This window comes from Runella salmonicolor (assembly GCF_024158025.1).
Taxonomy (GTDB): domain Bacteria; phylum Bacteroidota; class Bacteroidia; order Cytophagales; family Spirosomataceae; genus Runella; species Runella salmonicolor.
This window is the reverse complement of record NZ_JAMZEL010000005.1, coordinates 115,344-173,014: the sequence shown is the minus strand read 5'-3', so window position 1 is coordinate 173,014 and position 57,671 is coordinate 115,344. Positions and strand designations below refer to the sequence as shown.

Below are 57,671 nucleotides of genomic sequence, written 5' to 3'. Positions count from 1 at the left end.
TATGAATGGCCTGATTGAAGATTTACTTACTTATTCGCGGGTGTCGCGGCAAACCGAATCGCTTGCTTTTATCTCGCTTGAAGAAGTCGTAAAGAATGTAATTGAAGATTTGGAAGTAAAAATTCAGGACAAAAATGCCACTATTAGTATCGATAAACTCCCTACTATTGAGGCACGCCCAGTACAAATGCATCAACTGTTTCTCAATTTAATTGAGAATGCCCTGAAGTTTACCCAGCCATCGGTGGCTCCAGTGGTAACAGTGAAGGCGCGTAAGGCCAACATTCAGGAAATCAAGGGAATCATGCAGATTAACCCCCATGAAACCTACTACAGAGTAAGTGTTTCTGACAATGGAATTGGTTTTGAACCAGAATATGCCGAGCGAATTTTTACTATTTTTCAACGTTTACATGGCCGCTCCGAATACGAAGGTACAGGTTTGGGGCTTGCCATTTGCCGTAAAATAGTAGAATCCAATCATGGGTACATTGAGGCGCACGGAAAAGTAGGTGGTGGAGCCGAATTTATTTTTTATTTACCCCTCAGACAGCATGAGACAAGGTGAGCTGGTCTGTGAAAAACAACCCTGCTTATAACTAATCTGACGTACTATGGACACCACAGAGATTCGTGAAGCGCGAAAAAGTGTTATGATTCTGATTGCCGACGATGACGAGGATGATCGGATGTTTACGAAGGAGGCTTTTGAGGAGAATTATCTGCTGAACGAAATTCGCTTTGTAAGTGATGGTGTGGAATTGTTGGACTACTTGAAGCGCCGAAATAAATACATCAATCCTGACGATAGTCCCCGTCCAGGAATTATCCTGCTAGACCTCAATATGCCCAAAATGGACGGGCGGGAGGCGTTGAAGGCAATCAAGTCTGACCCTGACCTCCGGGCCATCCCCGTTGTGGTACTCACTACTTCGAAGGCCGAGCAAGATGTGTTGCAAACCTACGATTTAGGCGTCAACTGTTTCATTACAAAGCCCGTGTCTTTTGCAGAATTTATAGAAGTAGCCCGCACTGTCGGGCATTATTGGTTTGATATTGTTCAACTTCCCAACTCCCTCGACTGATGCAGAACGACACCATTAGACTACTCATTGTAGATGATGATGAAGATGATTTTTTCCTTACGTCAGATTATCTCAAAGATATTCGCAACAAAAAATTTATCATTACGTGGGCGGGTTCGTTTTCCGCAGGAATTGAACAACTCACCCACGCCAAATTTGATTTATGTTTCTTTGATTTTCTGCTTGGTGCCAAAACTGGAATTGACCTTTTGAAAGCGGCGATTCAGAGCGGCGTAAGCTGTCCGATTGTGCTCCTGACGGGTAAAGGTGATAAGCGAGTGGATGTGGAGGCCATGCGATTAGGCGCAATGGACTATCTCGTAAAGAGTGAGTTGGATTCCGAAAAGCTGGAACGCTGCATCCGATACGCCCTCGAACGCTCGGCGGTTTTGCAGCGCTTGCGCGAAAGTGAAACGCGTTTGCGGGGAATTTTTGGCCAGTTGAAAGATGCCGTTTTGCTCAAATGGCCCAAAGGGCTCGTTTTTTATCACAATGATACTGCCCTTGACCTATTGGGGTATACCGAAGCAGAAATCTTGCAATTGCACTCGCAGGATTTGTTTGCGATTCCGGCGCAGCACTCCATGTATGTACACGCGCTGGAAGAAAAGGGCTTGGTCGAAAATCTGGAAATGTGGCTGGTGCGCAAAAGCGGGGAGCGCGTACTTTGTTCTCTGCACGCCAGCAAACAAAATGATAGTGAAGGAAAGGCGTACTATCTACTTGTTATTCAGGATATTACTGAGCGAAAAAAAGTAGAGCGTGACAGGCTATTAGCCGAAAAATCAGCATCGACGGCTCGCTTAGTGCGTACGTTGGCGCATGAAGTCCGTAATCCGCTCACCAACATTCACTTATCGCTCGACCAGCTGGAGACTGATTTACAGGACGATGACCAGCGGTTATTTGTGGATATTATTCGTCGAAACGGTAAGCGTATCAATACCCTTATCACGGAGCTTCTCAATTCGTTTAAGCCACATGAAGCCGTATTGAAGCGAATTTCTATTCATGAATTATTGGATCAGACCGTCAACGAGGCCGAAGACAGACTGAGTCTAAAAAAAATTATACTCAATAAAGTTTATGGAAATGACTGTTTGTTGCTACTGGACGAACCAAAAATTAAAATCGCGTTACTCAATTTAATCATCAACGCGATTGAGGCCATGGAAGAAAACAAAGGCGTGTTGACGTTGTCGACGGATATGTCTAAAACTTCCTGCTGTGTAAAAGTACAGGACAATGGTTCTGGAATAAGTCCAGAAAACATTAACCGCCTGTTTGAACCTTATTTTACGTCCAAATCAAACGGCTTGGGGCTGGGGCTCGCGGCCACGCTGACTATTTTGCAATCCCATCGGGCTTCAGTTGAGGTCGAGTCGGAGGAAGGAAAAGGAACAACTTTTACCGTTACGTTTCCTTTGAATTAATCAAGGTATACTCGAAGAGACTGATTTGACCGTAATTGGTGATTTAGACTAAGTTGTTAGAAACCTAATTGTTACTTGTAGACTTTCCAAGTTTGAATCTTGAATAAAACTTGGAAAGTCTATTTTGTACAATTACGTTAATTGGAGCTAATAATGGTTTGGGTTGTTTCGACGATTTTTACTTTCTTGGTTCTGAACAAAGAACCTGTGATTTCTGCAATGACCGCCGCGCTAACCACGATAATGCCGAATACCGAAGACCACACCACAAAACGATGGTATACGTCTGCGTCGAGCCGGGCGATAATGACCCCGATAAGCGCCCAAATCACGGATATGCCGATGTAAGCATTTCTTAATTTCAGCAAGGCAAAACTGCCGATAATCGCCCCGACCAGCACCATGGCGGAGGCCCAGAATACTTCACTTTGTCCCCAGCCGTTCCAGTCTAAAATCACTAACAAAGTAGTCGCGTTGGCAACGGTGGCAATGCATAGCCACCCCAAATAAAGTCCAAATGGTGCTTTGACGGAGAAACGGGAGTTTTTGGCTAAATAAGGCGTTAGAGAGTCAATTCGGGCGTTGATATTGATTAACTGGCCTAAAAATAATACCATTATGAAAACCGAAAAAGCCACGTATTCATAATGCCAGACCAGAATCCAAACCATATTCAAGATACAGGTAATGATAAAACGAGGCCCAATCACGGTGACCGTTTCGGCCGTGGCGGGGTCGACCTGAGCGCTGAAGAGTGATTTACTTTGTTTGATACAAAAGACCAATAACAACAGGTAAATCACGCCCCAAATCGAAAAAGTGACGGGGGCGGGGACAAACAGGTTGGGGTATTGATTAGAGAGTTGACCAGTGGTCTTGTCATTAATCGGCAAGGCATTTGCCAGGTAATTCACAAAGACCATCGCTAAAAAAAAGACCCAATTCAAAATTTGATAGGTTTTTACGGCAGATTTATTCCAAAGCGTTGTCATATAAGTGATAGTTAAGGTTAGTAGGCGGAAGTCAATAACTATTCCATAGCGGTTGTCTAATATGGGGCGGGGAAAATATTCCTCATATTAGGTTGTATAGAACCCAGTTTTCTACATTTTTTACTCGTATTGCCTTGTGGCACAAGTGTTTTAAATATATAGTCGTCTAAAAAAATGAAACCTTTTAATTTTAAAAGCCATGCGTTCTCTATTATATATCATCGCTGTTATTCTGGTTATTGGTTGGCTAATTGGAACATTTGCTTACAGTGCTGGAGGACTTATTCACATCCTTTTGGTACTAGCCGTTATTTCGCTAATCATCGGTTTTATTCGCCGGGGAACTATATAGTGCGTAGATATAACACCGAAGTATTACTTTACTCAGCGTTATATATAAAAGTGGTTTGTGCGTAGATATGACATCGTAAAACTCTAATTTACTTAATGTTATGGAAATTGCTTTGTTAATTACTATTACCGGATTTGTGGGTTTGGCCACCTCGGTAGGCATGTTGTATCTATCGCATTCACCCACTACGCACACTGCGGATTCGATTAGAAGATTTAGTCAACAAAAGCGGGATGATTTTTTTCGAAAGGTCAAACTGAATTCCCACCGGATTAAATAACTACGAACAGCATACTTTGTTATAAAAATTCCAACGTAACCCCATTTGAATATTGATGCCCGGCACGACTTTTTAGGAGATATATTGAGTTCAGCCTAGCGTCTTATTTCACAGTCAGATTCAAAAGAAATACAATATACAGAATTATCACCAAGATGAGTGACGAAGCCGAGAGGCAGGCTGTCTAATTGGGAAAACAAGCCATGAAAACAATTAATATCAATATAGCGATTAAAAGATTGTTCATTTTTGCGATGAATCTTTCGTTTATCGCAGGGCTTTCCGGCTGCACATCCACACCAAACGTTAGAAAATCGGGGAACGATACCTCGGGAGCATCCAAACAGACAATCAGCAGGTCTAAAAACCCCGCCAATTTTGCCATCGTGGCATCAACAATCGGTGGAGCTGCGGGCGCTGTTATTGAAAAATACATGGAAAAACAGGCTACAGTCCTGAACCGTGATTTGAGCGGAATAGCCTTAGTAGAACGTATCGGAGAGGGCATAAAGATTACAGTGAGTTCAGTTGTGTTGTTTGAAAGTGATAGTTATGCCCTCTCTAATACACCTCAGGAACAACTGAAAAAAATGGCCGAAACACTGATTACCTACAAAGATACGGAGCTGTTGATTGCGGGTCATACGGATGGAGTAGGAGATGCCAAGCAAAACCAAATTTTATCCGAAAAAAGAGCCGAATCATTCGCGGATTTTTTGCTGGCCCACAACGTGCCGCAATTACGAATGGTGACACAAGGCTTTGGCGAACAAACGCCCAAGGTATCTAATGGCACCGATGAAGGACGCCGTATGAATCAGCGGATTGAGATAGCAATTGTGGCCAATCAAACCTTGAAACAAGACGCCAAGCGCCAAGCAGAACAAGATAAGATTAGTAAGAAAAATGGCTAATAAGTCTTAAAAACAGAACGATATGCCAGACAGCCTCATCACTCCTCAGGATTTTGAAAAGAACCCCAAAACGGGCGAAATCCATAAAAAAGAGGAAGAAACATTGCCAAAAACAACTGACGTAGACCCCGAAAAAGTAGACATTAAGTTGTACAAAGAGATAAAGAAAAAGGCCGAAGAAGCCGAAAAATACACGGGCGGTTAGAAAAGACAATAGCCATGAAAAAGACATTGATTGAAGACGAAATAATCGCGGATAAAACAAAAATGATATCCGGAAATACAGAAAACTCAACCGATGCGCTGTTTTCGGACGCAATTGTGCCAGAAAAAACGCCCGAAGAAAGTAAAATCAAGTCTGATGTTGCGCACACTTCCGAAGAGGAAAGCATCGACTATTCAAAGAGCAAAAATATGAGCGGTAATCGTGGGTACAATGAAGTACCCAGCACGGTTCCAATCAAAAAATAGTGTAGTAGATTTTTCATAAGGTAAAGGGTTTAGGAATGGGTGAGAGCCGGGAGATTTTGTCCCCCGGCTCTTTTTTTGTATAAAATAGACTGCGCTGTTTTGTGCTGAAATGGGCTTGATGGTGAACTTTTAGGTGATTTGAGATGGTTAGATTTTGGGTAGAATTGCTTCTCATTATAAAACCCCCTTCCAAAACCATGTTTGTACATCACGTTTTCTTTTTTTTGAAAAATCCCGACAGCGCCGCCGACCGCGACCAATTGGTGGCAGGCCTTCAGACTTTAACCGAACTTGAGGGTGTAAAACTTGCCCACATCGGCAAAGTAGCCGATACGCACCGGGGAGTTATTGACCGTTCGTATTCGGTGTCGTGGCTGATGCTGTTTGAAACCAAAGCCGAGCAGGATGTGTACCAAGACCACCCCATTCACCATAAATTTGTGGAAAACTGTGCGCACTTGTGGGAAAAGGTCATTGTGTACGATTCAGATGATATTTAATGGATACCCGCGGCATGGCGTAAGTCATGCCGTTTTTGTTCTTATCCTCCATGCCAAAACCTGAAACCCATATTCGGCAGGCGCATCTCCCTACTCCGTTTGCGTATCGCAGCATGGCAGAGGTAGAAGTACGCCGCGCTCAAACCCCCGATTTGCCGCATCGGCACGATTACTTCACCGTCATTGTGATTGAGCGTGCCCAAGGCGTCCACCAGATTGACTTTAAAGAATATACGTTGCGGGAAAATACGGTGTATTTTGTCTCTCCTGAACAAATCCACCACCTGACCGTGACACAGCCCAATCCGCGCGGGCACGTTATACTTTTTCGACCCGATTTTTTGCAGCAATACAGTTTTTCGCCTTCGCAGTTGTACGATATGGACCTGTTTTTCAACTGTGATGAGTCGCTGCCGTTGGAACTGACCCCCGATGAAATAAATCAGTTATTGCCGTTGGTCAGGGGTATTGCAGACGAAGCGCAGTCGGAACGCTCTCAAAAATGGGAAGCGGTAGGCGCGTGGCTAAAGTTGTTTTTACTACAATGCAAACGTTTCAAATCCGACAAAAAGGTCTTGAACAAAACCTGGGACAATCGTCAGGCGGAGATTGTAAAACAGTTTAAAAATGATGTTGAGCTTTTTTTTCGGAAATACCATAAAGTCAATGAATACGCCGACCGCCAACACCTGACCGCCAATCACCTCAACGACGTCATTAAGAGTGAAACGGGTACGTCGGCCAAAGAATTTATTCAGAACCGGCTAGCGCTGGAAGCCAAGCGATTGGCGCGCTATTCGGAACTCAACGCCAAAGAAATCGCCTACCAATTGGGCTATGACGACATTGCCCATTTTAGCAAATTCTTCAAAAAAAGCGAAGGAATAGCGTTTAGTGAGTTCCGCGAAAACGCCGAACCGTAAAAACGCCAACAACTTCCGTGGTTTTTACGTTGATAGAGGTGATTCTTTGCGTCAATTTTGCAATCAAAAAAAACCGTTACCCCCCATGGAAACCAAGCCATTCATCAAAGGACTTCACCACGTGACCGCCACCGTCAACGAAGCGCAGGCAGATTACGATTTTTACACCAAATTGTTAGCCCTTCGGCTGGTAAAAAAAACGGTAAATTTTGATAACAATGCCGTATATCACATGTATTACGGCGATAAGATAGGAACGCCCGGTACCATTTTTACCACATTTCCGTATCAAAATCAGGGGGTTCGTAAAGGTGTGGAAGGAACGGGGATGATTATTTCCACCACATTTTCGATTCCTTCGACGGCGCTGGGTTTTTGGAAAAGCCGTTTAGAAAATGCGGGTATTACCGTGGTTTCATCAGTTCGTTTTGGGCAGCAGGTGTTGTGGTTTCGTGACCCTGCCGAACTTCAAATTGAATTAATTGCCGACGATAACGACACCCGTACGCCTTTCATCACCGATGAAGTCAACGAAGAAGTGGCCATTCGGGGCATTCACCACGTCACGTTGTGGGTAGCGCAGAATGATTGGGAGCCCGTAAGGCACTTTTTGGCCGCCGAAATGAACATGACCGAAGTGGCACAAGACGGCGACCGGATTCGTCTGGAGGTAAAAGGCGGTCAATCAGGAAACGCCCTAGAGCTGCTCCGGGCCGCTGCCGACACCCCACGCGGCAAAAATGGCATCGGTACTGTACATCACGTAGCCTGGAAAATTGATAACGAAGAAGCGCAGCAGGCGCTGCGCCACCGACTGGTCGAGGAGTTGGGCATGGAAGTGACCGAAATCAAAGACCGTAAGTATTTTCGCTCCATTTATTTTCGTTTGCCTTCGCACCAATTGTTTGAAGTTGCCACGAGCGGCCCGGGCTTTGACGTCGATGAGACGGTCGAAGAATTGGGCACGCACCTTATGCTGCCAAACGACAAAGAACACAACCGCGCTGCTATTGAAGCGGGGCTGCCGGAGATTCAATTGTAAACTAGACGAAAAATGAAGAACGTGTGGGATTTACAAAAACAACTCCATAGCCACATCCGCCCGCGAATAAGGCGAGCTGAAATCTTTGACTGTTTTAAAGCCCAGTTTTTGATACAGATTCAGTGCTGGTAATAAACGCGAATTTGTTTCCAAATACAAACGTTTCAAGCCCATCTTTCGGGCTTCGTCAATGATGGATTGTCCCAGCAACTCGCCGATTCCCAGCCCTTTGGCGTTGCTGTCGACGCCCATTTTCGACAGCTCCATGCTGTCTTCGGTCATGGGTTTGAGCGCCGAAGTACCCACAATATTGCCTTGATATTCAGCCAATAACACCAGTCCACCTTTGTTGATGTAGAATATGTCAGGATTTTCGAGCGATTCCATGTCGAGGGGTTCGACCTTAAAGTACCGTTCAATCCATTCGTAGTTGATGCGCTTGAATCCTGCGCGATGGATTTCGTTTTGAGGGTCCAGAGAAATGATGTTGACCTTGTTTCGTTCGCGCGTTTTCAATCTGCTTTTGATGCGCTCAGGTAGACTTTTGCGCAGAATCACCTGCTCGTATTCCATCAGAGCGCGTAGCACGTCGGTTTCACATTCGTTTTTTACTTCGTTCATGGTGTCTTCCAAATCCTCCAGCAGTTCTTTCATGCGGGCGTGCATTTGGTCCCCTTTTTCGGTCAGCCGAACGGTGGTTTCGCGCTTGTCGACCAATCCTTTCTGACTTTCCAAAAAGCCTGCTTTTACCATTTCCTTGACCATCAAACTAACGCCCACGTGCGACTGCCCGATGCATTCGGCGATTTTCGAGACCGTTTCGGCCTCTTTTTGGGCCACGGCCAAAAATACTGGAAACCACTTTACCTCAAAATCCATTCCATACATCTGATACATCTGTGCGGAGGCTTGCTGGCTGATTTCACCCAGTCGGCGCATATAACTTCCCAAGGCCACGTAGCCTAATGTTCGATATAACTCCATGAATAAATTATTTACGTAATTAATTACGTAAATTAAAATAATGGTTATGTAAAAACCAATAACCTGGATAAATTTTTAGGAAAAGGACGATGAATGGGCACTCGGTTTTGAGAAACCTCACTGGCGGATTTGAGAATCCGCTTGCAGTCGCTCGGCTCTGCCGAGTGACGACTATTACAAGGCCTCTGGCCATTAAAACATATTAAAGACTGGAGGCACCTACTTATAGACATCACTCGGCTCTGCCGAACGACTGCGTTCCATGATTTTGACAACGCATTCCTTCTTTTCGCCATTGTTCAACCTATATTATTGCATGACCTTTGCAGAGTCAATAAAACAGAAAAGTTGACCAACAAAAGAAACAATCGCTATTTAAGCAATAACAACCAAGACAATGGAAACGAACAATTTAATCACAGGCATACACCACGTAACGGCCATCGCCGCTGACCCTCAACAAAACGTGGATTTTTACGTAGGTTTACTCGGATTGAGGCTCGTCAAAAAAACCGTCAATTTTGACGCTCCCGACGTATATCACCTTTATTATGGCGACGAAACGGGCAATGCAGGCAGTATTTTGACCTTCTTTCCGTTTGGACAAGGCAGCCAAAAAGGACGCCACGGCAAAGGACAGGCGGCTACCACTTCTTTCTCCATCCCTACGTCGGCCATCGACTTCTGGACCAAACGCTTTGACCAATACGGCATTTTGTACAAAAATCCTCAACAACGGTTCAACGAAGTGTTTATCTATTTTGAAGACCCCGATGGATTAGGCCTGGAATTGGTCGCCAACGACGTGGATACGCGCCCGGGTTTTACTTACGGACATATTCCGTTGGAGTATTCGATTCGTGGTTTTTGGAATATCGAATTGTGGGAAACCACCTACGAACGCACGGAAGCGTTGCTGGCCAATTCACTCAATTATGAGTTTATTGCCGAAGCAGGCGCTCGTCGTCGTTATGCTCCTAAAGGCGGTCACGCAGGTCAGTTTGTGGATATTGTTTGGGACAACAACAACCGTTGGGGAATGAACGGCGCGGGAACCGTACACCACGTGGCCTTTGATACTCCGACCGACAACTCTCAACTGGAAGTGCGCGAAGCGGTGCTTTCGGCGGGTTTTATGCCAACGCATGTACTTGACCGTCAGTATTTTCATTCCATTTATTTTCGCGAACCGGGTGGGGTGCTATTTGAGGTAGCCACTACGCCTCCTGGCTTTTTATTGGACGAAGAAAAAGCAAAATTGGGTGAAGCCCTCAAATTGCCGCCTTGGCAAGAACGCAATCGTGCGCAAATTGAGCAATTGTTGCAACCAATTTCGCTGGAAGCTGTTTATAAAAAATATAATATCAACCACTAAACAACTCTTTACCCCTCTCCAATTTGGGGAGGGGCAGGGGTGGGGCTAACATGCACAACATAAACAATACCGTTTGGGCGGGCCAGCCGCTTGCCCAAGCCAAACGCGTACTCATCATGACCCACGGACGCGGGGCGAGTGCGCAAAGCATCCTGAGTTTGGCCGCTGAACTCAACGTGGAAAACACCGCGCTGGTGGCGCCTCAAGCTACGGGCAACACTTGGTATCCGTACAGTTTTTTGGCACCCGAAAATCAAAATGAACCGGGCCTATCGGCAGGGTTGCAGGTGTTGAGCCAACTGGTGGAAGATATCAAGCGGCAAGGTTTTGATTCGAGGCAGATTTACTTGTTGGGCTTTTCGCAGGGCGCGTGTTTGACGGCAGAGTTTGCGGCGCGGAATGCGCAGCCGTTGGGAGGAGTGTTTATTTTAAGCGGTGGCGTCATTGGCGATTCTATCAAGACGGAGCGTTACTCGGGCGATTTTGAAGGAACGCCCATCTTTTTGGGATGTTCGGATGTAGATTCGCACGTGCCTTTGCACCGCGTTCAGGACAGTACCGAAGTATTCAAAAATTTAGGGGCTAACGTAACGGAACGAATCTATCCCAACGCCCCGCACAGTGTTTTTCAGGACGAAATCAATCACATTAATCAGGTGTTAAACCAAGCATAATGAAAACATTCAAAACCATTTCGTACGTATGGGAAGGCCGTCCGCAGCAGGTGGGCGATGGATTTGTAGGACAAAGCATGATTCCTTCCCAACGATTTCAAGATTTTAGCCCTTTTCTGATGCTCGACCACCACGGCCCGATGCAGGTGAAGCCTTCACGGATTCCGAAAGGCGTAGATGAACACCCACACCGAGGTATCGAAACCGTCACAGTAGTGTTTGAAGGCGCGCTTCAGCACCGCGATTCGGCAGGTAATAAGGGTGTTATTTTTGCGGGCGATGTGCAATGGATGTCGGCAGCATCGGGCTTGGTTCACGAAGAAAAACACGAGGCCAACTTCTCGCGTCAGGGTGGGATTTTGGATTTTGTGCAGTTGTGGGTGAACCTCCCGAGGGCGCACAAAATGGAGAAGCCGCGTTATCAGGAACTTACCTCTGCCCAAATTCCAGCGGTTGCGGTCAATGAAAACACCCAATTACGTGTTATTTCGGGCGAATTGAACGGAATCAAAGGGCCCGCGCTTACCTACACGCCCGTACTTTTAGCGGAGGTGATTGTGTCAGGTGAAAGTCAATTTGAGCTGCAACTGCCCGAAGGATTCAACGTGGCGATTCATGTGGCGCAGGGAGAAGTGGTTTTGAACAATACCGAAAAAGCCGCTGCCAAGCGCATTGCCAAACTCAGTCAGCAAGGAGAATGGATTTCGGTGTCAACTGGCACAAAAGGGGCGCGGTTATTGATTTTGGGCGGAGAGCCTATCAATGAGCCGATTGCAAGTTATGGTCCGTTTGTGATGAACACGCAAGCCGAAATCATGCAAACGCTTCAGGATTATCAATCGGGCAAAATGGGCTTTTTGGAGCCAGTGGAATATTCTGAGTAAACCTTCTTTTTTCAACCATCGCATCGCGGCCCCGCGATGCGATGGTTGAAAATGATTACTTCACAAAACTGCGTACGGCATTATTAAATTCTTGAGTTTCAGTGATAAAAGGTTCGTGCCATGATTGACTGAACTCCACCGTTGACACCGAAGTATTGGTCAGCAATTGTTGGGTTTCACGTCCTACTTCTACGGGTACTACACCATCTTTTACTCCCCAAAACAGCCTGACTGGAATCCGAATATTTTTCAATAAAGCTCCTTTTTCAAAAAGACGACTTTCAACTTCACCGTAATAACTGTAGGCTTTGGAATGAGTAAACTGCGCTAAAGCGGTATTGGGTGAAGCAAAAGCGTAATTTGCTAGGTATTTTTTATCGTCATACAGAGACACTGGATTACCGCCCAGTTTGTGCATCCACCGATAAATAAGCTCCCAATTAACGGTTGCTGTATTTTCAAGAGTTACTGGATTGGCCATTAATTCACGTTCTGCTTCGGCATTATTTTGCTTTTTTGCCTCACGCAATGCCCATTCCCGAACATGATACAGCCAACGATAATAAGAAAACATCCCATTGACGGCCATTAATCCAGAAATCATTTGCTGATTATTGTTCGTGGTCAAAAACTGCCAAGCCAGCTCAACGCCAAAACTATGCGCTAACAAATAAATCTGAGCGTTGGGGTACTGTTGTTTGAGCAGTTTGACAACATAAAAAGCATCCTCACTGAATTGAGCATAGCGTAACGTTGCCGAATCTACTTTACCAGACGATGCTCCCGCTACCCGTTGGTCCCAATAGGCCACCATCATGTCGTTTTCCAGTTCTTTAAAATAATACCGGTAACACATCGCACAATCGCCCGGTCCACCGTGCAAATACAGCACAATTTTGTTTGATTGGGCATTTCCGTGTACCCAAACGGGCATATCGGCTCCTTTATGACGGAGAAAAAGTGTTTTTTGCTCGGTTGGCTCTACATCTTGGTCTTTACAGGAAACCAAAATTAGGATAATTGCGAGGCTCGTAAATAACTTATGGATTGTTTTCATTGCTTTTTGAAGGGAAAAATAGCCCCTATTTCCAGACTGAATCGGGTAAGAGCGGATGTGTTATAGGGGCGTTGTTGACTGATATTCAGTCGAGTATACCAATCAAAAGAAAGGCCGCGACGCACAGAAAGAGCGCGTCCAGTGCCTACGAAAACAGTAGGCAAGAAAGCATTTCCTCCAGCATAGCGTATGCGTTCCAATTCACCATTTGCGGTTACTTGGTAGGTAGAACCCTCCAAAAAATAACGAAAGTACGCAGGGGCAATGCCTGCCTCAAGCAGCGTACCCCGTTTGCCTATACGTCGATATATCAACTCGGGGGCTATGATGATACCGAAATGATTACGCGGATGGCGGTAAAGTGCCGCGCTTGGCGCAATCAAAAGCATTTTACGCGATTGATTACGCTCTTTTATTTTACTGAAAATTGGGTATTCATACGCAGTTTTGAGGCCATAATGCGTAATGGTTTCGCCGTAATAACTGATCCTGAGCGATTGCGCCTGTGTATTTTTTTGGGTGAGGATAAGTAGCCCCAGCATCAAATACAGGCTTAAATGAATATTTTTCATGGCTTAGTTTTCTGATTTTGCCAATGTTCTCCGATGACTCAATGGGTTGAGTGTAGCGGTTTAGGCGGCATTCATATCCATTATAAAATCTAACTGTCGATTGTTCATACTAGCAGGCATCAGTCTGAAAAGTGCATTGCGTAAAGCAACCAGCCAGGGCTGACTCGCCTGTGCAATTTTACCAAGTGTAAAAGAGCGGTTCACAATGGTTGTTGTTCGAGGTAAACGTACTGCTTCAAACTTCTGAAAGACTTCCGACAAGTCGGTTGGGTATTGCCTAATCAGCCGTTGAAGTACCACCGCATCTTCAATTCCCTGACATGCCCCTTGCCCCATGTTGGGGGTCATGGCATGAGCGGCATCGCCCATCAACAATACTTTGCCGTAGGCCAGTTGACGAAGCGGTTTTAAATCAATAATATCATTGTGCAAAATCCGTTTTTCGGGCGTAAGGCCAATGATTTGGGCTACCGGAGCGTGTAATTGACCAAAATGGTGCAACAAATCAGTTTTGGTAAAATTTCGGAAACGGGGTTCATCGCCTGTTGGTGCATTGACGCAGGCAAACCAGTAAATACGCCCTCCCTGAAGCGGCACAATGCCGAATCTTCCTTCTGATGCCCACGTTTCGGTGGCTTGTTTGGGGTTTAGGCCTGACGGAGCAGTGTCGGTTACTCCTCGCCAACAGGTGTACCCAGCGTATCTTATTTTGGTGCTGGGTACCAATTGCTGACGAACGGCAGAATGAATACCATCGGCCGCCAAAACATAATCGAAAGTAGCAGTATGGCCGTTACGAAACACCAAGGTGACTCCTTCATTGTTTTGAGTGAGTGTAAGAAATTGATGCCCTAAGTACAGTGGAATATCCTCGATTGCCTCTAAAAGCGTCTTTTGTAAATCAGAACGATGAATGGAAAAACTGCCTATTACTTTGTATTTCTCGACGGCTGCAAAGTAATTTGATTCGGTAATGATTTTCCCCTGTTTATCTAAGATAGAAAAGAGCTCGAAGGGGTTTCCGTGAGCCAATATTTTATCGCTGAGACCGAGCAATTCAAAGGCTTTTACTGCATTGGCAGCCAAGGCAATACCTGCTCCTGCGGGGCGAAGTTCCTGATTGGCTTCGTAAATGCTTACGTTGATTCCAATTTGCCGGAGAGCAATCGCGGTGGTCAGACCTGCGATTCCTCCCCCAATGATAGCGATTTTCATAAAACTGGGTTGTTTGCTGAGCATACTTTGTAAAGATAAAAAGTAGGTGGTTCTTAATGGATGCCTTCTATTTTAAGTCAGTTAACCATTCCTGAGCAAACGCTCGGGCTTCCAGCACGGGTGTTTTACCAAGACGGTACAAAAACTTCCATTCGGCGGGTTTGCGCTGATACAATGGGTTGATAAATTCCTGTTTTCTGCCCGAAGGTACCAGTTTGGCGTTGAAGTCAACTTCATCGCAAAGGGCAATAAAGTTTTTGAGGCGTTGCCGCAACAGCGGCCGAAAATCGCTGTGGGCATCCAAAATAGCTGTCTGTTTTTTGTATTCCACATTGCGCTCTTGGGCGTTGGCCAAATCCTTTTGTTGTTGACTCTTGCTTTGGTCGCTTCCCTGTTTCAGCAATTTGCTGTGGTAAGCCATAAATTGCTTTTTAAATTCCGTAGATTTCCCTTCTGTGGCGGCCAAAATCTTTTTGAGTTCCGCCAACTCGCGGGCTTTTGCTGCGCGTTCTTCGCCTTCAAGAGTAGCCAATTGGGCTTCCTGTTGAGAAAGTTGTGACTTGATGCCCATTTGCAGCATGGCCGGGTCGAGTTGCGCATACGTTTGCTGAATCAGCGCCATTTGTTGGCTAATAGCCGCATCCATTCCACCTACTGCCTGTTCGCGTTGTGCTACAACCGCGTCGCTGTAAGTTTCGTCAACGGGGTATTTTTGTTTGAGCCATTGCCGATATTCCTGTTTGAAATTATCAGACTCAACATACGAACGAACCCATTTGCCTAAAGCTCTTACGGTCGTAGCCTGTGCGTTTTCGGGAATCCCTTTGGCGATTTTACGCATGGCCGATGTGCTGTTAAATAAAAAGTATTTTTCTTCGGCCAAATTGTCCAATACTCCCTGACGCACATTTTCAAAAGTGACTCCCGTATCGGTCAAGGCATCAAGCGGGCGCATGGCCATCAACGCGGCCAAAAAGAGAAGGGTGCAAAGAATAGGGATGTATTTCATGGCTATAAATCGTTGATAATTAAACTAATTCACACTTTTTACTCTGAATATTCCCCGAATTTGTGACGTACCCACAGGATTGTAAGGGTCGGCTTGATACCAGCCGGCAGGTTCCAGATGGAAGGTGCCGAGAACGTAGCCCTGCCATTGGTCGGTGTCTATGTTCAGGGTTCCGCCGCTTACGTCAGGCCGCGTGCCGTAGCGGTTTTGGTAGTGTCTGAAGCCGGTGTAAAGCACAAAGGAAACTTGGGTATTGAGTGTCCAGTGAAACTGCCCTTGCCGTCCGCCAGACCAACCCATTGAAACGTACTGGCTACCGTTTTTTCCTTCAATCACGTTTTGAATATGGTTAAAATTAGCGCCTCCGCGGTAAGTGATCCAATCACCGCCGTCTATTTGCAGCGTAATGCCTTCGGGAGCCACGTAGATACGGGCAATCAGCAGTCCGACGGCTCTTCTATTGGATTTAATGCTTACTTCCACCCGTACCGGATTCTGCCCCGGAATGTGGTTGGGTGCCTGATACACCGCCGTGCTGTTGGTGGGTTTCAGTTCACCGTCGCCTTTCAGTTCCCACTTGTCGATATATTTGGCATCCAGTAGATGTTCCGGATTGAGCAACTCCAATTCCTGAGCTTCATCGCCAATGGGTACTAAAAGAAATTCGTCCGGAAGCACGTATCTGACGGCCAAGTTGCCCTTTTCTCCGGGATCCATATACCGATAGGCTGGTTCAAGACTGATGGCTTCAAAGAAACTCCAATCACTGAAATGGGTTGTTTTGATAGTAACTGTCTTGGCTTCTTTGTTCAACGTTAAACCGGTTGGTACTTTCCAAATCCCTTTATCATTTTGGTAAGCAATCCCCAATGCTTCGGCAAAAGTACCATTGAGGTCTTCATCGGTGTATTTAAAAGAAATAGTGGCTGGTTTGGCAAACTGCAATCCGTGGGGGGTAAGCCGGAAGGCCTGTCCTTGGCCGTTAGGAGCTTTATTGGTAATGGGCTGTAAGGTAATGGTCTGAGTAGCGGTCAATGCACCAGCGGGAATTTCGACGCGGATACGCTTGTCGGTCGACTCAATAGCCCCTCCGGCGGGGCCTATTGCGGCCGTTATGGCCGTACCGTCTGGGGTGCCCTGTGCCGTAACGTGTCCAGTGGGTTCTGGCAATTGGGTGGGAGCGGGGTCGGGTTCGGTACACGAAACCGAGAGGGTGATGAGCGCGAGGCCCAGTAGTGTATTTGTAATATTTTTCATGGCTGTGAGAAATTGATTGTTTTACTGTTAGTTGATTATTTTGATGCAATGGTCTCCTTTTCAGAAGTGGTAGGGGTAAAGGTTACTACCCTGTTTGGGATAGGTTTAAGCGTTTGTAAGTAGGTATAAATGGCCCCCAAATCCTGCTCGCTCATCCCTGCGTACATTGGCCAAGGCATAATCGTTTGTCGGTCGCCGGGTTTTACGGGATGTGGTTTATAGCCAGTGGCTGGGTCGAGGGCTTTGAAACGAGCTATAAAGGCAGCTTTGGTCCAGCGTCCTAGCCCAGTTTCGGCATCAGGCGTAAGGTTGGCCGAACGTACAATACCCCCCGGTAAGGCAAATTCTGCACTTCCCGCAAATTCCATTCCTGCCACATGTTCTCCTTTTTCTCTTTTGGTGTGGCACTCGGCACAGCCAGCGGCATTGACCATGTAGCGTCCATAGGCTATCTGGTCGGTTGTGTCGGGGCGAGTTTGAAAATTGGGTTTTTGCGGAATGGTATTGACAATAAAATTCATTGGAAATTCTAATTCTGAATCAGGCACCTCGTTTGAAATGGGCTTGAGAGAGCGGAGGTAGGCAATGATGGATTTGATATCCTCCTGATCCATACGGCCATAGGAAGGGTGAGGCATCAATGGAAACAGGGCTTTGCCATCGCGAGTTACCCCTGAGGTAATAGCGCGAAACAACTCGCCGTCGGTCCAGTGGCCCACGCCAGCAGGGGTGATATTGCGCGAATAAATAGTGCCCGGCAATCCCATCTCTGGGCCGAAGCGCTCACCCCCCTTGCCCTCGGTGCCCGCCTTGGGTGGGCCTGCAAAAAGGTTCCAGTCGCGGGTGCTGTGGCAATCCATGCACACACTGACGTGATTAGCCAGGTAGCGCCCCCGTTCAATCTGGGCGGCCGTAGTATTGATTTTTAATTCGGGAGCGGCACCTACATCGGGCAACCAAAATTTAACATAGACCAGTACAAGACTAACGCCCGTGACCACCACGGCCAGACCGATAAAAATGAAACGAAGGATGGTTTTCATGACTTGAAATTGTTGGAAAAAATGGCTGAATTATAGCACTGCAGCGGCAAACGGCGGCGTTTCCAACGGAGGGTTTTTGCGGTATGTTTTATGGCTGCATTGCGTCAAGAGGCCTTTGTTTGGCCGATTGACGATACAAAATTGGGCAATGGGAAGGGGGATTTTCAATAGCGTCCCTGATGAAACGTCATTTGAAGGAGCTGTAACGGAACAACCGCCCGTTCAGTCGTTGTAAAACGGCAGGCTTGTTTTTGGTAGGCTTTATCGGAAGAAGTATAGAATAGTTGGCGTGTTGGTATTACCGATGTTTTGAATTTGCTCAAAAAGTCTCAATTAGAGCATATCTATTTTCTTCCATATCAACTGCCATTCAGCCTTTGACTTTGTCAACAGAATGGCGGCTTCATAGTGTGTTTTCGCATTATTAGGGTCTTTCAATTGCGCAAAAAAGTCGCCCAATGCTGTGTGATAATAAGCATTGTTTTCAAGCCCTTTTATGTTCAGTAAGGCTTCCGTGCCTCGTTGTGGCCCTTCTGCAAACCCCGTGGCAATGGCTTTGTTGAATTGTACCATTACGCTCGGATTGATTTGTTCCAACAGCCGATAAAGATACATAATGGCCTGCCAGTTAGTACTTTCAAAACGCTCAGCCCGGGCGTGATAGGAAGCAATAGCGGCTTCGAGGTGGTAGCTGCTGATGTCGGGTCCTTGAGAGGCTCTATTTAAGAAGGCAATTCCTGCGTCTATCCGCGTCCGATTCCATTTTTGGCGGTCTTGATTGGCTAACAAAATAATATTTCCTTCCTCATCTTGTCGGGCATCAAACCTTGATGCTTGAAAATACATCAACGATAGCAGCGCGGCGGTTTTGGGGAGGTCGGTATACCGATGCTGACTCAATAGTGTGCCTAGTCGGAGGGCTTCTTCGCACAGGTCTTGCCTGATAAGCCGGTCGGGGTGCTGCGAATTGTAACCTTCGTTGAAAAGCAGATAAACAGCCTTTAAAACCGTATCCAGTCGCGTTGGAAGTTCATTGCCGTAGGGCACTTCCAACTCAATGGGCGTGCTGCGGATTTTGTCTTTGGCCCGGTAGAGGCGTTTGGTAATGTTTTCGTCGTTGGATAAAAAAGCGTTGGCGATTTCGGTAATGCTTAGCCCGCAGAGTGTTCGTAGAATAAGCGTTATTTGGGCTTCGGGTGGTAAACTTGGGTGGCAGCACGCAAACATCATCCGCAGCTGGCTGTCTTCCATTTCATGTTCCAGAAACAATTGGTCTATGTGCTGCTGCATTTGCTGTTCTGATTGGAATTCGTAGGCAATGTCGGGGCTTATTTCGGCCATTTTTTTCTCTCTACGGAGCCGGTCGAGCACTCGGTTTTTGGCCGAAGTATAGAGCCATCCCGTTGGATTTTCAGGGATGCCGTTCAGTTTCCACTGTTCCAGAGCGGCCAATAAAGTATCTTGAACCACATCGCGGGCGGTGTCGTAGTTGGAAAAACCAAATACCCGCGTGAGTACAGCGAGCATCTTTCCCGACTCATGCCGAAAAAGATGCTCCGCCATACGATTAACTTCCGTCATCCTGAAGATTAATTAAAAACTTGAATTTGACGCACTTCTACCCGTCCCTCCGAGTCATAAATAGGGCAGCCATTTGATAATTCTACGGCTTCTTCCAGGCTGTCGGCCGTGAGAATCATAAAGCCGCCGATGATTTCTTTGCCTTCCGTAAACGGGCCATCCGTAACAATGTTGGCGGAGCCAGAGACCGTTTTCCCCGTATTGTGCAGTGCTTCGGTGGCGACCATTTTGCCTTGGGCGGCAATTCCTCCAATCCAATTATTCCATTTTTCGATTTCCACCTGAATCGCTTCGGGCGACAGTTGGGCAAAAGACTCTTCAGAAGGAATGGCATTCCAGAAGGCGAGCATGTACTTGTTCATGGTAAGTTGTGTTTTTTGTGAACGAATTTATTGAATTTGTACGAATGACGAACGACTCAATCAAAACTGGACAGCTAAGAAGATTTTTTTTTCTAATTTTAAAAATAAATCATTTGACCCTCGTATTCCCCAACCGATTTGAATCTGCGAGCCAATACTTTTACATTTTGAATTTTTCTGTTTATCATTTTTCTGTTGTTCCATTGCCGCTAGGCTAACCGATTTGAATCTGCGAGCCAATACTTTTACATTTTGAATTTTTCTGTTTATCATTTTTCTGTTATTCCCCATGAACCGCATCGACCGTTTATTGGCTATTGCCATTACGCTGCAATCTCGAAAATATACCTCAGCCGAGGCATTGTCTGAGCGCTTTGGTATGAGTGTTCGTACCGTTTATCGTGATTTAAAGGCATTGGATGAGATTGGGATTCCGATTGGGTTTGAGTCAAACAAGGGATATTATGTCATGCAGGGCTATTTTTTGCCCCCCGTGATGTTCAGCACCGAAGAAGCCAATGCGCTGGTGTTGGTGGAGTCGATTGTGGAGCGCTTTACTGACAAATCTATCCGACGGCATTATCATTCGGCGCTCAATAAAGTGAAGGCCGTGCTTAAACATCAGCAGAAAGAACACGTTGAACATCTGGAAGATAAGGTGGTGACGAGTGCGTCTTGCCCCAATCATAATTTTGAATACTTGGCCGAAATTCAAACGTCAATTACGACCCAGACCATTTTACAACTACACTATCAAAATGCGGGTCAGGAGGTAAGCCTGCGTGAAATGGAGCCGATTGGGATGGTTTTTTATTCTATGGCGTGGCACGTAATTGGGTGGTGTTGGCTGCGAAATGAATACCGTGACTTTAAAGTGGCCCGCATCTTGAAATTACAGAATACGTATAAGCCTTTTCGAAAAGCCAACCACCAGCACCTCAACGATTATATAAAACAACAAGAAATGCGAATGGTACTGACATAGGGTTGTCAGTGGAGGGTGTTTTCTTTGCTACCAAATCAAAAAAACAGCACTTTTATGAACACAAAATTAGCCCTGAAAACATCAATTCTCCTTCATGCCCCAGCTATTGCCGTTTGGGATGCCCTTACAAATCCTGCCGTTGTAAAGGAATATTTTTTCGGAACCACCTTGATTACCGATTGGAAAGTGGGTGGACCAGTGCGCTTTACGGGTGAGTGGGATGGTGTGGCATACGAAGACAAAGGAACGGTATTGGCCTTTGAACCTGAGCGTTATCTGTCGTACAACTATTGGAGTTCATTCAGCGGTACGGAGGATATCCCTGAAAATTATGCCAACATTGAATACATCTTGGAAGCCGCCGAGGGTGGAACACGGTTGACCATCACGCAGGACAATCTGAAAGACGAAGAAGCCCTTGCCCACTCTGAAAGTAACTGGCAGGCTCTTTTGGCAGAAATGCAAAAGTTGGTGGAAAATAAAGCGTGAGCGCTTCGTTAATAAACTGAATAAGGGCTAAATTGGCCGCCGACAACCGATGAACGAATGGTTTCTTTCAAGGCATTGCTGCTAAAATTTGATAAAAAAGGCGAAAAAACGGGCTGGACCTATTTTGAAATTCCACCCTATATTGCCAACGAACTCAACCCTGGCGTTAGAACGTCGTACCGGGTAAAGGGCAAGTTAGATGGGTATTCTATCAAACTGGTGGCTCTTTTGCCCATGGGCGAGGGCGGTTTTATCATTCCTGTCAATGCCGACATGCGTCGCGGCATCCGAAAAAAAGAAGGCGCAAGCATCGAGGTCGAGCTTGAAATAGATACCGACCCCTTGCCACAGTCCAACGACTTGCTGGCGTGTTTGGAAGATGAACCTAAAGCACTGGCGTATTTCAATAGTTTGCCTACCAGTCACCAAAATTATTACAGCAAATGGATTGAATCGGCCAAGACGATAGAAACCAAAACCAAGCGCATTTCGATGATGATCAAGGGCATGATGATGGGGTTGAATTATGGCGAAACCTTGCGGTATTTTCGCGACCTAGAGAAGTAAACGTCGACCTATGAAGTAATTTCGTTGCTCCCCATTCCTTTTGACAGCTCATTGTTTTTTTATGCTATGGTTGATTTAGAACAAGCCCATGAGATTTTATCTTCAATGCCCAACGCGGTGGAGGTACCTCATTTTGATAAACCTGCTTACAAAATCAACGGCAAAATTTTTGCGACGTTCAACATCGAAAGCAAGTGGGTAACCTTGAAACTAACGCCTGAACAACAGGTAATTTACTGCGAAGACACGTCATTTTATCCCGTCCCCAACAAATGGGGAGTGTATGGTTGGACGCACGTTGACCTCAACCGAGTCAGGAAGAGTGCTTTTATCGAAGCCATTGAAACTGCGTACAACAATATCATTGCAGAAAAACCAAAGCGAAAAAGGTAAGTAGAAACAATCCGATAACTATGAGAAAAATTGTTTTAGGCCTAGCTGTAAGTTTAGACGGCTACATTGAAGGCCCCAATGGAGAATACGACTGGTGCTTTACCGATCAGGATTATGGATTAAATGAGTTTTTTACGCGGATAGATAGCATTTTTGTGGGTCGAAAAACCTACGAAATGGCCTTGGCAGGGGATGGGCAGGAGAGCTGGCTTCCCAAAATGAGGGAATATATTTTTTCCACCACCCTCACCGAAGCCGATATAAGCCCCAAAAAAACACTCATCAGCGGAGATATTGAAGCGAGAGTTAAAGCAATCAAAAACCAAAAAGGCAAAGATATTTGGCTTTTTGGGGGCGCTGAACTTACCAATACCCTCATGAATCTTGGCCTGGTAGATGAGATTTGGCTGTCGATTCACCCCATTATTTTGGGGGCTGGAAAGCCACTTTTTAGTAGTTTAAAAGAACGAAGATGGCTGACATTGACCGACTCAAAAGTGTATGAAACTGGATTGGTATCCTTGAAATACGACTGCAAGTGGGATACGACAGAGACCGGATAAGGGAGAAAGGGATGTTTGCGAAAAAAATCCTTATTATGCTTTAATTAAAGTCAGAAGAGTATAAAAAATGAGAGAGTTTAAGTAGATTTGATTACTTAAATTCTCTCATTTTTTGTGGTTAATGATGAGCTAAAATCTAAGTTTTTTGCTTTTGGCAAAGTTTATGCAATTGTTCGGGATATACGCTGTTTAACATCGCCCTCTATGAAAAAATACATTGTTTTAATAAGCCTTTTAAGTGTGCAACTCGCTTTTTCTCAAGCGCCCGTTACTGGAAAAATAAAAAGTAACGTCGAGGTAATGGACGTTAGGAGTGGCAAAAGACAGGTGATTCTGACGGCTGGTTTCCTGTTGGAATCACCCAATTGGTCGCGGGATGGAAAGTATTTTATCATTAACAGTAAAGGGTTGCTGGAGAAAATATCCCTAAAAGGTGAATCGTTGGGTGTAGTTGACACCGAATTTGCCAATCGTTGCAACAACGCGCACGGCATCAGCTACGACGGCAAAAGCATTTTCTTTAGTTACAACGACGTTCGGGCGGGTATCAACAATAACTCCCGCATTTTTAAAGTTCCTATCGAAGGTGGAACACCCCTTTTATTGACCGAAAAAGCCCCTTCTTTTTGGCACAGCGTGAGTCGTTCGGGGAAAAATATACTGTACTCGGCCCAGCGCAATGGCGAATGGGATATTTATAAATTACCCACGGCGGGAGGCGATGAGATTCGGTTGACTAGTACTACGGGCTTGGACGAGGGCCCCGAATACGGGCATGATTCCAAGTTTATTTATTTTAACTCCAATCGCACGGGCCGAATGCAGATTTTTCGGATGAAGCCCGACGGAACTGACCAAGAACGACTCACCGATGATGAATTTGATAACTGGTTTGCGCACCCAAGCCCCGATGGTAAATGGCTGGTATATATGTCTTATCTGGAAGACCAAAAAGGAACACATCCGTTGGGAAAAGAAGTAAAATTGCGTTTGTTGAACCTTAAAACAAAACAAGTCAAAGACCTAACGGAGACTTTTGTGGGTGGACAAGGCACGCTGAATGTGCCATGCTGGTCGCCGGATGGGAAAAAGATTATTTTTGTAACCTACAAGCTAGAGTGACACAAGTCATTGCCTGATATTCAGCATCTTTGTACTCTTGCCTTCCAAAATCAGGTATAAATGTATGAATAAACGGGCTTTGCGTCCATTGACGGCGGTGGCTTTATGGATGACGGTGACGGTGTGGGGCTGTGGAGAAGAACAGACTCAAAAGAAAATGGTGGAGCAAGACGATATAAGCAAATTGGCCGCTTTGCCCACCGAAGTGCCTTTTCCCGCCGATAATGCTCCGTCAGATGAGAAAGTGGCTCTTGGACGTCTACTGTTTTTTGATCCCATTTTATCTGGTCATAGAGACGTTGCCTGTGCTACCTGTCACCATCCAGAGTTTGGGTTTGCCGAAAGTCTTGAGCTTTCCATCGGTGCAAATGGGCGAGGTATGGGCAGTAAGCGAACGTTTAACGTTCCAAATGATATTCCTTTCGTCAAACGAAATTCGCAAACCATTCTGAATGCGGCCTTTAATGGGGTTACGCTTGCTACCGCCACTAATCCCTCCAACGCGCCCATGTTTTGGGACGTGCGGGTCAAAAGCCTTGAAAATCAGGCGTTGGAGCCTGTCAAAGCCTTGGAAGAGATGCGTGGGCATCAGTATGCTTTGGAAGTAGCGCTTGACAGCGTGGTGAATCGGTTGAGAAAAAACAAAGAATACCAAGCCCTTTTTCGGGCGGCTTTTCCGATGGAATCACCCATTACGGTAGAAAATATGGCCAAAGCCATTGCCGCTTACGAGCGTACGTTGGTGGGTGGTAATTCGCGTTTTGACCAATATTTGCGGGGCGATAAAAATGCACTTTCTATCAATGAAGTGGATGGAATGCAGGCATTTTTGAAATCGGGATGTGCCAAGTGTCACAATGGCCCGATGCTTTCGGATTATCAATTGCACGCATTGGGCGTGGCTGATAACGAAAAACTACCACAGTCGGATGCTGGGGTGGACAATCAATACAAATTTAGGACGCCAAGCTTGCGAAATTTGCGCTATACGGCACCGTATATGCACAGCGGTACGCTCAAAACGCTGGAACATGTGCTCGAATTTTACGAAGATTTGGCGGGGGATAAAATCCGTAATCCGAAGGTGAAAAAAGAGCAACTCGACCCGATTGTTGAAAATCTCAAAGTGGATTTCAAAGATATTTCGTTGATTGTAGAATTTCTGAATACCCTCAATGACGACCAATTTGACCGTTCGGTGCCCCAACGCGTGCCCAGTGGCTTAAAGCCCGGCGGCAATCTCAACTGATAATTTTGCTTAACTTGCATAGTAAACCCCCTCCGTCATCAAACTATGCAAAACCGCTTACTTTCTTTGGATGTATTTCGTGGCATGACCGTCGCGGCCATGATTTTGGTCAATAACCCCGGCGATTGGGAGCACGTCTATGCGCCTTTGCTCCACGCTCATTGGCACGGATGCACGCCCACCGACCTCATTTTTCCCTTTTTTTTGTTTATTGTGGGGGTGTCTATATCCTTCGCCATGGCCAAGACCACGCCATCTATCCCTAAAATCATCAAGCGCAGTCTGATTTTATTTGGCTTGGGATTGTTCCTGAATTTGTATCCAAAGTTTGATTTTGCCAACGTGCGTATCCCCGGCGTTTTGCAGCGGATTGCCCTTGTGTATTTGGTTTGTTCGTTGATTTTTATCAAAACATCGCGCAACACGCAAATTATTACCACTATTATACTGCTTAGTGCCTACTGGTTATTGATGACTTTGGTGCCCGTGCCAGGGATAGGATACGCCAATTTGGAGCCTACCACCAACTTGGGCGCGTGGGTAGACCGCAATCTGCTGACCACGGCGCATTTGTGGCGGTCGGCAAAAGTATGGGACCCCGAAGGAATTTTCAGCACCATCCCCGCCATTGGCACTGGCATGTTGGGTGTGTTGACGGGGCAATGGTTGCGAAGCCAACGAACCGACGCTGAAAAGATGGCGTGGCTATTTCTTTGGGGCAATGCGCTCATCATCGGCGGGCTGATTTGGAATGAATTTTTCCCTATTAACAAATCCCTCTGGACGAGTTCTTTTGTACTTTATGCGGGGGGCTGGGCCATGGTCGCTTTAGCTATCTGTTATTGGTTGATTGATGTGCAGGGCTACCGCCGCTGGACGGCTCCTTTCGTGGCCTTTGGCGTCAATGCCATTACAGTCTTTTTTCTGTCAGGGATTATTCCTCGTACCTTACCGCTTTTTAAAATCAATACGCCAGAAGGGCCCGTAGGTTCGCAGGTTTGGATGCAGAAAAATCTGATAAGCGTTTGGTTCAATAACCCTTACAACGCCTCCTTGGCAGGAGCGCTCACGTTTATCACGATTTGGTTTGTGATTCTGTACGTGATGTATAAAAAAGGAATCATTATAAAAGTGTAACAATACAAAAAAGCGGCGCCGCAAATCGTGCAGCGCCGCTTTTTTGTATTGTTATACGTTTGACTACTTACTTGTAGTCTTCACTTCCTCTTTCACCACTTTCATCACCCCGCTCATCAGGCGCCAGTGGCCGGGGAACGTACAGATGTACGGGTAATTTCCTGGTTCAGTTGGTGCCGTGAAGGTAAGGCGGTAGGTTTGGTCGGGGTTGACCAACGGCGTAAACGCGATTACTTGTGGCAAATTAGGAACGTAGTTTTTCTCGGCCGCATCTTTTTGAGTAATCATCTTATCGGCAGCATTTCCTACGATATCCGTTGATTTTGGCTTGATAATCACCAAGTTGTGCTGCATAGCATCGGGGTTCTCAAAAACCAACTCAACGGGTTTGCCCGCAATGACCGTAAACTCTTTGATGTCAAACTTCATCGCCTCCTTGATGGATTTGATTTTGATAACCTGCAAGTTCGGGTCAACGGGAACCAAGGCATTGGCCCCGAAAGACTCCACAATTCCCGTGAATTTGGCTTTCAAATCTTCCGAAATAGTTTCTTTGGTGCTGACCAACAGCATTTTGTTGGCATCGTTGGTTGTCACTTTACGACGTGGATTCCAACCATTTACGATTCCTTTCAACACCGCATAACGAGCTTCGCTGTCTAGCGTATTGGCTTTGACAATCAACGCAATAACCGAATCTGGGCTTACTGTAGAGGAAGCATAGCTCCGGGCGGCGCGCTCCAACGCAAAGTCGGAAAGTTTGGCGGGGCGTTTTACTTCAAAGGTTTTGGCAAACGAGTTGTTCTTAACGTCATCTTCTTCGGAAATCAGGTTATCGGGGTCGATGCTGGCGCTAATGCGCAATTTACCAGCTTGTTCGGCCGTAAATCCCATCCGTCCAACCCAAGGGCCGTTGTTACTTTCGACCAATTGAATGGTTTCACCCGCGCCGATACCATTTTTCAATTGATAACTTACCAAATTGATTTTGAGTCCCAAGCCTTCGATTTGAACTTTCACCACAGGAACGGTTTCTTTTGGAATGGCAGTTCCCTTGTTGGTTATTTCAATCGCGATGGCGGCATACTCTCGTACAAAAGGCTGAGCGGGAGTGGTGGTGATGTTGGTAATCGCAAAGTCAGGCTTGGTGGCGGCGTGTGCCGCATGATTAGTAGTCGATGCTTGCGGTGGGGCGGCATTGGGCCCGTGCATGGCGCTGTGGTCATGGTTCATGGGAGCTGATGCCTTACCGTGCGACGGTCCGCCGTGCGACGGTGCGACCTCTGCTTTCATGCCGACGGTACGTTTTGCCAAATAGGCTTTCATTAATTTTCCGCCGTGGGCATTCAGGATAATCGAGAATGCATCTGGAAGCCAACGGTCATCGGCTTCATTCGAGCTTTCGAAACGAGCCAAAATGGTCTTTTCAGCTTCGGGAGTTAGTGGCGTTTCGCTAAATTTCAAAAGAGAATTCAGCACCACGAGCGGCTCTTTGTCGTTCAGCGTATTATTGGCCAACAGCACTTGTGCAGTAGCGGCCGTAGGAGGCAGAATTTGCACGGCATTCTTGCGAACGGCAGCGCTTGGATGTTTTAAAGCAGAAGTAACGGCTTTCAAAACACTTTCATCATTCATAGCTCCCAAACCTTCTAGCGCCCAGAGGGCATGAATTGCGGCAGGGTTCAGGCCAATTTCGTCCACAGATGTATCATTGACCAACGCAATCAGCTGTGGTACAACGTCTTTATTGCCTCTTTCCACCAACATACGTTGGGCGTGATTTCGCCAAAACATATTAGAGTTTTTCAGGGCTGCTACCAATTCCGCTGGGCGGTCTTTGCTCAATGAAATTGGTGTGTAAGCAGGTGCCTGCTTGTAGCCTACTCGGTAAATTCGTCCGTGGGTATAATCGCGAAGATCGGTGTCGTAAGCATTTCCTTTTCCGTTGCCAAAGCCCTGTGGAGTAGGATTGTGTTGAATAATAAAGCTGTACCAATCGGCTACCCAAACGGCCCCATCGGGTCCAACTTCGGCAAAAACGGGCGAAAACCACTCGTCGGCTCCAGCCATCAGGTTGAAGGCTTCTTTGTCTTCGTAATCAGTACCTTTTTTTACCATTTGGTTTTGGTGCAGTACGTGACCAGTAGGCTCAGCGACGAAGGCAATTTGGTTCCAGTATTTCTTAGGGAAGGCCCGTGCGGTATAGAAATTATGTCCTGCGGCGGCGGTAAAGCCCCCAAAAACGTCTACTTGACGAATCCGTGGGGTGATAGGCTTCATGTCTTTGTGGGTATCGGTACCTCGGCTACCGTTGTCGCGGCCCATGCCTGTATTGCCCGTAAAATAACGGTGCGGGATGGCCATGTACCAGCCGTGTGAGTTGTTGGCCGTGGAGCCAAACACATCGCCAGCTTCGTTGAAAGCCATTCCCCACGTGTTGTTGGAGGTACTTGTCATCCATTCCATTTTAGAACCATCGGGTTTGAAACGGAAAAATGCCTGTCCGAATTTCAGACTGTCGGTGTTGTCTTTGAGTTTTCCTTCGAATCCAGAATAGCCCACACAACCCCAAATCCAGTTATCAAAACCATAATGTAAGTTACTTGGACCCGCGTGGGTGTCGCCCGTACCAAAGCCCGAGAAAAGGATTTTCTTTTCGTCCGCTTTGTCGTCACCGTTGGTATCTTTCAGGAAAAGCATGTGCGGTGCTTGGCTGACGATGAGCCCGCCATTGGCAAATACCATGCCCGTTGGAATGCTTAATCCTTCGGCAAAACGCGTAAACTTATCGGCTTTACCGTCTTTATCGGTGTCTTCGCAAATGAGGATGTAATCAGTGCCACCTGTATCTTTGCGTTCGTTGGGATAATCTTTGGTAATCAAAACGTACAAACGACCCCGCTCGTCCCAGCTCATGGCAATGGGGTGCATTACGTTAGGCTCTGCCGCAAACAACTCCAAGGTAAAATCGGCGGGCACCTGAATGTGTTTCATAGATTGCTCAGGCGTGACGGCATTTTGCTGCAATTGTGGGCCAGGGCGTTTTTCGTAGTTGGGAAGTTTGGCTTCTTTATACGTAAACGGTAGCGGGTCAAGTGCATCTAGGTTTTTGACGGCTTGGTCACCCACGGCCCAACGAATTCCTTTTTCGAGCATTTTCATAAACTCGGGCTGGCTCCAAGTGCGGTCGTCGTGACCATAAGCCGTGTAGAAAATACGGCCTTTGCCGTGGGTACGTACCCACGTGTATGGCTCCGTTTTGGCGTTGGGCTTATCTTTGTACTGGTCGGGCTGAATCTCGCGCTCGGTCAATACCAGATTGTCGGGTTGGAGTTTGCTGTGGAGGTAGGTTTCGTCCAGTGTTTTGAACTGCTTCACGCCCATGATAGCAGGGTGGTTGGGATTGGTCCAAACCGGACGAATGGTGTCCCACGTGTGCCGCCAGAATTGGCCACCCATGATTTTTACCAATTCATCGGAATTGCGGAAACAATACGATGCGCAGTGAACTGGAATGAACCCTTTGCCACTGGCAATGTAGTCTACCAATGCACGCTCCTGAGGTTTGCTGATAGTATCCCAGTTGGCATAAAGCAATACACCGTCATACTTTGCCAGATTGGTCGGATTGAGGTCTTCCAATTGGTCAGAATAGGTAAAGTTGATGCCCTTGCTTCCCAGCGCAGACATGATGGCGGGCACACGCTCGATGGGGCGGTGGTGTCCATTGTCGCCCAGAAACAGAATTTCCAACCGGCGTGGAGTAACGTCGGCAGTAACGTCGGCAAGGTTTGAAACCTTGCCGACGTTTGGTTTTTGCGTAGCGCATTGCCACGTCAAAATCGCGAGTAAAACAATGGGTAGGAGACGTTTCATTGTATGGTTCATTCAGATGATTTCGAAGTTACGCATTAAAATCAGGCAAATACATAATCTTGCCACCCTGCATGGCCGATTCGTGCGCCAAAATACCTACCGATGTCCAGTTGGCCGATTGGGCCGCGTTGGGGAATGGGTCACGGTCTTCGACCAAAGCCGTCAAAAATTCATGGGCTAAGTGCGGGTGTGAGCCACCGTGGCCAGCTCCTTGGGTAAACGAAAGGTGCGTATTTTCTTCAACATCATACACGCCTCTCGTGGTAAATGCCTGAATTTCTTCGGGTAACAAATGAGCATAATCGGGCGTAGCTACGCGTTCTGGAATCTCGTGCTCTTCTTTTTTGGCGGTATGAATCACGGCTTCTTCGCCTTCGATAAGCGGCCATTCAAATGATTTTTTAGAGCCATACACCTCAAAGCTTTCGCGGTATTGGCGGGCTACGTCAAACAACGAACGGTACACATAAGCGCTCAAATCGCTGTCTTTGAACTTGATATGGGCTGATTCCACGGCAAACGGTGAGTTGTGGATTTTGGCCAATTCTTCGCGAATTGTGCCCGAACCGAAACACGAAACATATTCTGCTTCCAACCGCAGCAAGCCCGCTACTGGACCTACGCAGTGCGTGGCGTAGTGCATAGGAGGCAAACCGGGCCAGTAGTCAGGCCAGCCATCCATGTCTTGCTGGTGAGATGCTTTCAGAAACTGCACTTTACCGAGTTCGCCTTTTTCGTACAACTCTTTCACAAACAAAAACTCACGGGCGTACACTACTGTTTCCATCATCATGTATTTTTTGCCCGTTTCTTTACAGGTTTTTACGATTTCCATGCAATCTTCTACCGAGGTAGCCATGGGTACGGTACAGGCCACGTGTTTTCCCGCGCGCAATGCCTTTAAGGTTTGCTCGGCATGGTTGGGGATGGGCGAGTTGATATGAACAGCGTCAATATTGGGGTCTTTCAATAATTCATCGTAATTGGAATAACGCACATCAATGTTGAAAGCGTCACCAATGGCGTTGAGTTTCTCAACGTTCCGCTGACAAATGGCGTACATATTGGCGTTTGGGTGACGCTGATAGATGGGGATAAATTCGGCTCCAAAACCGAGTCCTACGATGGCGATGTTGATTTTTTTAGACATGATATGGTTTGATTTTTTATCAAAAAATGTGTTTTATATCCCTATGCGGTTGCATGAATTGCGGATAAATGCCAGTCCGTCGCGCATCAGTTGCTCTTCAGAGTCAAACATTTTTCGCCAAATATTGGCCGCAGGAAGCTTCTGACTAAAGGCTTCAATGCTCAGCCAACCGTCGTAATTGATGTCTTTGATGGCCTGAAACGCCCCCGCCCAGTCAACATTGCCTTTGCCCGGGGTACTGCGGTCGTTTTCGGAAAGTTGAATAAACGCAATGCGGTCGCCCATGTTACGGATACAGTCGCCAATGTTTTTCTCTTCAATATTGGCGTGGAAGGTATCAAACATGATTTTGCAGTTGGGGTGATTGACGTCGTCCACAAAATGAATGAGTTCGTCGCCGCAGCTTGTGAGGTATAACTCAAACCGGTTTAAGTACTCCAATCCGAGCAAAATGCCTTGATTTTGGGCGTACTCGGCCAGTTGGTGAATACCTTCTACGCCCCATTTCCATTCGTCGGCCGTGGCGGGGTGGCCCGTAAAAACCCCCAATGCTGAGTGATACGGCCCCATGAGCTTCGTGGCGCCCAAAACGGCACCGCAGTCGACGGTTCTTTTGAGGTTGGTAAGGGCATTGGCGCGGATGGAAGCATCGGCGCTGATGAGGTTTTCATTAGGGCCGCAAAAGGTGTCACATTCGCGGTGAAGGCCGAGTTCATCGAGTTTTTTGCGCCAGCCATGCCAAGCGTCGGGATTGGGGTTGAAAATCGGAACTTCTACGCCTTCAAACCCAATCTCCTGAATCAGGTCAAGCGTTGGGAAAAGGCTTTCGTCAATTTGGGTGCCCCATAGGAGCAGATTCATGCTGAATTTCATACGGAAAAGGAATGGACAGGGGCAAAAAATTTCAAGTACAAAATAATAGTAAAATAATGCTAAAAACTTCCCTTCCTTTTGCTTGTTTTGACTGAATTTTGACCAAAAATAAATAAATGAATATAATTATTGTTAAAATTAAGTTAATTCAATAGCCCCTAAAAAGCCAATAAATGGAAAAATCAACGCGTTAAAAACGTCATTTAGGCCACTATCTCGTACCTTTGGGCATGGAGTATTTTAGAAAGCTGCTTGATTTATTAAAAACCGAACGGGAAGAAGACCATAATCAGTACCGTAAACTCACCGAGCAATCTTCCGTGGCCGAGCGCCGGGCCAACGGCCTGACGTGGTATCCGGTAGCAATCAGAGGATCTGAAATGAGCCGGGGAGATTATTTGACCGTTGAACTCGAACGCACCACTCACCAAGATATTTCGCATCAATTTCGGTTTGGGATGCCTGCCGTATTTTTTTGTAACCACGACCCCAAAAATGACCGTGTTGAAGGAACCGTAACGCATCAAAACGGCAATCGCCTGAAAATAACCTTGCGCACTGATGAGCTGCCAGAGTGGTCGAGGGATGGGAAACTAGGCATTGACGTTCTTTTTGACGATAACAGTTACGAAGAAATGCAATCCGCCCTAAAGCAGGCGGCGGCGGTGTATGACAAAAGCACAAGCGAACCCACTGCGAGGCTGGTTCATATTTTAACGGGAGAAAAAAAGCCGACTTTTCAAGAGCAGGTTCCCTACTTCAGTGCCCCAAAACTGAATTCTTCGCAGCAATCTGCCGTCCATAAAATTTTGAGTGCCAACGAGCTTGCTATCGTACACGGGCCTCCGGGAACGGGGAAAACCACGACCTTGGTGCAAGCAATCAAGGCGTTGGTCAAGGCCGAAAATCAAAAAGTGCTCGTAGTGGCGCCGAGCAATACAGCGGTAGATTTGTTGAGTGAAAAACTGCACGAAGAAGGGCTCAATGTGCTGCGCGTTGGCAATCCTGCCCGCGTCACCGAACGATTGATGGCGCTGACGCTCGACAGCAAAATGGCCGAACACCCCCAAATGAAAGAAGCGAAGCGCCTTAAAAAACAGGCGCAGGAGTTTAAGGGCATGGCGCACAAGTATAAACGTAATTTTGGCAAATCCGAACGTGACCAACGCAAGTTGCTTTTTGACGAAGCCCACAAGATTATGAAAGAAGTGGGCAATACTGAGCAGTACATCATCGATGATTTGTTGGTCAAAGCGCAGGTGGTTACGGCTACGTTGGTTGGTTCTAATCATTACACCGTCAGGGAGTTGCGTTATCATACGGTCGTGATTGATGAGGCGGGTCAGGCGCTTGAGCCTGCGTGTTGGATTCCAGTGCTGAAAGCCCAAAAAGTGATTCTGGCGGGCGACCATTGCCAATTATCTCCCACCATAAAATCGGATGCTGCGGCCAAAAACGGATTGAGTACAACGTTGCTCGAAAAGTGCGTAAACACGCATCCCGAGGCCGTTACGCTGCTCGAAGAACAATACCGAATGAATGAGCAGATTATGGGTTATTCTTCCCAAATCTTTTATCATAACAAACTCAAAGCGCACGCGTCGGTGGCGCAGCGGCGGCTTTTTGCAGACGATAAACCCCTGTTGTTTATTGACACTGCTGGTTGCGGCTTTGAAGAAAAGTTGGAAGGCACCAGTAGTACCAACCCTGAAGAGGCGGCCTTGCTCCTCAAGCACCTCGTGCTGCTTACGGCCGAATGGGAAACTAAAAAAACGGGTGAAACTTTTCCGAGTATTGCCGTGATTGCGCCTTACAAACAGCAGATTCAGGTACTGGCCGAACAACTCAGCCATGTGCCCGAACTGCAACCGTATTGGGCTCAGATTGCCGTCAATACCGTGGATAGTTTTCAGGGACAAGAACGCGACGTGGTCTATATCAGCATGACCCGCAGCAACAGCGAAGGAATCATTGGTTTTTTGGCCGACATCCGCCGGATGAACGTGGCCATGACCCGCGCCCGCAAGAAACTCGTCGTAGTGGGCGACAGCGCTACCTTGGCTCAATTTCCGTTTTACGCCGATTTTATTACCTACGTCGAAGGCCTCGACGCGTATCAGAGCGCTTGGGAATTGATGTAGAAATATGACTATATTTTAACTGAAAAAAAGAGATTTTCTTTCTTTTGTGGCAAAAAATGCCAATATTCGCTAACAACGATGAAAAACACTGTGTTGAATTAGCCAGCACCTCGGCTTTTACATCCGATTTTACGCAACCCATTATACCTTATATACTCAATCATGCTTCCTGAAAAAAATAAGGTTCTTGTTCTTTTCACGCACCCACTTTTGGAAAGATCCCGAGCCAATCGTTTGATTTTAAAGTCGTACTCCGATCGAGAGGATGTCACGTTTCATGATTTATATGAACGCTATCCTGATTTTAACATTGATGTGGAGTACGAGAAAGAGCTCCTTTTACAACACGAGATGATTATTTGGCATCATCCTTTTTATTGGTATAGTTGTCCGCCGTTGTTGAAGCAATGGATAGACATGGTGCTGGAGGTAGGTTGGGCGTATGGGCCAGGTGGAGATGCCTTAGAAGGAAAATCTATTTTACAGACCATTACGGTAGGGGGAGGTGTACAGGCGTATCAAGAAAGTGGTCATAATCGGTTTACTATCAGAGAGTTTCTTCGGCCTTTTGAACAAACGGCCAATCTCTGCAAGATGAATTATTTCCCTCCTTTTGTGATTCACGGTACCCACCGTTTAGACAAACAGGGTTTTGCGGACTATGCTACTGAGCTTGGGTTGTTTTTAGACAATTGGCAGGATATTCAATACCAACCAAACCTATATCAACACACGTACATTAATGATCTTCTCAAAAAAATAGCGACCACAAAATGAGCACAGGATTTTTATTTCAAGCATTAGTATTTATGGGGGCGTCGATTGTGCTTGTGCCTATTGCCAAAAAAATCGGGTTGAGTTCCGTGCTTGGGTATTTGGTAGCAGGTATATTGATTGGGCCTTTCGTGTTGGGTTTTGTGGGTGAAAACGGGCAAGACATCATGCACGCTTCAGAATTTGGGGTGGTGATGATGCTTTTTTTGATTGGTTTAGAGCTTAATCCCCGCAAATTCTGGGAAATGCGAAAAGCCATTCTCGGTTTGGGAGGACTTCAGGTAGCGGGGACAACGGTCTTGCTTTTTATCAGTTTTCTGTTGATGAAATGGCAGTGGGAAATGGCCTTAGCGGTGGCGTTGGCGTTTTCGATGTCTTCGACGGCGATTGTCTTGCAAACATTGAAAGAAAAAAATATCTCAAGAACCATCGCTGGGGAAGCCTCGTTTTCGGTACTTCTTTTTCAAGATATTGCCGTCATTCCCATTTTGGCACTTTTGCCGCTTTTGGGTACACCACATGCGGGGGCAGAGACCCATGCGTCGCTTTTTTCGGAGCAACCCGCTTGGATTCAGGCGATTTCGGTTTTTGTAGTAGTGGGATTGATTCTGTTAATCGGGAAGTTTTTGGTCGTTCCTTTTCTGCGATTTGTGTCCAAAAGCCAAATGCGCGAGTTGTTTGTGGCAGCGGCGTTGTTTATCGTGGTAGGCGTAGCGGCGCTGATGCAGGCGGTAGGATTAAGCCCTGCGTTGGGCACATTTTTGGCTGGAATGGTTTTGGCCAATACCGAGTTTCGGCATGAGTTGGAGAGCGACATTGAGCCGTTTAAGGGATTATTGCTTGGATTGTTTTTTGTGAGCGTGGGTGCCACCATTGATTTTGACCAAATCATGAGCGACCCTGCCACCATTGCGCTGCTGGTGGTGTTGGTACTGGTCTTAAAATTTATCGTTTTGATTATTACGGGCAAACTGTTCAAAATGAGCAGTGACCAAAACCTCATCTTTTCTTTTGGACTTAGTCAGGTGGGAGAATTTGCCTTCGTTTTGTTGTCATTTTCTAGCCAAATTAATTTATTGGATGCCGTTTGGAATGCAAAACTGATGGCCGTCGTTGCCATTACGATGGCTTCCACTCCGTTGGTTTTATTGCTCAATGAAAAGTTGATAGAGCCTTATTTTGGGGTAAAAACCAAGGGAGAGGAGCAGGAAGAGTCTGACACGATTGATACCCAACACAAAGTAATCATCGCCGGATTTGGGCATTTTGGGAGTACAGTCGGGCGGTTTTTACGAGCCAATGGAATCAAAGCTACAATTTTAGATAATGATTCGGACCGGGTAGATTTACTGCGTCGAATGGGGTTTGAGGTGTATTTTGGCGATGCTACCCGAGTGGACTTGCTGGAAGCCGCTGGGGCTTCAGAAGCGGCCATTTTGATTGCGGCCATCGACCCGCCAGAACTGAACCATCTTTTGGTTGAAACCGCCAAGAAAAAATATCCTAATCTGCGCATTTTTGCCCGGGCGCGCAATCGCTATGATGCCTATGACCTTATGGACATGCACGTGGAGCATATCTACCGCGAAACGCTCGATACGGCGGTTAGGTTAGGGGTGGATGCAATGGTCAAGTTGGGCTTCCGAAAATACACCGCCACCCGGCAAGGACAAAAATTTATTCATTATGATGAGCAATCGCTAGAAAAACTATCAAAAAATCGCCATAATGTGAAAGAGTATGCATTATCGGTACGTGAGCAAGTACAGTGGCAGGAGCAAATCCTGCAAAACGACTTATTTCTGGCCAAAGAAGAGACAGATATAAGCTGGGACAGCGAACACTTAAGGCAAGTAGTAACCCAAAACGACCCCAAAAAATGAGATGCGTATTCCTGTAAGAAAAGAACTACAACTGCCATCGGCATCGTTTACGACGATTGAGCTGCAAGAAGCTCATTTTGACCCCAATTGGCATTTTCATCCACATTACCAACTTTTTACGGTGCTTGAAGGAACTGGTACGCGCTTCATTGGTGACGATATCAGGCACTTTGAGGCGGGTGATACCGTTTTTTTAGGGCCTAATATTCCGCACCTTTGGCGGAGCGACCGGGCGTATTTTGAGGGAAACTCACAACTAAAAACCCACGGCATCGTGGCGTACTTTACAGAAGATTTTCTGGGCGAGGGTTTCTTTGATAAACCCGAAATGCACGTTTTAAAACAGTTGTTGGAAAAAGGGCAAAGAGGGTTGGACATCAGGGGAGCAGCCCGCCAAATGGTAAGAGAAAACCTCAAAAAAATTGCGTCTAATCAAGGTTTTGAGACCATTTTAGAATTGTTGACCACGCTACATCACTTGGCAAATTCTTCGGAAGTGATGTATATTACGAGCGTGGGTTACGTCAATACCCATAAAGTATCGGAGACCGAGCGGATGCAGCGGGTGTATGAATACGTGATGAAACACTTCAAAGAAGAGATTCGTCTGAACGAAGTCGCTGCACTGGCCAACATGACCGAAGCGGCTTTTTGTCGGTACTTTAAAAGTCGTACCAACAAAACTTTTTCGGACTTTGTGAGCGAAATTCGCATCGGTCATGCGTGCAAGCTGTTGGTGCAAGAAAAATATTCTGTCACCCAAATATGTTACGAAAGCGGGTTCAACACCGTCTCAAATTTCAATCGCCAGTTTAAAAACCAAACGGGGAAGTCACCTTTGCAGTACCAGAAGGTGTACATGAGAGGCGGGGAGTAAATTATTAACCCTCAAGCGTAACAGGGCAAATTATGGCAGAACATTTAGACACTGGCAAGCTCGGTGAAGACAAAGCGGCGGCTTTTTTGCAGGACAAAGGCTACGAAATTTTGGTTCGTAACTATCGTTTTCGCCATTCGGAGATTGATATTATTGCCAAAAAGAACAAAATCCTGACCTTCGTTGAGGTAAAAACCCGCACCAACGTCAGTTTTGGAATGCCCGAGGAGTTTGTGGATGCCACCAAGCGCCGGCTCATCATGAAAGCCGCCGAGCAGTATATTTTTGATATAGACTGGCAGGGTGACATTCGTTTTGACGTAATCTCGGTCATTATTACGCAGCATACCACCCGGATTGAGCACATTGAAGACGCCTTTTATTAAATCCATGGATACGGTCCGACGGTTTTGAACCGTCAGACCGTATCCATCGATTTAACACACTTTTTACATGGTAACAAAAGCGATTTCTTCTTTTTCTAAAATAGCCGTTGCCCGTTCGCTGTGTTGAATCAGAATTTTGATGTTTTTCTTCGGGATGTCATCATCATCGTCGAGCCATTTCCAATCTTCGGCGGTGGCATCCAACAGGCTGAGCAGTTCAACCATCTTTTTCTCTTTTTCTCGGGCCAAAAAAGCATCAAAATGTGTGATGTAGAGTGCTATATTGGCTTGTTTAATCCACGATAAATCATTCAGTAAACCGTCCAATAAATCCATATCTGGCTCAAAATCAGGCAGGTTGAGGGCCTTTTCGATTTCGTTGTAAAAATCGCTTAATGTTTGGGCTTTGGTGCCGTCGATTTGGGCGAGTTTGTAATTTTTAAAGTTAGTAAGGCCCTGTTCGGAAGACAAAAGGATAATGTTTGCCATAAATTAATCAGTTGAAATTTGTACTATTGTTTACAAATAAAGGGGTAATTGAATCGTAACCCGCGTACCCGTCGGAAAAATATCCTCCACCTTAAAAGCCCCCCGAGGCTGTCCTTCGGTAGTGGGAAGCGCCGAAATTCGATCGGCGGTTACTTTCATGCCGAGCGATTGTTTTTTGCGCTGTTGTTTTTGATGAATTTCGGCGGCCGCTTTTCGGCCTACACCATTGTCCTGAATTTCGACCCAAAGGCTTTTATCGGCCTGCCAAATTCTAATGGAAAGCTGTCCTTTTTCATTTGTTTTGTGCCTTAATCCGTGCAGTATGGCATTTTCAACAAACGGCTGTAGAATCAACGGTGGCAGTTGGCATTTGTTAGGTACGGTTTCATCCAGCGTTATGTCGTAAGAAAAAGCCCCTTCGGCGCGTTCTTTTTCTAGCTCAATGTACAGTTTCAGCGTATCCAGCTCCTGCGTGAGCGGAATCAGGTCATACTGTGAATTTTCTAAGATGTTTCTTACCAAAAGAGAGAAGTTTTGTAGAAAAGCGGAGGCTTTATCTGCCTGATTGCTAAGTATATAATACTCAATGGTATTCATGCAATTGAACACAAAATGGGGGTTCATTTGCGCCCGTAGCGCCTTGTTTTCTGCTTCAGCCCGTTGTTGTCTAATGCTTGCTTCTCGGCGTTCTTGGATCAATTTTGCCCGATAAAACCAGTACAAAATCCCTAAGAGAGACGTCAATGTCAGGGCACGAAACCACCAAGTTTTCCAAAAAGGCGGCTCAATTGATATTTTAAAGGAAATAGGGGCATTCCATTTTCCTGAATCATTGAGTGTTCTTACCCAAAAAGTGTAGTCTCCGCCGTCGAGGTTGGTATATGTAATGGTATGCTTGGCGTGAGGGGCTGACCAGTCGTTGGCAAATCCTTCTAGTTTATGGCTGAATACGGCTTTTTGGGGATTAATAAAGTCCAAGGCCGTAAATTCAAAGGTAATGATATTTTGGTCATAATGAATATTGATGGGCGAGGAGGCTACTTGGTTTTGATTAAAAGGAATTTCCTGCTCCAGCACCTTAAAACCAGTAAAAACCAAGGGGGCTGAGGCGGGGTTTTGGAGCAACTTTGAAGGGCGAAAGTAGCTGACTGCCCCAATGAAATTAACAAAAAGTTGCCCATTAACGGCGCTGATGCGGTCGTACATAAAACTGCCGAATAAGCCGTCATTTACCGTAAATTGACGAAAATTCCGATTTTTTTGGTCAAAAACATACAAATTTCCCTGCGTACTTATCCACACATTTTGGTCAGAATCAATAAATAAGTCATTGCACTGACTGGCATTGAAACCTTCTTTTTCGGTAAAATTCTTAAACGTTTTTTGCGGAACATCCAGCACCGAAAGGCCGCCGCGCGCGGCAATCCAAAGTTTGCCTTTTTGGTCAAAAGCCATTCCTAAAACCACATTCAGGTCGTCGTTGGTAGGGTTTTGCTGAATAAACTGCGTGATTTTGTGCGTTTTAGTATTAAAATAATTGAGCCCTTTTCGGGTTGCTACCCAAAGATTCTGTTGATTGTCAAGTAATAATCGGTTGACAACAAAATCAGAAAGCCCCGCTTCCGTGCTGAACTGTTGGACGCGCTGGGTTTGGGCATCAATGCGCAGAATGCCCCCGCTCGAAGCCACCCAAAGCGTATTAGAAGCGTCGGAGACGATGTCATAAATTACTTTCTTGGCACCTTGATGGGAAGGTTGAAGCGCAAATTCTTGAAAAGAATCATGAACGGGGTCATACCAAAAAAGCCCGTCTTCGGTTCCTGCCCATAGCCGATTTCGGTGGTCAAAATAGACCGAGCGCAGGTTTCGGTGCCCCACGTTGGCATCGGTATTCAGATAATATTTGAGTAGTTTTTGACGCTTAAAATCGTATTTCAACACGCCGCAGCCCCACGAAGCCATCCACAAAATATTAGAATCGTGGGGGTCGGGTTTTAGCTCAAAAATACTGTTGTCGATGTAAGGGTTTCCCAGCTCTTGTAGGAAAGGCAACTTGAGAGAACGAATTCGATTGTCGTCAAAAACTACTTTACTGACTCCCATTTGCGTCATTATCCACAGATTTTTTTGATTGTCAAGGTAAAAATTGTTGACAAATGGACTGACCAAATTCGTTTCAAGGGGAGGATTGACGAGTGCTTTGGTAAAAACGTGCGTGTGGATATTAAATGTAAATAACCCTTTGCCAAAGGTGGCGCACCATAAAATAGAGTCGCCAGTAAGTTGAGGAAAAAATGCTACCTTTTTTATGACTGCAAATGGCTTTTTGAGGTTTTTCTGTTCGGGAAAATACAACGCAAATTGGCCACTCTCTACCTCAAGAGATTGAACGCCTCCGCCTTCTGACCCTACCCAAATTTTACCTTCGGCATCTTCCGTGATGCTGTTGATTTCGTTTTTTTCGCTGTATTCGGTGTTTGGGTCTTGGTGGGCGTATTCCTTGTAAGTATTGGTTTTAGGAAAATACCTAAACAAGCCGCTGTGAATTGTGCCTACCCAAATGTCTCCTTTACGGCTCTTAAAAAGTCGTAAGAAATAGTTGGTTTTTCGCTCGCTTAGCTTCGTGGCAAAGAGTCTTTTTTTTACCCAATTGTACTTCATCAGGCCTGCGCCGTTGGCGGCTATCCAGATGTTTGGGCCATCGGCCAGAATGGGCATAAAAACCCACCTCCCGTTGTTTTTTTTATAATAAACGTACTGAAAGTTGTCGTGTGTTTCGTCATAATAGCACACTCCAGTTTCCATACTAACCCAGATTCGGCCCGTAGAGTCGGCGGTGATGGCGTAGAGTCTACGCCCCCTGATACCGTGAATATCGGTGGGGTTATAGGTGTAATTTTTGAAATGAAGGCCGTCATAACGACACAATCCATTGCGGGTTACAATCCAGAGAAAACCGCGTTTATCCTTTAGGGCATCGACCGTAATATCGGAGGCTAGTCCTTCTCGTTGGGTATAGTTATCAAAGGTGAGTTGTGATGGGATTTGGGCAAATGTGGAAAAACGGAGGCCCCACCATAAAAACAATAGTTTGATGTGATAGCCCCGTAAATACATGGTTTGGATGAGCGAAAAGTTATAGTTTAGGGCCAAACGAGAGGTCGCCCGCATCACCTAAACCGGGAACGATGTAGTAGCGCGCGTCTAGTTTTTCGTCAATGGCTCCTACCCAAAGGCGGCATTCAGACATCCGATTTTGCAGATACGACACTCCTTCTGGGCTGGCAATGACGGCAGCAATGTGGGTTTGGGCGGGAATTCCAAAACGCAACAAGGCGTGATACACTTTCTCAATAGAACGTCCCGTGGCGAGCATCGGGTCCATCAAAATCAGCGTGCGATCCTGCAAATCGGGAGCTGTGATGTAATCCATTTCTACTTCAAACTCGTCGTCGCCGATGTGATGCCCTCGGTAAGCACCGATAAACGCGTTGTCGGCTTGGTCAAAAAAATGCAGAAAACCTTGGTGAAAAGGCAGACTGGCGCGTAGAATTGTGGCTAACACAGGAGGTTGTCGCAACAACCGCGTAGAGGCTTTGCCCAATGGGGTAACAACATCGACCTGACGATACGGCAACGATTTTGAGATTTCATAGGCCAAAAGTTCGCCTACCCGCTCTAAATTACGACGAAAACGCAGGCGGTCCTGCTGAATATTGACATCGCGCAGCTCGGCTAAAAAATGATTAGCAATTGATGGTTGTTGAGTAAGGACAAACATAATGAAGAGGAAATAGGCGGTTTGGTTTTGTGGCGTTACATTTGTAGCAACGATAATACGAACTCATTCGCGGAAAAGCAAAGTGAAATAGAACAGGGTTTGGAATCCACCCAAATCTCCGCTCACAAAACGCATGAAAAAGCTACTGCTTCTGTTGCCAATTATTGGCTTGGGCCTATCTGGATGCCAAGATTCAACGCTGGACACAAACACCCCGCCTGCGGGCATTGCGCTTTCGTTTGATGATCGCTACGTAGAAGAATGGACCCGCCTGCGGCCTTTGTTAAAGAAATACAACGCCAAGGCTACTTTTTACGTTACGCAGTTTGACAGCCTTACGCCCAAAGAAATTGAGCAGTTGCACCAATTGGTGCTCGACGGCCACGAAATCGGCGCCCACGGAGCCGCGCATATTAGGGTGTTGGATTGGCTGCGGGGCGGGGGAGCGTTGGAGGATTTTTATCGTTATGAAATTGAAGCCGAGCTGCTGTCCATGCGTAAAGCTGGCTTTAAGCCTGTGACTTTTGCGCACGTTGGCGGTCAACAAACGTGGTACACGGACCGACGCTTGTTGAAAGATTATTTTACGCTGTTGCGTGATGTGTCCATGACCGAGCGACGGGTGTCTTGGCTTACTTTTCGGCAGCCCGTTTTTGCCATCGACGATATTTACTACCATTTTGACGGCAACCCTAAAGTACATTCGCTGTTGATTGATCAATACACCAACATCACCGATGCGCAATTGAAGGACGGCTTGATTCGTGCCAAAAATACACACTCCGTTCTGATGCTTTTGGGGCACCGCCCTTTGTTTGAGGCATCAGATGAGCCGTACGCGTTTTCGGTGAGTCGGTTGGAAAATGTGCTGGCCGAAGCCCAACGGATGGGCCTCAAATCGTACAAAATGGCGGAACTGATTCAGTTGTCAAGTCGTTGAGTGCGAGCTGAATCGCTCTTTCAGTTTCAAAAAAGGTTTTTCAAAATAGTGATACGACAATGACGACACGCCAACGGTTAGAAAAGTAGCCAGCGGATAAAGAATGAGGTTGAAGGTAAGGTGCGGTAAGTCTTTGCCAAAAGCCCATTGAATGAGGTGGACGCTTAACACAATAAAAGCTGTTTGGTAGATATAAAGTCCGTAAGAGATTTTACCGAGGTACGAAATCCAGCCGTATTCTAAGTTGACAATTGAGCGGGGGTTGCTCGAAACGTTGAGAATAAAATACGCAAAAAATAGCCCGTAAAATTCTAAGTTGACGTGGTTGATGTGAACACCCGTAGCAAGACAAAAAAGCAGCAGACCGTAAACTACGATTTGGACATCTTTGCGAAAAAGTACATTGAGGATTTTTTCTTTGCGGTAGTAGACCAGCATCGCACAGCCGCCCCCGGTGACGAGGGTTAAAATGCGGAACTGACTGAAAAAGAATCTAATAATTTCAGGCACGTTGTTTGCATAGAACGTATTGCCCACCCAATAGTAATAAATATAAAACACACCGAAAGTTCCCAGTGAAAAAACGGTTAGTGTAATTAACAGGCGTTTCCAGCTCAGGTGTTGAATAATCCAAGGCCAGAGGTAATAGAATTGTTCTTCTACACCAATGGACCAGGTTTGGGCCGATAAGTAAGGCGAGCCGTAAAGGATGAAGCCAATGTTGGGTAAAACAATCAAAAAAAGTGACAAACGCTCATAAAAATTGTGGGCCATGAACGAAATCTCGTTGTTTGGTGCTACAAAAAAGGGGATATGAGGAAAGACAAAAAAAGCTAAAATGACAATTAAAAAATAGAGTGGCCAAATCCGCAAAATACGCCGAATGTAGAAATCACGGGTATTGATGGCCCCAAAACGGCCTTTTTCGTGCAGCAAAAGATAGGTAATCAAAAAGCCGCTCAGTACGAAAAATAAATCAACCCCCAATTTTCCCATACTTTTTATGAGGTGATAATCATAAAAATGCGGAATTTTGAACACTTCTTTGACTTGCTCAATATGGTGTATGAGTACCGAAAAGGCGGCAATAAAGCGCACGCCGTTAAGATTTGGAAAATATACGGTATTTGAAGACTTACTCAAGAGGATAAACTATTGTTTAAAGAGCTACAAAAATAACTTAATTTGCGCCAAGTAGCGATATAATTTAACAGCGTATATGAGTTTTAGACAATTACTACTGCTTATGGGATTACGGAAACAGGGAAGAAGCACGGAAAAAGAGCGGTGTTTTGTGCGGGGTAGCTTCTACGGTTTCTTATGGTTGTTGGTTTTACAAATACCTTCTTTTGCCCAATCACAGTTTGTGCCACTCAATGATGACTACTATCATTTGATTGACCGTTTTGAAATTCGTCGGGGCCGCTTGTCCGAAGATTTTCATATTGGGGTGAAGCCATTTCAGCGCAAGGCGGTGGTGAGTCTTTTAGACAGTATCGAGGCTGACCGTACCATGCCGCTCAACGACATAGACTATTTTAATCTTCATTATTTACGGCAGGATAACTGGGAGTGGTCTACTAACAAAACGCCAATGAGCCAAAAACGGTTTATGAAACGTTTTTACGAGCGGCCTTCTGATTTTTATTCTGTTCAAAACAAGGATTTAGATTTGCATTTAAGCCCGGTCACGCATTTGATTTTAGGCGGAGAAAACAGCTCCAAAGATTACTTGTGGCTGACGGCACGGGGGGTTGAGATGCGAGGCGTTATTGGTAAAAAACTGGGTTTTTATACCTACGTTACCGATACGCAAGGAATGTTTGGTAAGTATGTACGAGATTATACCCTCAACGTTCGAGAAATCTATTTGGGCTATCCGCTGTATGTATTGCCCGGTGAAAGTTTTGTCAAAAGCATCCGCACGTATGGGGTAGATTTTATCTCGGCCAGGGGATACATTACTTTCAATCCTATCAAACAAATCAATCTTCAATTTGGACACGATAAAAACGTGATGGGGAGCGGATACCGCTCTATGTTGCTCTCGGACTGGAGTTCGCCGTACTTATTCTTAAAAATGACGACACAGCTGGGGCGATTCCAGTACACCAACCTTTGGGCGAATATGCTCTACAACCAAGTGGGTCGGAGGCCCGAAGAGCCCATCAACAAAAAATTTGCCGCTATTCACCACCTCAGCATCAACTTATCCAAAAACATCAGTTTGGGTATCTATGAGGCGGAAGTATTTGGGAGAGAAAACAACACCTTTGACCTCAATTATCTCAATCCTATCATCTTTTACCGCTACCTCGAAACCTATTTGGGCAGTTCCGACAATGCCTTGCTGGGGGTGGATTTTCGTTGGAACTTTCTCAAACACTTTGGATTTTATAGCCAATTCATGTTGGATGAGTTCAAAACATCCGAATATTTTGGGAAAAATGGTTCTTGGGGTAAAAAATATGCATTTCAGGCGGGTCTTAAATACGTGGATGCTTTGGGTATCAAGAACTTAGATTTACAGGCCGAATACAATGTGGCGCGTCCTTTTACGTATTCGCACAAAAATGGGTTCAATAATTACGTGCATTACGACCAATCATTGGCGCACCCGCTGGGGGCAAATTTTTGGGAAGTGGTGGGCTTACTCCGCTATCAGCCCACACGCCGTTTGACGGTTTACGGTACGTTTACCTACTCTAAGCGAGGCGTAGATTCGGATTCATGGAATTATGGCGGCAATATTTATCGCCCCTACGATGACTTTCGGGCGCGGGACGTAGGCAATTTTATCGGCCAGGGAACGCCCGTCAACACCACTTTTGCCGACATGAGGATGTCGTATATGCTCAAACATAATTTTTTCATCGATGGTCGATTGATGGTACGCCAACAGGAGAGTCCGTTGGAATCTCAAAACTTGAGTACAACCTCGGCTACGTTTGGGATTCGACTCAATATCCCTTATCGCCAACAGGTATTTTAAGGATTAATTGGCCGTAATCCAATCGTCGGACGGTTTAAAACCGTCCGACGATTATTTTTTTATTACTTTTGTGGCCATGTATAAGTGGCTCATCCTTCCGATTTTGTTTCGCTTTGATGCCGAGCAGGTGCATCATTTTGTGTGCGGAACCCTCCAATTCTTGTTTAAAATTCCAGGCGTTCCGTTTTTGTTCAGGCAATTGTTTACCTATGAAGACCCTTCGCTGGAGCGGGAAGTTTTTGGCCTGAAGTTTAAAAATCCCGTAGGCTTGGCTGCTGGATTTGACAAAAATGCGGAGCTAGTGGAAGAGATGGCGTGTTTGGGCTTTGGTTTTGTTGAAATCGGGACCGTAACGCCCTTGCCCCAACCTGGAAATGATATACCAAGGTTATTTCGGTTGAAGCCCGACCGGGCGCTCATCAATCGCATGGGGTTCAATAATCAGGGAGCGGCGGCGGCGGCCAAGCGACTGCGTCAACGTAAAACCAACATCCTGATTGGGGGAAATATTGGTAAAAATAAGGTGACGCCCAACGAAAATGCCCTCGACGATTACCTCAAATGTTTTGACGAGCTTTACGATACCGTTGACTATTTTGTGGTGAATGTAAGCTCGCCCAATACGCCTGGCCTGCGCGATTTGCAAGAAAAAGAGCCTTTGACCAAGATTTTGCTGGCCTTAAAGAAACGAAGTCAAGAATTGGAAAATCGGCAATCATCCGTAGTAGGAAAGGCCCCTAAACCCATTCTTCTTAAAATTGCTCCCGACTTGACGGATAGCCAATTAGACGATATCATCGAGATTGTCACTACGTCAAAAATAGCGGGTGTTATTGCCACAAATACGACAATTAGTCGCGCAGATTTGGCAACCGACGACGAAACCCTAAAAAAAATCGGAGCTGGTGGGCTAAGCGGAGCCCCGTTGACACATCGTTCGACCGAAGTTATTCGTTATATTTGCGAGAAGTCAAATCACTCCTTTCCCGTCATTGGCGTAGGAGGGATTGGTTCACCAGAAGAAGCCCGCGAAAAATTGGATGCAGGAGCGAGTTTAGTGCAGATTTACACGGGTTTTATTTATGAAGGACCGGCCTTGGCCAAGCGGATTTGTAAATCCTTGAAATAGAGCTTCAATTTTACCCCATAAAAAGCGCTTGCGCATGAATACCCCCTACTTGAATACATCATCTTGGATGATGCAGGGAACCCGTACGCACTGGCTGTCTTCGTTTTGATCGGTTTTTGATAGTTGCGCTCATTAACGATTCATTGATAAACATTAACCTTTTTTTCATAGATGGCTAAGAATGTTATTCCTTCAACGCCCCAAAAGCGTGAGCGAAAAAGCACTGCCGGCAGCGAGATGGGGCAACCGAAAGCCCCGTTTAAGCAAATGCCTTCAGATCCGCGCAAACAAAAAATGTGGGGTTGGGCATTGGTGTTTTTGTCGCTGTACATGCTGGGCGCCTTTGTGTGGTATCTGTTTACGGGTGCGGCAGACCAAAGCGTGGTGGATTCTGCTTTTACCACCAAACTTCGCATCTCTTCCCGGGAGACTCAAAACGGAATGGGATTTTTTGGCCTGTTGCTTTCCCACTTTTTTATCTTTCGGTGGTTTGGGATAGCGGCCTTAGGGTTCCCGTTTTTGCTGTTTCTGATTGGTTTTAAAATTGCGCAAAAGCGTGAATTATTACCACTCCAACGCACCACACAACTCACCTTAGTGTACATTTTTTTGCTTAGTCTGTTTTTCGGATTTCTCGTTTTAAAAACGGATTCGGTGCGTTCGATGAGTTTTCTGTGCGGTGGAATCGGCTACGAAATCAATAGTTTACTAGACCATTACATCGGCTGGGGTAGCTTCTTTGTGGTCTTGGGGGGCTTCGGAACGGTGCTGGTGTATTTTCACGGCATTAATTCATTTGATGAATTGGCCGACCGATTTGAGAACCCCATCAAAAGAAGAGTAAGGCCTGTTGATTTGGAAGTGGTTTCGGAAGAAGATAAATATCCTGAACCAACCGTAGAAGACGAGGAGGAAGAAGTGATGGCTCCCGCCGTTGCGCAGCCTAAAAAAGAAACCGTGACCGTTGAAGCTGAAAGAGCTAAAACGATTGAATTGAACGGGAACCTACCCAACGGAAAAGCAGCGGCCAAACCAGTCTCTGGTGGGTTGACGCTGATTGTTGAAAATGCGGATGAGATGACAGATGAGAAAAGCCCAGCGGATGAGATACCCGTTTCAGGAACAACCACAAAAATTCCCGTAGTACCCTTTGCGAATGCTGACCACTTAGCCAACGATTTGGTAGCCGAGCACGGGCCTTATGACCCAACGCTTGATTTGCCTAATTACCAATTCCCAACGCTTGATTTGTTGCATAATCGCGGTGAAGGGAGCTCAAAAGTAACGGCGGAAGAGTTGGAAGCCAACAAAGACCGGATTGTAGAAACGCTCGGTAACTACGGTATCAGCATTGCCAGCATCAAAGCAACGATTGGGCCGACGGTTACGCTTTACGAGATTATTCCAGAAGCGGGGGTGCGTATTTCCAAAATTAAAAGTTTAGAAGATGACATTGCGTTGAGCTTGGCGGCGTTGGGGATTCGTATCATTGCGCCCATGCCCGGCAAAGGAACTATCGGAATCGAGGTGCCCAACAAAAACCGCGAAATGGTCTCTATTCGGTCGGTATTGGCGAGTAAGAAGTTTCAGGAAAGTACGTTTGACTTGCCCGTTGCCTTAGGAAAAACCATTTCAAACGAGTTTTTTATCACAGATTTGGCCAAAATGCCTCACTTATTGATGGCGGGGGCCACGGGGCAGGGAAAATCAGTCGGGTTGAATGTGTTGTTGGCCTCGTTGATTTATAAAAAACACCCGGCGTTGCTAAAATTCGTACTGGTCGACCCAAAAAAGGTGGAATTGACCTTGTTTAACAAAATTGAGCGGCATTTTTTGGCCAAGCTTCCCAACAGCGAAGAAGCCATCATTACGGATACCAAAAAAGTGGTTCATACGCTCAATTCCCTCTGTATTGAGATGGACAATCGCTACAATTTGTTGAAAGAAGCGGGCGTTCGCAACGTCAAAGAGTACAACGCTAAGTTTACGCAACGGCAGTTGAGTCCTGAGCGCGGGCATTGTTTCCTGCCTTATATTGTGCTGGTCATCGACGAGTTGGCTGATTTGATGATGACCGCCGGCAAAGAAGTAGAGCAGCCCATTGCGCGTTTGGCGCAGCTGGCGCGGGCCATTGGTATTCACTTGGTGGTGGCGACGCAACGCCCTTCCGTCAACGTGATTACGGGTTTGATTAAAGCCAATTTCCCCGCACGTTTGTCTTTTAGAGTTACCTCAAAAATAGATTCTCGCACCATTCTGGATACGGGCGGAGCTGAGCAACTGGTGGGTATGGGAGACATGCTGCTTTCGTCGGGCTCAGACATGATTCGTTTACAATGTGCATTTGCCGATACCGACGAAATTGATGAAGTGTGTGATTTTATCGGAAACCAACGTGGTTATCCGTCGGCTTACAATCTGCCCGAATTTAGCGGAGACGATGAAGAAACCGACCGCGAAGCCGTTGACCTGACTGACCGTGATTCTATGTTTGATGAAGCCGCGCGGGTTATTGTCATCAGTCAGCAGGGAAGTACATCGTTGATTCAGCGCAAGCTTAAACTGGGTTACAACCGCGCGGGGCGCATCATGGACCAACTGGAAGCGGCGGGTATTGTGGGGCCTTTTGAGGGAAGCAAAGCGCGTGAAGTACTCATTACTGATATTGCATCGTTGGAACAAATGCTTAAAAACTTTTAATTGAAGAAAGTATAAGCCAGCCTTTGACGTTTTCATCGAACAGCACGTAGCTGTTTGTAAAGGTTTTGTCGCTTGTTAACGGACTTGTGGTAACTTTGCAACGTATATTTTGTTATTACGGTACAGTTTTTAAACCATCAAAAGGAAAAACTGTCTAAAAAGAGTAATTAAACCTAAGAAAATGAGAAACTTTTTGGTTATAGCATCGCTTTTTGCGACTACGCTCCTCCAAGCCCAAAATGACAAACGTGCCACCGCTATCTTAGACGCGATGAGCAATAAGTACAAAACAATGACCTCGTTCAAGGTTGCCTTCACGTATACCAATGAAGGCTCCAAAGAAACCCTGAAAGGGGACGCGACCGTAAAAGGAACGAAGTTTCGGTTGAAAATGGCTGGCCAAGAAATTTTCAATGATGGCAAGGTGATGACCACCTACATCAAAGAAAGCAACGAAGCGACCATCAATACCTACGACCCCAAAGAAGTAGGCGACATTGACCCGACGAAGGTGTATACCATCTACAAAAAAGGCTACAAATACGTGTTTATCGAAGAAGTAACCGAAAGCGGACGCGTGTATGAAGTAGTAGAGCTTTCGCCCGAAAAGAAAGAAAGTAAAGTGTCTAAAGTTCAGATTAAAGTAGACAAAAAAGACAAATCCGTCAGAAGTTGGAAAGTAATCCAGCGCAGCGGACAGCGCCTGACGTTTAAAGTGGATAAGCTTACGCCCAACGTAAAAGTAGAAGATAAATTCTTCGCTTTTGACCCTGCCCAATTCAAAGGGGTAGAGGTAATTGACCTTCGATAAGTCAGAATTACTTCTTATAAAAATAACATCGGGGAGTTATTTCAACTTCCCGATGCCTCCATCTACGCCAATTATCTGCCCCGTTACCCAGCTTGCTTCGTCAGAAAGCAGCCATTTTGCGGCCGATGCTACATCATCAGGAGTGCCAACGCGCCCCAGTGGATGCCGCTTGGCCGAGGCTTCCCGTTTTTCATCGCTCGAAAGCAAACCGCTCGCCAAAGGCGTATCAGTGAGTGAAGGTGCCAAGGCATTGCAGCGAATTTTGGCTGCTGCAAATTCTGCCGCCAACGAACGCGTGAGTCCTTCAATTGCCCCCTTGGAAGTAGCGATTGACGCGTGAAATCCCATACCAGTCTGTACCGCTACCGTGCTAAAAAGCACAATAGATGCGCCGTTTGCTTTACGTAATCTGCCTAAATTGGCTTGCAAAACGGCCACTGCGCCCAACACATTGATTTGAAAATCGGCTTGAAAATCGGCCGTCGAAAAGCGCTGAAAGGGCTTGAGCGAAATCGTGCCCGGAGCATACACAATTCCGTGAAGTATATCAGGCAAGGAATCAAAAATACCCGTGGCTGGTTGGGTTACGTCCCAAGTGATGTGTTGACTTTTTAGATTTTCGGGGGCTGTTCGCGAGGCGGTAAAAAGCACAGCTCCTTCGGCTTCCAATCTTTTGGCAAGCGCGTATCCAATGCCTGAACTTGCCCCGACAATCAAAATATTCTTTCCCTGAAATGACATAGTAAGTTTACGTTTGTCATTTTAACCAAATATGTACGAAGAGTGTTTAAAAGACTGTTGCGAAAAAGTCTGATTACGAGAAGCTATCCACCCCGAAATTGTATCAAATACGTGCTTGGTGAGCAACACGGCGCTTCCGAATTTACGGTTTTCGGGCCGGTAGCCGCAAGAGGCGGCGTTGCCAGATACGTGTATGCCCACGACCATGAATCGGCCTTGGTGCTCAATCCATATTGGTGAGCCGCTGTTTCGTTGGGTCGTGGTGAATGAATGGATAAGGCAGTGTTTCGTAACCTCAATGACTCGGCCTTCTTCCCTCCACATCTCAAAATCAGCCTTGTCGATGGGGTAGCCTGCGATGTGAATGGGGCTGTTTTCGGTTAAATTTTCGGCTACCAAGTAGTTCTCGTTCCAATCAAAGTGCCCTCCCATCTGCTGATAAACGGCGTCCGTATCAAGCATTATTGCGCCAAAATCGTCTTTAACGTAACAATTTGGATTTTTGTAGTCAGGAATTGAGTGGATTTTAAACGTGAAGGGGGGAATGTCTACCCAATAGATATGCGGTGGTAACACCGCATTGATGAAGGGATACACCTTAAAATGACTGATGCGTGATTCTGTTTCATTCAGCGAATGTCCCGCCGTAACAATAACATTTTTGTCAACCAAAAAGCCCGTCGAGCGACTGACGTAGGGCAGAGGATTTCCTTCAAAGTCAACGCGAAAAATTTCTAAAAGGCATATATATCGGTAGGGAGCAAATCCCGAATTTTCAACCCGTAAACGATTCATAATTGTAAAGTATTTGCCGCAAAGTGAGGCAAACCGATTAGTGAACTGATAACAACAAGCGGTTTTACTAATCAGTTCACTAAAAAATCATGCCCGGGCCAAAGATTATCAGGCAGTTGCCCATCTCTTTTCAGGTTGAGCGGTGGCATCTTTGCGAATGTCAAACCAAATAAAGAGGCCCGTAATGATGGTAGCCACGACAAAATAGGCGCTCAGAACGAGTGTAATCCACGGCAGTGACTCCCCTATTCCGAACCAATTGGTTGTGTAAATCAACCAAAGCCCTATGCCGTTTTTGAGTCCTTCCCATGCCAAGGCGTAGGGGTTGCGGTCCATGAGTTCGGTATAGGCAAAGACGCTCAGAAAGATGAAGCCACCGTACACAAAAATATTGGGCGTGCCTATTTTGGCAATGTTCATAAAAAAATAATTGATGAGGGCAAACGTAAACAAAAACTGAACCCACGTCCAAACTAAAAGGGCAGTGGAGGCTTTAGTGGCGTATTTTTCAAAATGGTAAGGGTCATCAATTTTAGAAACGGGGTATTTTTCCTCAACATCAGCTGGGCGCCAACCTGTGGGCATAAACCAAATACGAAGTTTATCCCGCCAACTGTCGGTTCGGTATGCATCCTGAATGAGTAGCCATAGGTGTTGGAAATTGATTTTAATGGGATTCCACGTTTGGGCTGGTCGTGTAATGCCGTAAACGGGCGGAACGTGGGGTAATTCTTCCTGAAATGTTCCAAAAAGTTTATCCCAAATGATAAAGATTTGTCCGTGGTTTTTATCCAAATATTCTGGATTGATGGCATGATGCACGCGGTGGTGTGAAGGCGTGACGATGATGTGTTCTAAAAAGCCCATTTTATTGATATACACGGTATGATACCAGAACTGGGCAAAAAGATGCAAAGGGGCAACAATGGAAATGACCGTGGGCGAAATGCCCAACAACGCAGCTGGTAGCAAAAAAATGGTAAACAAACTGACAAACGACGAGATGCTTTGCCGGAGCGCACAGGCCAAATCAAACTCTTCGCTGCTGTGATGGATGGCGTGTTTGTTCCAAAAAAAGTTGATTTCGTGACTCATACGGTGAACCCAATAGCCCGAAAAATCAAGCGCGATGAACGCCACGGCGTAAGTGGCAATCGTGGACTGAATGGTATAAATGGCCCAGTGTTCGACCATCCAACCGTACGTTAAAATAGAAACACTCAGCCCCAACACATCCTTGATGATATTAGTATAGCCAGAACTCATGCTCGAAAGCATATCCATGGTGCGGAAAGGCTGTTTTTTGACCGCCCAACCGTAGATTTTTTCCAGTAAAACCAACCCCAAAAAAATGGGCATGGCAATGAGCAAAATTCTTCCGTAGGTTTCCATTCGTATTGTGCTTCAAAGGTAGTAGGCAAGCATACTGTTTTAGTGGTACAAAGGTAAAAATAATTTAATTTTATCAGTAATTGATTGTGCTATTCATGGATAAATACCTCCGTGCATAAAAGTCAAAACTCTTTATGGGGTTTTACCGTATATTATTAAAACGTATATTTTTTTACGATGAAGCTATTATACTTACAAAAGTCCATTCAAATTTTTAGTTTTTCATTGTTGCTGTTTTGCGTGGGTTCGCACATTGTGATGGCCCAAAAGCTCAAAAAATTGACTGGGACGGTTTTGGATGCCGAAACCGCTCAACCATTGGCGGGAGCATCTGTTAATACGGGACCGAATGAGGGTGTAATATCCGATATCAATGGTGTTTTTAGTTTGCTTATTCCCGAAAACACCCAGAAAGTTAAAATTTCCTTCGTGGGTTTTCAGACTACCGAAGTAACTATCGGCAATCAAGCCAATGTGACTGTTTATCTGAAACCGGGTAAATTATTAGACGAGGTCATCATCACTGCGTTGGGCGTGGAGCGTGAGTCTAAGAACTTGGGTTTTGCAGTGCAGCAGGTGGATGCCCGGGAAATCAGCAAGGTAAAATCCACCAATTTTCTGGATAATTTGGCTGGACGAGTGGCGGGGTTAAACATCACGGCTGGAACCACAGGCGTGGGCTCTTCGACCAAGATTACCATTCGGGGCGAGTCTTCGTTTACCAACTCTAATCCGCTTTTTGTGGTGGATGGGATTCCTATTAACAATAATACCGTAGTGAATAACGTCAACGACGATGCCGCTGGTTTTCAGGAGGTTGACTTTGGCAACGGTGCCATGGATATCAACCCCGACGACATCGATAAAGTAACGGTGCTCAAAGGACCGGCCGCCGCCGCCCTGTACGGAACGCGGGCATCCAACGGGGTCATCATCATCAAGACCAAAACAGGAGGAAATCAAAAAGGCATCGGCGTGTCGTTCAACTCAACCAACTATGCCGAAACGGCCTTCAAACTGCCTGTTTTTCAGAATGGATATGGCGTGGGCAACAGTGGCAAATTTGCGTTCAAAGACGGCTTGGGCGGTGGTGTCAATGATAATATCACCTACAGTTATGGGCCAAAACTCGACGCCGGGCTTTTGATTCCGCAGTTTGACAGCCCCGTTACCTTGCCCGACGGGCGCGTGGTGCGCGGCGGTGATCTGGCGATTCACGGCGGACAGCCTATTACGCCAACGCCGTTTGTGTCTCATCCCAACAACGTCAAAGATTTTTATCAAACGGGCTATACCCGCATCAATAATCTGGCCTTTACGGCAGGCAATGACAAAAACAATGCGCGTTTGTCGTTGACCGATTTAGCCAGCCAATCCATCATTCCGGGCGTGGATTTAAAGCGTAAAACCGTTTCGGCGGCTTTTACCTTCAGCCCGACCTCGTCGCTGAAAATTCTGTCGACCCTCAATTATGTGAATACGGGCAGCAATAACCGCCCCGCGACCAAATACGGCTCCGAAAACACCAACTATGCCATGGTGGGCTGGTTGGGAAGGTCTACGGATATAAACTCCTTGAAGGATTACTGGCAACCGGGACTGGAAAATGTGCAGCAATATTCGTACAACTACACCTTTTTCGACAATCCCTATTTTACGTTACTCGAAAACCGTAACGCGTTCAACCGCGACCGGTTATTTGGCAATGTGTCGTTGAAATACGACTTCACCAAAGAACTGTCGCTGACGGTACGGACGGGTATGGATTACCAAAACGAAGACCGGACTTTCAGAAGAGCGTTCAGTTCCAACCGTTTTAAAACGGGGGCTTATGCCGAGCAGAGCGTTTTTTATCGGGAAATAAACTCCGATTTTCTGGCGAATTATTCCAAAACACTCAGCGATTTTTCGATAGATGTATCCTTGGGAGGCAATCAAATGAACCGTAAAGCCAACTTGGAGCAGATTCAAACCCTGTCGCTGGCGCAACCTGGCGTGTATTCGTTGGCCAATGCCTCATCGCCGCTGGAATACTTTCAAAATGCCGATAACAAACGCATCAACAGCTTCTACGGCATTGCCAAATTTGGCTTTAAGAATATGCTGTTTGTGGATATTACGGGCCGCAATGATTGGTCGAGCGCGCTGGCTACGGCTACTTCGGTGGCCAATACGTCGTTTTTTTATCCGTCGGTTTCGGCGGGCTTTGTGGTTTCCAACGCCATCAAATTGCCCGAAATTATTTCTTTTCTGAAAGTCCGGGCGAGTTACGCGCAGGTGGGCAATGACACCAATCCGTTTCAGACCAACGGAACTTTTACGTCGCGTACGCCCGTGGGTGGGTTGCCGAGTTTCAGTGACCAAAACTTTATTCCCAATGCCAATCTCAAGCCCGAGAGCATCACGTCGGTGGAATTTGGAACGGATGTACGGTTTTTTAATGACCGCCTGAAATTGGATGTAACCTATTTTAATTCGTTGAATAAGAATCAGATACTCTCGCTGCCGATTGCAGTATCGTCGGGGTATGTACAGCAAAATGTCAACGGCGGCGCGGTTCGGAGCAAAGGTCTGGAAGCAATCGCAGATATTACTCCGGTGCGTGGGCGGCGTTTTAAATGGAATACGTTGATCAATTTTACCGCTTATCGCAATCGGGTAGAATCATTGCCTGAGCAAGTCAAGACCATTACGTTGGCTTATAATCGTGTGTATGACATTGTCAATCAGACAGTTTGGTATCAGGTGCAGGAAGGCGGACGAATGGGCGATATGTGTGGGACGGGCTATCTGAAAAACGCCAATGGCGACTTTGTTATCAACAAAACGGGCGGGTACATTGCGGATAACACCCTGAAAAAATTGGGTAATTACAATCCTGATTTTATGGTGGGTTTCAATAACAATTTTACCTATAAAAACATCAACGCCGCATTCTTGGTCGATTGGCGACAGGGCGGAATTTTGGTGTCGCGCACGCTGGCGCTGGCGGCTGTGGGTGGCCAATTGATCGAAACTGCCGACCGTCCCGAAGCGGGTATTGTGGCCAAAGGGGTGGTGAATACCGGTACCGCCGAAAGCCCCGTCTATCAGCCCAATACCGTGGCTGTGTCGGCCGAGACGTATTATCGTCAGTACTATGACCGCAACCACGAAGAAAATAATACCTATAATGCGTCGTATGTGAAACTGAGAGAAGTGCAATTGGGCTATCAACTGCCCGCTTCTGTGTTGGGAAAGCACATTCAATCCATCAGTGTTTCGTTGGTAGCGCGAAATGTGTTTGCCATTAGCGACATGCGCCATTTTGACCCCGAGCAAACGGCCTTTCAGGGACAGAAATTTTTGTCGGGAGTAGAAGATATGAGTTATCCTACCTCGCGCAGCTTGGGTGTTAAATTGAGTTTGACCTTCTAAATCATCGACGTTTT

53 protein-coding genes (1 of these 53 only partly in view) are annotated in these 57,671 nt (G+C 46.1%); 32 read left to right on the top strand and 21 right to left on the bottom strand.

The features are described 5' to 3' along the window. The 3 genes in view from NCI00_RS14120 to NCI00_RS14110 are tightly spaced (at most 46 nt apart) and all read left to right on the top strand, a layout consistent with a single transcriptional unit that may run on beyond the window. Positions 1 to 568 carry the 3' end of a sensor histidine kinase gene (locus NCI00_RS14120; protein WP_253528596.1) on the top strand. It extends 1,034 nt beyond the left edge of the window, so the window shows 568 of its 1,602 coding nt (coding positions 1,035-1,602); its start codon lies off the left edge, out of view; its stop codon occupies positions 566 to 568. A 46-nt stretch (positions 569 to 614) separates the two neighbouring features. Continuing rightward, the gene (locus NCI00_RS14115) at positions 615 to 1,085 is read left to right on the top strand and encodes a response regulator (protein WP_253528595.1); all 471 of its coding nucleotides are present in this window, start codon (positions 615 to 617) and stop codon (positions 1,083 to 1,085) included. Then, positions 1,085 to 2,518, top strand: coding sequence for a hybrid sensor histidine kinase/response regulator (locus tag NCI00_RS14110; protein ID WP_253528594.1), 1,434 nt, complete (start codon positions 1,085 to 1,087; stop codon positions 2,516 to 2,518). The genes NCI00_RS14115 and NCI00_RS14110 overlap by 1 nt, the downstream gene beginning before the upstream one ends. 137 nt (positions 2,519 to 2,655) lie before the next feature. On the opposite strand, the gene NCI00_RS14105 is transcribed toward NCI00_RS14110, so the two are convergent. After that, positions 2,656 to 3,510: a TspO-related membrane protein gene (locus tag NCI00_RS14105; protein ID WP_253528593.1), complete on the bottom strand. Its 855-nt coding sequence runs from the start codon at positions 3,508 to 3,510 to the stop codon at positions 2,656 to 2,658. Between the two features lie 199 nt (positions 3,511 to 3,709). Here NCI00_RS14105 and NCI00_RS14100 point away from each other — a divergent pair, with 199 nt between their 5' ends. The 7 genes from NCI00_RS14100 to NCI00_RS14070 all read left to right on the top strand — a co-directional run bounded on the left by NCI00_RS14100 (position 3,710) and on the right by NCI00_RS14070 (position 7,992). After that, on the top strand, positions 3,710 to 3,862 hold the full coding sequence (locus NCI00_RS14100; protein ID WP_253528592.1) for a lmo0937 family membrane protein: 153 nt from the start codon (positions 3,710 to 3,712) through the stop codon (positions 3,860 to 3,862). A gap of 483 nt (positions 3,863 to 4,345) precedes the next feature. Next, the gene (locus NCI00_RS14095) at positions 4,346 to 5,056 is read left to right on the top strand and encodes an OmpA family protein (RefSeq protein ID WP_253528590.1); all 711 of its coding nucleotides are present in this window, start codon (positions 4,346 to 4,348) and stop codon (positions 5,054 to 5,056) included. Between the two features lie 22 nt (positions 5,057 to 5,078). Continuing rightward, a complete protein-coding gene (locus NCI00_RS14090) occupies positions 5,079 to 5,261 on the top strand; it encodes a hypothetical protein (protein WP_253528589.1) in 183 nt (60 codons plus the stop codon). 14 nt (positions 5,262 to 5,275) lie between these two features. Next, the gene (locus NCI00_RS14085; RefSeq protein ID WP_253528588.1) at positions 5,276 to 5,527 is read left to right on the top strand and encodes a hypothetical protein; all 252 of its coding nucleotides are present in this window, start codon (positions 5,276 to 5,278) and stop codon (positions 5,525 to 5,527) included. A 197-nt stretch (positions 5,528 to 5,724) separates the two neighbouring features. Beyond that, positions 5,725 to 6,027, top strand: coding sequence for a Dabb family protein (locus tag NCI00_RS14080; RefSeq protein ID WP_114463428.1), 303 nt, complete (start codon positions 5,725 to 5,727; stop codon positions 6,025 to 6,027). Between the two features lie 50 nt (positions 6,028 to 6,077). Continuing rightward, entirely contained in the window at positions 6,078 to 6,950 is an 873-nt protein-coding gene (locus tag NCI00_RS14075; protein WP_253528586.1) for a helix-turn-helix domain-containing protein, read from the top strand. Between the two features lie 85 nt (positions 6,951 to 7,035). Further along, the gene (locus tag NCI00_RS14070; RefSeq protein WP_253528585.1) at positions 7,036 to 7,992 is read left to right on the top strand and encodes a VOC family protein; all 957 of its coding nucleotides are present in this window, start codon (positions 7,036 to 7,038) and stop codon (positions 7,990 to 7,992) included. A 30-nt stretch (positions 7,993 to 8,022) separates the two neighbouring features. Here NCI00_RS14070 and NCI00_RS14065 read toward each other — a convergent pair whose 3' ends face one another. After that, positions 8,023 to 8,976, bottom strand: a complete 954-nt coding sequence (locus NCI00_RS14065; RefSeq protein WP_253528584.1) for a bifunctional helix-turn-helix transcriptional regulator/GNAT family N-acetyltransferase — start codon at positions 8,974 to 8,976, stop codon at positions 8,023 to 8,025. A 397-nt stretch (positions 8,977 to 9,373) separates the two neighbouring features. On the opposite strand from NCI00_RS14065, the gene NCI00_RS14060 reads away from it, so the two are divergent. The 3 genes from NCI00_RS14060 to NCI00_RS14050 are packed head-to-tail and all read left to right on the top strand — an operon-like array spanning position 9,374 to position 11,909. Then, a complete protein-coding gene (locus NCI00_RS14060) occupies positions 9,374 to 10,351 on the top strand; it encodes a VOC family protein (protein ID WP_253528583.1) in 978 nt (325 codons plus the stop codon). A 50-nt stretch (positions 10,352 to 10,401) separates the two neighbouring features. Beyond that, a complete protein-coding gene (locus tag NCI00_RS14055) occupies positions 10,402 to 11,025 on the top strand; it encodes an alpha/beta hydrolase (RefSeq protein WP_253528582.1) in 624 nt (207 codons plus the stop codon). Then, entirely contained in the window at positions 11,025 to 11,909 is an 885-nt protein-coding gene (locus tag NCI00_RS14050) for a pirin family protein (protein WP_253528579.1), read from the top strand. The genes NCI00_RS14055 and NCI00_RS14050 overlap by 1 nt, the downstream gene beginning before the upstream one ends. A gap of 55 nt (positions 11,910 to 11,964) precedes the next feature. Here the strand turns inward: NCI00_RS14050 and NCI00_RS14045 are convergent, their stop codons facing one another. The 9 genes from NCI00_RS14045 to NCI00_RS14005 all read right to left on the bottom strand — a co-directional run bounded on the left by NCI00_RS14045 (position 11,965) and on the right by NCI00_RS14005 (position 20,296). Beyond that, a complete protein-coding gene (locus tag NCI00_RS14045) occupies positions 11,965 to 12,966 on the bottom strand; it encodes an alpha/beta fold hydrolase (RefSeq protein ID WP_253528576.1) in 1,002 nt (333 codons plus the stop codon). Next, positions 12,963 to 13,538 carry a hypothetical protein gene (locus NCI00_RS14040; protein WP_253528574.1) on the bottom strand — a complete coding sequence of 192 codons (576 nt, stop codon included), beginning with the start codon at positions 13,536 to 13,538 and terminating at the stop codon, positions 12,963 to 12,965. The genes NCI00_RS14045 and NCI00_RS14040 overlap by 4 nt, the downstream gene beginning before the upstream one ends. 60 nt (positions 13,539 to 13,598) lie before the next feature. Next, a complete protein-coding gene (locus NCI00_RS14035; RefSeq protein WP_253528572.1) occupies positions 13,599 to 14,753 on the bottom strand; it encodes an FAD-dependent monooxygenase in 1,155 nt (384 codons plus the stop codon). A 67-nt stretch (positions 14,754 to 14,820) separates the two neighbouring features. Next, a complete protein-coding gene (locus NCI00_RS14030) occupies positions 14,821 to 15,762 on the bottom strand; it encodes a hypothetical protein (protein WP_253528570.1) in 942 nt (313 codons plus the stop codon). 24 nt (positions 15,763 to 15,786) lie between these two features. Then, complete coding sequence (locus NCI00_RS14025) at positions 15,787 to 17,019, bottom strand: hypothetical protein (RefSeq protein ID WP_253528569.1); 1,233 nt, start codon at positions 17,017 to 17,019, stop codon at positions 15,787 to 15,789. A gap of 35 nt (positions 17,020 to 17,054) precedes the next feature. After that, complete coding sequence (locus tag NCI00_RS14020) at positions 17,055 to 18,062, bottom strand: c-type cytochrome (RefSeq protein WP_253528568.1); 1,008 nt, start codon at positions 18,060 to 18,062, stop codon at positions 17,055 to 17,057. Positions 18,063 to 18,395: 333 nt separating this feature from the next. Continuing rightward, entirely contained in the window at positions 18,396 to 19,643 is a 1,248-nt protein-coding gene (locus tag NCI00_RS14015; protein WP_253528567.1) for an RNA polymerase sigma factor, read from the bottom strand. A gap of 8 nt (positions 19,644 to 19,651) precedes the next feature. After that, positions 19,652 to 20,005: a YciI family protein gene (locus NCI00_RS14010; RefSeq protein WP_253528566.1), complete on the bottom strand. Its 354-nt coding sequence runs from the start codon at positions 20,003 to 20,005 to the stop codon at positions 19,652 to 19,654. 60 nt (positions 20,006 to 20,065) lie between these two features. Next, complete coding sequence (locus tag NCI00_RS14005) at positions 20,066 to 20,296, bottom strand: hypothetical protein (protein ID WP_253528565.1); 231 nt, start codon at positions 20,294 to 20,296, stop codon at positions 20,066 to 20,068. Between NCI00_RS14005 and NCI00_RS14000 the strand changes: the two genes are divergently transcribed. From NCI00_RS14000 to NCI00_RS13965, 8 genes are all read left to right on the top strand, one after another. Then, positions 20,295 to 20,990: a helix-turn-helix transcriptional regulator gene (locus NCI00_RS14000; protein WP_253528564.1), complete on the top strand. Its 696-nt coding sequence runs from the start codon at positions 20,295 to 20,297 to the stop codon at positions 20,988 to 20,990. The two genes, NCI00_RS14005 and NCI00_RS14000, sit on opposite strands and share 2 nt — an antisense overlap. A gap of 54 nt (positions 20,991 to 21,044) precedes the next feature. Continuing rightward, positions 21,045 to 21,479 carry an SRPBCC family protein gene (locus NCI00_RS13995; RefSeq protein ID WP_253528562.1) on the top strand — a complete coding sequence of 145 codons (435 nt, stop codon included), beginning with the start codon at positions 21,045 to 21,047 and terminating at the stop codon, positions 21,477 to 21,479. A gap of 57 nt (positions 21,480 to 21,536) precedes the next feature. Next, complete coding sequence (locus NCI00_RS13990; protein ID WP_253528561.1) at positions 21,537 to 22,046, top strand: YdeI/OmpD-associated family protein; 510 nt, start codon at positions 21,537 to 21,539, stop codon at positions 22,044 to 22,046. 66 nt (positions 22,047 to 22,112) lie between these two features. Then, positions 22,113 to 22,439 carry an MmcQ/YjbR family DNA-binding protein gene (locus tag NCI00_RS13985; RefSeq protein ID WP_253528560.1) on the top strand — a complete coding sequence of 109 codons (327 nt, stop codon included), beginning with the start codon at positions 22,113 to 22,115 and terminating at the stop codon, positions 22,437 to 22,439. A 20-nt stretch (positions 22,440 to 22,459) separates the two neighbouring features. Continuing rightward, positions 22,460 to 23,002: a dihydrofolate reductase family protein gene (locus NCI00_RS13980; RefSeq protein WP_253528558.1), complete on the top strand. Its 543-nt coding sequence runs from the start codon at positions 22,460 to 22,462 to the stop codon at positions 23,000 to 23,002. Positions 23,003 to 23,206: 204 nt separating this feature from the next. Continuing rightward, complete coding sequence (locus NCI00_RS13975; RefSeq protein WP_253528557.1) at positions 23,207 to 24,124, top strand: TolB family protein; 918 nt, start codon at positions 23,207 to 23,209, stop codon at positions 24,122 to 24,124. 64 nt (positions 24,125 to 24,188) lie between these two features. Next, entirely contained in the window at positions 24,189 to 25,373 is a 1,185-nt protein-coding gene (locus NCI00_RS13970) for a cytochrome-c peroxidase (RefSeq protein WP_253528556.1), read from the top strand. Positions 25,374 to 25,418: 45 nt separating this feature from the next. Continuing rightward, positions 25,419 to 26,510 (top strand): acyltransferase family protein, encoded by a 1,092-nt coding sequence (locus tag NCI00_RS13965; RefSeq protein WP_253528555.1) that lies wholly within the window; start codon positions 25,419 to 25,421, stop codon positions 26,508 to 26,510. Between the two features lie 63 nt (positions 26,511 to 26,573). On the opposite strand, the gene NCI00_RS13960 is transcribed toward NCI00_RS13965, so the two are convergent. The 3 genes from NCI00_RS13960 to NCI00_RS13950 are packed head-to-tail and all read right to left on the bottom strand — an operon-like array spanning position 26,574 to position 32,397. Continuing rightward, positions 26,574 to 30,386, bottom strand: coding sequence for a PVC-type heme-binding CxxCH protein (locus tag NCI00_RS13960; RefSeq protein ID WP_253528554.1), 3,813 nt, complete (start codon positions 30,384 to 30,386; stop codon positions 26,574 to 26,576). A gap of 28 nt (positions 30,387 to 30,414) precedes the next feature. Then, the gene (locus tag NCI00_RS13955) at positions 30,415 to 31,536 is read right to left on the bottom strand and encodes a Gfo/Idh/MocA family protein (protein WP_166556607.1); all 1,122 of its coding nucleotides are present in this window, start codon (positions 31,534 to 31,536) and stop codon (positions 30,415 to 30,417) included. A 33-nt stretch (positions 31,537 to 31,569) separates the two neighbouring features. Continuing rightward, entirely contained in the window at positions 31,570 to 32,397 is an 828-nt protein-coding gene (locus tag NCI00_RS13950; RefSeq protein WP_253528553.1) for a sugar phosphate isomerase/epimerase family protein, read from the bottom strand. A gap of 242 nt (positions 32,398 to 32,639) precedes the next feature. Between NCI00_RS13950 and NCI00_RS13945 the strand changes: the two genes are divergently transcribed. From NCI00_RS13945 to NCI00_RS13925, 5 genes are all read left to right on the top strand, one after another. Continuing rightward, positions 32,640 to 34,550 (top strand): AAA domain-containing protein, encoded by a 1,911-nt coding sequence (locus NCI00_RS13945; RefSeq protein ID WP_253528552.1) that lies wholly within the window; start codon positions 32,640 to 32,642, stop codon positions 34,548 to 34,550. A 210-nt stretch (positions 34,551 to 34,760) separates the two neighbouring features. Continuing rightward, a complete protein-coding gene (locus tag NCI00_RS13940; RefSeq protein ID WP_253528551.1) occupies positions 34,761 to 35,327 on the top strand; it encodes an NAD(P)H-dependent oxidoreductase in 567 nt (188 codons plus the stop codon). Further along, on the top strand, positions 35,324 to 37,207 hold the full coding sequence (locus NCI00_RS13935; RefSeq protein WP_253528550.1) for a monovalent cation:proton antiporter-2 (CPA2) family protein: 1,884 nt from the start codon (positions 35,324 to 35,326) through the stop codon (positions 37,205 to 37,207). The genes NCI00_RS13940 and NCI00_RS13935 overlap by 4 nt, the downstream gene beginning before the upstream one ends. Before the next feature lies 1 nt (position 37,208). After that, complete coding sequence (locus NCI00_RS13930) at positions 37,209 to 38,084, top strand: AraC family transcriptional regulator (RefSeq protein WP_253528549.1); 876 nt, start codon at positions 37,209 to 37,211, stop codon at positions 38,082 to 38,084. 32 nt (positions 38,085 to 38,116) lie between these two features. Beyond that, the gene (locus tag NCI00_RS13925) at positions 38,117 to 38,470 is read left to right on the top strand and encodes a YraN family protein (RefSeq protein WP_253528548.1); all 354 of its coding nucleotides are present in this window, start codon (positions 38,117 to 38,119) and stop codon (positions 38,468 to 38,470) included. A 63-nt stretch (positions 38,471 to 38,533) separates the two neighbouring features. Here the strand turns inward: NCI00_RS13925 and NCI00_RS13920 are convergent, their stop codons facing one another. From NCI00_RS13920 to upp, 3 genes are read right to left on the bottom strand one after another with little or no spacing between them, the layout of a single operon-like run. After that, the gene (locus NCI00_RS13920) at positions 38,534 to 38,959 is read right to left on the bottom strand and encodes a barstar family protein (RefSeq protein ID WP_253528546.1); all 426 of its coding nucleotides are present in this window, start codon (positions 38,957 to 38,959) and stop codon (positions 38,534 to 38,536) included. A 30-nt stretch (positions 38,960 to 38,989) separates the two neighbouring features. Further along, positions 38,990 to 42,130: a sensor histidine kinase gene (locus tag NCI00_RS13915; RefSeq protein WP_253528544.1), complete on the bottom strand. Its 3,141-nt coding sequence runs from the start codon at positions 42,128 to 42,130 to the stop codon at positions 38,990 to 38,992. After that, entirely contained in the window at positions 42,096 to 42,740 is a 645-nt protein-coding gene (gene upp, locus NCI00_RS13910; RefSeq protein ID WP_253528543.1) for a uracil phosphoribosyltransferase, read from the bottom strand. Before upp ends, NCI00_RS13915 begins: the two co-directional genes overlap by 35 nt. A 133-nt stretch (positions 42,741 to 42,873) precedes the next feature. Here upp and NCI00_RS13905 point away from each other — a divergent pair, with 133 nt between their 5' ends. Further along, positions 42,874 to 43,680 carry a polysaccharide deacetylase family protein gene (locus tag NCI00_RS13905; protein ID WP_253528542.1) on the top strand — a complete coding sequence of 269 codons (807 nt, stop codon included), beginning with the start codon at positions 42,874 to 42,876 and terminating at the stop codon, positions 43,678 to 43,680. On the opposite strand, the gene NCI00_RS13900 is transcribed toward NCI00_RS13905, so the two are convergent. Beyond that, entirely contained in the window at positions 43,669 to 44,823 is a 1,155-nt protein-coding gene (locus NCI00_RS13900) for an acyltransferase family protein (protein WP_253528541.1), read from the bottom strand. The two genes, NCI00_RS13905 and NCI00_RS13900, sit on opposite strands and share 12 nt — an antisense overlap. A 103-nt stretch (positions 44,824 to 44,926) precedes the next feature. Here NCI00_RS13900 and NCI00_RS13895 point away from each other — a divergent pair, with 103 nt between their 5' ends. From NCI00_RS13895 to lolA1, 4 genes are all read left to right on the top strand, one after another. Next, positions 44,927 to 46,672, top strand: coding sequence for a hypothetical protein (locus tag NCI00_RS13895; RefSeq protein ID WP_253528539.1), 1,746 nt, complete (start codon positions 44,927 to 44,929; stop codon positions 46,670 to 46,672). A gap of 76 nt (positions 46,673 to 46,748) precedes the next feature. After that, positions 46,749 to 47,801 (top strand): quinone-dependent dihydroorotate dehydrogenase, encoded by a 1,053-nt coding sequence (locus NCI00_RS13890; protein ID WP_253528537.1) that lies wholly within the window; start codon positions 46,749 to 46,751, stop codon positions 47,799 to 47,801. Positions 47,802 to 47,972: 171 nt separating this feature from the next. Then, positions 47,973 to 50,501, top strand: a complete 2,529-nt coding sequence (locus NCI00_RS13885; RefSeq protein ID WP_253528535.1) for an FtsK/SpoIIIE family DNA translocase — start codon at positions 47,973 to 47,975, stop codon at positions 50,499 to 50,501. A 181-nt stretch (positions 50,502 to 50,682) separates the two neighbouring features. Then, positions 50,683 to 51,312, top strand: a complete 630-nt coding sequence (gene lolA1, locus NCI00_RS13880) for an outer membrane lipoprotein periplasmic chaperone LolA1 (protein ID WP_253528533.1) — start codon at positions 50,683 to 50,685, stop codon at positions 51,310 to 51,312. Positions 51,313 to 51,348: 36 nt separating this feature from the next. On the opposite strand, the gene NCI00_RS13875 is transcribed toward lolA1, so the two are convergent. From NCI00_RS13875 to NCI00_RS13865, 3 genes are all read right to left on the bottom strand, one after another. Continuing rightward, on the bottom strand, positions 51,349 to 52,053 hold the full coding sequence (locus NCI00_RS13875; RefSeq protein WP_253528531.1) for an SDR family NAD(P)-dependent oxidoreductase: 705 nt from the start codon (positions 52,051 to 52,053) through the stop codon (positions 51,349 to 51,351). Between the two features lie 21 nt (positions 52,054 to 52,074). Next, entirely contained in the window at positions 52,075 to 52,848 is a 774-nt protein-coding gene (locus NCI00_RS13870) for a trypsin-like serine peptidase (RefSeq protein ID WP_253528529.1), read from the bottom strand. A gap of 108 nt (positions 52,849 to 52,956) precedes the next feature. Next, complete coding sequence (locus tag NCI00_RS13865; protein ID WP_253528527.1) at positions 52,957 to 54,240, bottom strand: sterol desaturase family protein; 1,284 nt, start codon at positions 54,238 to 54,240, stop codon at positions 52,957 to 52,959. 177 nt (positions 54,241 to 54,417) lie between these two features. Between NCI00_RS13865 and NCI00_RS13860 the strand changes: the two genes are divergently transcribed. Continuing rightward, on the top strand, positions 54,418 to 57,657 hold the full coding sequence (locus NCI00_RS13860) for a SusC/RagA family TonB-linked outer membrane protein (protein WP_253528525.1): 3,240 nt from the start codon (positions 54,418 to 54,420) through the stop codon (positions 57,655 to 57,657). Positions 57,658 to 57,671 lie beyond the last annotated feature (14 nt).

What these genes read in the sequence shown, in the direction of transcription:
- NCI00_RS14090 (WP_253528589.1), top strand. Translation starts at nt 5,079, where the DNA reads ATGCCAGACAGCCTCATCACTCCTCAGGATTTTGAAAAGAACCCCAAA.
- NCI00_RS13965 (WP_253528555.1), top strand. Translation starts at nt 25,419, where the DNA reads ATGCAAAACCGCTTACTTTCTTTGGATGTATTTCGTGGCATGACCGTC.
- NCI00_RS14015 (WP_253528567.1), bottom strand. Translation starts at nt 19,643, where the DNA reads ATGACGGAAGTTAATCGTATGGCGGAGCATCTTTTTCGGCATGAGTCG.
- NCI00_RS14005 (WP_253528565.1), bottom strand. Translation starts at nt 20,296, where the DNA reads ATGGGGAATAACAGAAAAATGATAAACAGAAAAATTCAAAATGTAAAA.
- NCI00_RS14115 (WP_253528595.1), top strand. Translation starts at nt 615, where the DNA reads ATGGACACCACAGAGATTCGTGAAGCGCGAAAAAGTGTTATGATTCTG.
- upp (WP_253528543.1), bottom strand. Translation starts at nt 42,740, where the DNA reads ATGTTTGTCCTTACTCAACAACCATCAATTGCTAATCATTTTTTAGCC.
- NCI00_RS13930 (WP_253528549.1), top strand. Translation starts at nt 37,209, where the DNA reads ATGCGTATTCCTGTAAGAAAAGAACTACAACTGCCATCGGCATCGTTT.
- NCI00_RS14020 (WP_253528568.1), bottom strand. Translation starts at nt 18,062, where the DNA reads ATGAAAACCATCCTTCGTTTCATTTTTATCGGTCTGGCCGTGGTGGTC.
- NCI00_RS13885 (WP_253528535.1), top strand. Translation starts at nt 47,973, where the DNA reads ATGGCTAAGAATGTTATTCCTTCAACGCCCCAAAAGCGTGAGCGAAAA.
- NCI00_RS13920 (WP_253528546.1), bottom strand. Translation starts at nt 38,959, where the DNA reads ATGGCAAACATTATCCTTTTGTCTTCCGAACAGGGCCTTACTAACTTT.
- NCI00_RS13985 (WP_253528560.1), top strand. Translation starts at nt 22,113, where the DNA reads ATGGTTGATTTAGAACAAGCCCATGAGATTTTATCTTCAATGCCCAAC.
- NCI00_RS14075 (WP_253528586.1), top strand. Translation starts at nt 6,078, where the DNA reads ATGCCAAAACCTGAAACCCATATTCGGCAGGCGCATCTCCCTACTCCG.
- NCI00_RS13995 (WP_253528562.1), top strand. Translation starts at nt 21,045, where the DNA reads ATGAACACAAAATTAGCCCTGAAAACATCAATTCTCCTTCATGCCCCA.
- NCI00_RS13895 (WP_253528539.1), top strand. Translation starts at nt 44,927, where the DNA reads ATGGGATTACGGAAACAGGGAAGAAGCACGGAAAAAGAGCGGTGTTTT.
- NCI00_RS13925 (WP_253528548.1), top strand. Translation starts at nt 38,117, where the DNA reads ATGGCAGAACATTTAGACACTGGCAAGCTCGGTGAAGACAAAGCGGCG.
- NCI00_RS13975 (WP_253528557.1), top strand. Translation starts at nt 23,207, where the DNA reads ATGAAAAAATACATTGTTTTAATAAGCCTTTTAAGTGTGCAACTCGCT.
- NCI00_RS13955 (WP_166556607.1), bottom strand. Translation starts at nt 31,536, where the DNA reads ATGTCTAAAAAAATCAACATCGCCATCGTAGGACTCGGTTTTGGAGCC.
- NCI00_RS13870 (WP_253528529.1), bottom strand. Translation starts at nt 52,848, where the DNA reads ATGAATCGTTTACGGGTTGAAAATTCGGGATTTGCTCCCTACCGATAT.
- NCI00_RS14070 (WP_253528585.1), top strand. Translation starts at nt 7,036, where the DNA reads ATGGAAACCAAGCCATTCATCAAAGGACTTCACCACGTGACCGCCACC.
- NCI00_RS14085 (WP_253528588.1), top strand. Translation starts at nt 5,276, where the DNA reads ATGAAAAAGACATTGATTGAAGACGAAATAATCGCGGATAAAACAAAA.
- NCI00_RS14030 (WP_253528570.1), bottom strand. Translation starts at nt 15,762, where the DNA reads ATGAAATACATCCCTATTCTTTGCACCCTTCTCTTTTTGGCCGCGTTG.
- NCI00_RS13875 (WP_253528531.1), bottom strand. Translation starts at nt 52,053, where the DNA reads ATGTCATTTCAGGGAAAGAATATTTTGATTGTCGGGGCAAGTTCAGGC.
- NCI00_RS13950 (WP_253528553.1), bottom strand. Translation starts at nt 32,397, where the DNA reads ATGAATCTGCTCCTATGGGGCACCCAAATTGACGAAAGCCTTTTCCCA.
- NCI00_RS14055 (WP_253528582.1), top strand. Translation starts at nt 10,402, where the DNA reads ATGCACAACATAAACAATACCGTTTGGGCGGGCCAGCCGCTTGCCCAA.
- NCI00_RS13960 (WP_253528554.1), bottom strand. Translation starts at nt 30,386, where the DNA reads ATGAAACGTCTCCTACCCATTGTTTTACTCGCGATTTTGACGTGGCAA.
- NCI00_RS14080 (WP_114463428.1), top strand. Translation starts at nt 5,725, where the DNA reads ATGTTTGTACATCACGTTTTCTTTTTTTTGAAAAATCCCGACAGCGCC.
- NCI00_RS14110 (WP_253528594.1), top strand. Translation starts at nt 1,085, where the DNA reads ATGCAGAACGACACCATTAGACTACTCATTGTAGATGATGATGAAGAT.
- NCI00_RS14000 (WP_253528564.1), top strand. Translation starts at nt 20,295, where the DNA reads ATGAACCGCATCGACCGTTTATTGGCTATTGCCATTACGCTGCAATCT.
- NCI00_RS14050 (WP_253528579.1), top strand. Translation starts at nt 11,025, where the DNA reads ATGAAAACATTCAAAACCATTTCGTACGTATGGGAAGGCCGTCCGCAG.
- NCI00_RS14035 (WP_253528572.1), bottom strand. Translation starts at nt 14,753, where the DNA reads ATGAAAATCGCTATCATTGGGGGAGGAATCGCAGGTCTGACCACCGCG.
- NCI00_RS14095 (WP_253528590.1), top strand. Translation starts at nt 4,346, where the DNA reads ATGAAAACAATTAATATCAATATAGCGATTAAAAGATTGTTCATTTTT.
- NCI00_RS13935 (WP_253528550.1), top strand. Translation starts at nt 35,324, where the DNA reads ATGAGCACAGGATTTTTATTTCAAGCATTAGTATTTATGGGGGCGTCG.
- NCI00_RS13860 (WP_253528525.1), top strand. Translation starts at nt 54,418, where the DNA reads ATGAAGCTATTATACTTACAAAAGTCCATTCAAATTTTTAGTTTTTCA.
- NCI00_RS14025 (WP_253528569.1), bottom strand. Translation starts at nt 17,019, where the DNA reads ATGAAAAATATTACAAATACACTACTGGGCCTCGCGCTCATCACCCTC.
- lolA1 (WP_253528533.1), top strand. Translation starts at nt 50,683, where the DNA reads ATGAGAAACTTTTTGGTTATAGCATCGCTTTTTGCGACTACGCTCCTC.
- NCI00_RS14010 (WP_253528566.1), bottom strand. Translation starts at nt 20,005, where the DNA reads ATGAACAAGTACATGCTCGCCTTCTGGAATGCCATTCCTTCTGAAGAG.
- NCI00_RS14105 (WP_253528593.1), bottom strand. Translation starts at nt 3,510, where the DNA reads ATGACAACGCTTTGGAATAAATCTGCCGTAAAAACCTATCAAATTTTG.
- NCI00_RS14060 (WP_253528583.1), top strand. Translation starts at nt 9,374, where the DNA reads ATGGAAACGAACAATTTAATCACAGGCATACACCACGTAACGGCCATC.
- NCI00_RS13890 (WP_253528537.1), top strand. Translation starts at nt 46,749, where the DNA reads ATGTATAAGTGGCTCATCCTTCCGATTTTGTTTCGCTTTGATGCCGAG.
- NCI00_RS13980 (WP_253528558.1), top strand. Translation starts at nt 22,460, where the DNA reads ATGAGAAAAATTGTTTTAGGCCTAGCTGTAAGTTTAGACGGCTACATT.
- NCI00_RS14040 (WP_253528574.1), bottom strand. Translation starts at nt 13,538, where the DNA reads ATGAAAAATATTCATTTAAGCCTGTATTTGATGCTGGGGCTACTTATC.
- NCI00_RS13990 (WP_253528561.1), top strand. Translation starts at nt 21,537, where the DNA reads ATGGTTTCTTTCAAGGCATTGCTGCTAAAATTTGATAAAAAAGGCGAA.
- NCI00_RS14100 (WP_253528592.1), top strand. Translation starts at nt 3,710, where the DNA reads ATGCGTTCTCTATTATATATCATCGCTGTTATTCTGGTTATTGGTTGG.
- NCI00_RS13945 (WP_253528552.1), top strand. Translation starts at nt 32,640, where the DNA reads ATGGAGTATTTTAGAAAGCTGCTTGATTTATTAAAAACCGAACGGGAA.
- NCI00_RS14065 (WP_253528584.1), bottom strand. Translation starts at nt 8,976, where the DNA reads ATGGAGTTATATCGAACATTAGGCTACGTGGCCTTGGGAAGTTATATG.
- NCI00_RS13865 (WP_253528527.1), bottom strand. Translation starts at nt 54,240, where the DNA reads ATGGAAACCTACGGAAGAATTTTGCTCATTGCCATGCCCATTTTTTTG.
- NCI00_RS13905 (WP_253528542.1), top strand. Translation starts at nt 42,874, where the DNA reads ATGAAAAAGCTACTGCTTCTGTTGCCAATTATTGGCTTGGGCCTATCT.
- NCI00_RS13915 (WP_253528544.1), bottom strand. Translation starts at nt 42,130, where the DNA reads ATGCGGGCGACCTCTCGTTTGGCCCTAAACTATAACTTTTCGCTCATC.
- NCI00_RS13970 (WP_253528556.1), top strand. Translation starts at nt 24,189, where the DNA reads ATGAATAAACGGGCTTTGCGTCCATTGACGGCGGTGGCTTTATGGATG.
- NCI00_RS14045 (WP_253528576.1), bottom strand. Translation starts at nt 12,966, where the DNA reads ATGAAAACAATCCATAAGTTATTTACGAGCCTCGCAATTATCCTAATT.